This window comes from Streptomyces tauricus (assembly GCF_014650955.1).
Lineage (GTDB): Bacteria > Actinomycetota > Actinomycetes > Streptomycetales > Streptomycetaceae > Streptomyces > Streptomyces tauricus.
In genome coordinates this window covers 57,672-99,818 of the sequence record NZ_BMVY01000007.1, presented here as the reverse complement: position 1 = coordinate 99,818, position 42,147 = coordinate 57,672, and the positions used below count along the sequence as shown (strand labels likewise).

Sequence of the window (42,147 nt, the reverse complement as noted above, 5' to 3'; positions counted from 1 at the left end):
CCCCCCCCCCCCCCCCCCCCCCCCCCCGCAATCCGGACGCAAGGAGATCCATGGCCCAGCTCGCAGACCTCGGCGGACGTACCCTCGCCCTCGAACTCGAAGGCGACACCCCGCCCCAGGTCGTCGACGGCGGACTGCTGCTCCCCCCTGGCCGTGTGGCCGTCCTGCACGGCCTCGGCGACGCGCTGTTCTACCGCCACGGGCACAACTCCTGGAGCCCCTGCGGCTGGCGCCGCCTCTCCGACGCACCGCTGCGCATCGAGAGCGCCGAACGCCGGCTCACCGCCGACGACACCGTGTGGGACGACCCCGCCCGCCACCACTCCTCCGCCGTGGCCGCCCTGCAAGGAGCCGACGGACAGGTGCTGCTGCTCGGCGCGCTCGGCCCGGACATCCCGCGACTGACGGCGGACCGGGACACGCTCGCCGGCTGGTCGGAGCGCGACCGGGCACCGTGGTTCCTCGCCCACGGCGGCGAACAGGAGGTCTTCGCCGCCTACACCCGCCACCTCGCCGCCCGGCTGGGCCGCAGCGGCAAACGGGCCGGCAATGTGTGGTGCAGTTGGTACGCGTACTACGAGAACATCACCGAACAGCAGCTCACCAAGGACATCACCGCCCTGCGCGGACTGCCCTTCGACGTCGTCCAGGTCGACGACGGCTGGGAGAGGGCCGTCGGCGACTGGGAACCGAACGCCAAGTTCCCGTCCGGGATGAAGGCGCTGGCCGACCGGATCACGGACGCCGGACTGCGCCCGGGACTGTGGATCGCCCCGTTCATCGTCCATCCGGAGTCCGGCACCGCCCGCCGGCGCCCCGAGCTGCTGCTGCGCGACGAGCGGGGCGAACCCGTGGTCGCCGGACACAACTGGGGCACCGGCTACTGGACCCTCGACCTCACCCGGCCCGCGGCACAGGACCATCTGCGCGAGACGATCCGCCGGGTGAGCCGGGAGTGGGGATTCACCTATCTCAAGCTGGACTTCATCGGGGCCGCCACCGCCACCGGCGTACGGGCCGGGGACCTGGGGCGCGAGGAGGCGTACCGGCTCGGGCTGCGCGTCGTCCGGGAGGAGGCGGGCGAGGACGCGTACCTGCTCGGCAGCGGTGCGCCTCTGCTGCCCTCCCTCGGCCTGATCGACGGTATCCGCAGCGGGCCGGACGTCGCCCCGCTGTGGGAGCACTACGCCACCCAGGACCCGTCCGACGCGCTGGCCCGCAACGCGGTCGTCAACACCCTGCACCGGCTGTGGCAGTCACCGCTGCTGGAGGTCGACCCCGACGTCGTCTACTTCCGCAGCCGCCTCAACCTGCTCACCGACGAACAGCAGCGGTGGCTGCGCGACCTCGCCGACATCTGCGGTTTCCGGGCCGTCTCCGACCCGCCCGGCTGGCTGCACCCCGACGAACTGGAGGACATGACCGCCTACTTGGCCGCACGCCCGCAGGTGCGGAGGCTGAGCCGGTACCGCTTCACGCTCGACGGCCGCGAGGTCGACTTCGCCCCGGCGGTCGACCCCGGGACGGAGCAGCGCTATCCCATCGCCTGACGCCGGAAGGGGGTGGCCGGCGGTTCTCCGCGGCGTCGGCATGAATTAGTAAACTGCTCAGCATTATCCAGCGGCGGGGACCCGCCCCCTTCAGGGAGCACCACATGGCGACGACCGGAACAGACCTGTCCCGGATGCGCGAGATGAACATGCTGTCCATCGTGTGGGCGCTGCGCGGCAACCCTCCCTCGACGGTCACCGAACTCGCGGGCCGGGCGGGGCTGTCCCGGCCCGCCGTCGACGTCCTGGTGCAGTCCCTGGTCACCGACGGCTGGGCGGAGGTCGAGGAACCGGGCACCAACAGCGTGGTGGGGCGCCCGGCCCGCCGCTTCCGCTTCCGCGCCGACGCCGGTCATGTGCTGGGCATCGACATCGGGGTCCACAAGGTCCTCGTCATGCTCAGCGACCTGGAGGGCAACCTCGTCCAGACCCTGCGCCGCCCGGTCGACCCCGAGGCGGCCCCGAAGGCACGGCTCGCGGCCGTGGACCGCGCGATCGACAAGGTGCTGCGGGGCGCCGGCATGGCACCGGCCGACATCTGGGCGGTCACCGTCGGCGTGACCGGTCCGGTCGACGCCAGCGGGCGCACCACGCTGTCCACCCCGCTGCCCGGCTGGCACACCGCGGACCCGGTCGCCCACCTCGCCGCCCGTTTCTCCTGTCCGGTCCAGGTCGAGAACGACTGCAAACTCGCCGCCGTCGCCGAGCGCTGGAAGGGAGTCGCCTCGGACGCCGACGACATCGTCTTCCTCCTCGCGGGGCTGCGCACCGGCGCCGGGCTGATCCTGGACGGCGCCCTGCGCCGCGGTCACGGCGGCGCCGCCGGGGAGATCGGCGCCCTCAAGGCCGTACGGTGGCTCAGCGCGCCGGGCCACCTCGAAGCCTGCCCCGGTGTCCCCGCCACGGCGGCACCGGGTGAGGCGGCTGCCTGGGTGTTCCAGGCGGCCCGGGACGGCGACCGGCAGGCCAGGACCGCCGTCCGCCGTTACACCCGTGACCTCGCCGTCGGTGTCGCCGCCCTCGTCCTCGCCCTGGACCCCCAAGTCGTCGTCTACGGGGGCGGTTTCTCCCGGTCGGCCGACGTCGTCCTGGAGCCGTTGCGCCAGGAGCTCACCAAACACTGTCTGCGTCTGCCGGAACTGCGCGCCTCGACCCTCGGCGACGAGAGCGTGGCCCTGGGCGCCGTGCGCCTGGCCCTCGACGAGGTCGACAGCCGCCTGCTCAGCGACGGACTGGCGGCCCCGTCCGCCCCACGGCGCGACACCTCGCGCAGCGAAGAACCGAACCGACCGAACTGACTGGCTGGCTGACTGACTGACTGACTGACTGACTGACTGACTGAACTGATCGAACCGACTGAACTGACCGCACTGAAGGACCGAACTGGAGGGACGGGTACATGGACGACCGAGCCCAGCCGGCGGCCACCGAGCCACCGCGTGCCGAGCTGCGCGTCGGAGTGGTGGGGGTCGGCCAGCGCGCCCCGCTGGCCACCCTGGCGAACCGGCCGGGCGTCGCCCGGGTCGTGTCCTGCGCCGACCCGGACCCCCGCGGCCGGAAGGACGCCCGGCGCCTGTTCGGGGCGGACGTCCTGGTGCGCGAGCGGTACGAGGACATGCTCGACGACGGCCTGGACGCGGTCTTCGTCCTCACCCCCGACCATCTGCACACCGGCCCCGCGCTGTTCTTCCTCGACGCCGGGACCGCCGTGTTCGTGGAGAAGCCCCTCGCGATCTCCGTCGACGACTGCGACTCCCTGCTGGCCGCCGCCTTCCGCTCCCGCACCCGCCTGTACGTCGGCCACAACCTGCGCCATCTGCCGATGCTCCGCCGTATGCGGGAGCTGATCGACAAAGGGGAGATAGGCACTGTCCGTTCCATCTGGTGCCGCCACTTCGTCGGCCACGGCGGGGACTTCTACTTCAAGGACTGGCATGCCGAACGGGCCCACACCAACGGGCTGTTGCTGCAGAAGGGCGCCCACGACCTGGATGTGATCCACTGGCTGGCCGGCGGCTACACACGGGACGTCGTCGCCCACGGCACCCTCGCCGTCTACGGCGACAACCCGCGCCGCGCCGCACGGACACCCGTACCCGGCGGTGAGCGGATGCCCGACTGGTACGACCCGGACGTCTGGCCCCCGTCGGCCCTGCGCGATCTCAACCCGGTCGTCGACATCGAGGACCTCAGCATGATGCTCGGCCGCCTCGACAACGGCGTGCTCACCAGCTACCAGCAGTGCCACTTCACGCCCGACTACTGGCGCAACTACACCGTCATCGGCGACGAGGGCCGCCTGGAGAACTTCGGCGACGGCATCGACGGCGACCCCGCCACCATCAGGGTCTGGAACCGGCGCCGGTCCGGCTACCGCCAGGACGCCGACCTCAGCGTCCCGGTCCCCGCACAGCAGGACGGTCTGCACGGTGGCGCGGACCGGGCGCTGGTCGACGAGTTCCTGCGCTTCGCCGCGGTCGGCGGCCCCACCGAGACCTCCCCGGTGGCCGCCCGCGAGGCGGTGGCCTGTGCGGCGGCGGCGACGACCTCGCTGCGTACGAACGGCACGCCGGTCGCCGTGGCCGCGCCGGCCCCGGAGCTGGTCGACTATTTCGGCAACCACCAGCAGACCGCCCGGCCGTAACGGGCGCGGCGGACGGTGCTGTCTCCTGACCTCGGCGTACGCCTCTTGCGTTCTTTCGTTTCGGTGAGCCACTGGTGGGTCACTCGGCAACAGGGGCGGTGGCCTTGGGTGGGTGGCTCCGGTCGGAGGCCGTCACGGCGAGCGCGAGGACCAGGTCCAGTGCGCCGGGCCGACCGGCGGCCCCGTCGTGGTGCGGGGGCAGGTGGAGGCCGCCCGCGTGGGTGCCCAGCGTCCGGTGCAGTTCCATGAAGGCGTCGGCCTCGGCGAGGACACCTGCCGGGTCCCGGCGGTTGCGGTGCCAGGGGTCGCAGGCCCAGACGACCTCGGCCTCGGTGGAGGCGACCTTCTGCACCAGTTCCGGCAGGAGGTCGGTGATCCGGTCCGCCCCGAACCTGGTGAGGAAGGTGAGCCGTCCCGCGGAGCGTTCCGGGTCCAGGCGGTCGATCAGGGTGAGGACGGCGTCGTGGGTGGTGTCGGCCTCCACCACCACACCGAGCGGGTTGCCGATCCGGGCGGCGGCAGCGGCCGGTCCGCAACCGGCCCCGGCCGAGGAGTGGTGCAGCCAGACCAGGTGGCCGACGGGGTCCCACCGGCCGCCGCCGGGCCCGTCGGCCGGGGGCAGGGCGGAGTCGTCCGCGAGGACGGTACGGCTGACGGCGGGCCGCGGCAGCACCGCGGGCCTGCCTGCGCAGGCGTGCAGGAAACTCAGCGCGGACCCGATCCTGCCGGTCAGCGGCTCGTACCGGGCGCGCTCGCGCTCGGGGGAACTCGCGACGAACGCCCGGTTCAGTTCGTGCGCCCACGGCACATCCGGGCGGACGTCACCGCTGAACGCCCGGACCAGGTTGAGGGCCATGGCCGACGCCCGGTGGACGTCCGGTGGCCGGGCGGGCCCGGCGCGTCCGTCGGCGGCGGGAGGTGCGTGGATCTCGGCGACGGGCACGACCGGGACGCCGAGCGCGTAGGACAGGACGACCATGGCCTGTGCCAGCAGGGTCAGTTGGCGGGTGATGTGCTCGGCGCGGGGAACCGCCCCCGGCGGAGTGCCGCTGCCCGCGTGGAGCAGGAAGGCCTCACCCCGAGCGGCGGCGGCCAGCTTCCCACGCAGTTCCCCGGCCTCTCCCGGCCACATCAGGGGCGGACACGCCACGGCGTCGGTCCCGGTCCCGGTCTCAGTCCCGGTCATGTTCCGCAGTGACCACGGTGGCGTCGGCGACATCGGTGACATGGGCACGGGCTTCGGCATCGGCATCGGCATCGGCATCGGTGGCAACAGAACGGAGTCCCCCCTCCTTTCGCGGCCGGCGGTTCACAGCAGCGTGAGTCCGCCGCCGCCCAGCCACTCGTCCAGCGGCTCGCGCATGGTGTGCTCCGACGGAGGGTGGAAGGCCAGGGCGCGACTGGCGGCCAGCAGGTCCACCCCGTTGCCGTCGCGCACGAAGGACATGCCGCCCATCAGCTCCAGGACCCGGTCGGTGGCCTCCGCGATCGCCCGCTGGGCGGTGTACCGGACCAGCAGGATCCGGCCCAGAAGTGCTTCCTCCGGTGAGCCGTCGTCCAGTTCGCGGGCGATCGCCTCGACGGCGGCCGACACAGTCTCCAGCGGGCCGAGGGCGCTCACCCGGTCGCCGGCCTGTCCTCGTCCGTCCGCGAAGAGCCGCTCCACCTGGCCGGTGGCGATACCCACGTACGCGGCGGTGATGAGGATCAGGAAACGCGCCATGAGCGAGTTCAGCCGGCCGGTCGCCTGCTCCGGATCACCCAGCGGCACGATCATGTGGTCCGGGACGAACACGTCGTCCAGCACCACGGCGTCGGTCTGCGCGGCCCGCAGGGCGTGGTTCCCCCAGAAGGGCTCCCGGCGCAGTCCGGGCGCCTCGGCGGGGACCATCACGATCAGCAGGTCGCCCGCGTACGGCGAATCCGGCGGCCCGGGTGCCAGCAGGGTCAGCAGGCCCATCGATCCGACCAGGGAACAGGGCCGTTTGGAACCGGTGAGCCGCAGACCGCCGCCCTTCGCCGCGGCCACCCTGATACCGGGTGCGAAGAGCTGTTTGCCGGAACTGCCCTCGGCGCCGCAGGAGGAGACGAGCAGCCGCCGGCCGACGATCTCCGAGAGCACGCCGGCCGCCCCGTCGCCCAGCACGTGCGCCAGCCAGGCCACCTTGTAGTGGTGCATGGTGGACGCCACGGCCAGCGAGGGGGCCCGGCTGCCCACCGCACGCTGCAGACGCGCCCCTTCAAGACAGCTCAGGCCCCCACCGCCCAGGGCGACCGGGATGAGGACGTTGCCGCCGCCGGCTGCGCGGAACTCCTCGATGACATGGGTGTCGGGGTCCTCGACGGCCGCCGTGCCCAACTCGGCCAGCCGGGCGTCGAACCCGGGCAGCGCCTTGTCGAGGACGGCCCGCTCGGTGGTGAGTATGTTCAGCATGGGTGACTCTCCTCGTCACAGTGCGCTCGTCACAGTGCGTTCGTCACAGTGCGTACGAGAACCGGATACGGTCCTCCCCCGGGCCGTCCCAGTCCTTCCAGACCGGCAGGCCGTCCGTGTCCGCCGTGCTCTCCCCCTCCGGAGGCCCCGCCGACGGCAGGGGGATCGGCTCGAACCCCGTCGCGAGATGGAAGCGCTGGGACCGGGTGTTGCCGGGCGACACGACAGCGGTGACGGTCCGGCATCCCCGCTTCCCGGCCAGTTCGAAGAAGCGCCCGTAGAGCACCCCGCCGAGGCCGGACCGGCGGTGGTCGGGGGCGACCGCGATGAAGTGGGTGTGCGCCTCCCCCGGTTCGGAGGGCGAGACGATGCCGACCAGGAAGCCGGCGACCACACCCCGGTCGGTCACGGCCGCCAGGCTGGTCGAGTGGAAGTGGCGCAGGAACAGCCGGGGCAGCATGTGGGCCACCGGGCGGCCCCACCAGTCGTCCACCTGGGCGATCAGAGAGGGATAGTCCGACTCCCGGAGTTCACGGATACGCGGTGCGGTCATCTTCGGGCACTGCTCCTTTCCCGGATCACTACCCGGGGCGCTTCCCGGGTCGTTTCCCGGGTCGTTTCCCGGATCACTGTTCCTCGGCTCGGGGCGGTTCGGCCGGCCGGTCCTGCGCGGCCCTCAACTCCCCGTCCACGAAGAGCAGTTGCCGCGCCTTCTCGCGGGCGCCGCACTCGTGCACCAGGCCGACCACCAGAACGTGGTCGCCGAGTTCGATGAACCGCACGGCCCGGCAGGCGAAGTACCCGACGGTCCCGGCGATGCGTACCCCGCCGGTCACCGGCGCGTCCTCGGTACGCACCTCGGCGAAGCTCTCCGCGCCCAGCGGGCGGTTCCGGTTGGCGAACCACCGTGCCAGCTCGGTCTGTTCGGCGGCGAGGACGTTGACGACGAAGCCGCCGGTGCGCTCCACCGGCCCTCTGATCCTGGCGTCGTGCCGCACGCTGAAGGACACCAGCGGGGGTTCGAGCGACAGGGTCGTGAAGGAGTTGACGGTCATGCCGTGCACGTCGGGCCCCAGCCCGCTGGTCACCACGGTGACCCCGGTGGGAAGACATCGGGCCGTGGTGCGCAGGAGTGAGGCGGTCACCGGCTCGGTGGCCGTGGCGTGGATGGTCAACGGAACTCTCCCTCCGCCGGGAGCGCGTCGGCGCCGAGCAGCACCGCGGCCAGATGGGACATGCCGGCGCCGAGCAGGACGTACTCCTCCGGGGTGCCCGGGCCGGTGGCGGGCTCCGGTGCGCCGAGCCGGTCGGCGAGGTGGATCAGCGGGTCGCTGCCCTGGCAGTGGGCGATGCGGCCCACGCTGTCCAGCGCGATCCGCCGGCTGTCGAATCCGACGTCGGCGAGGTACATCTCCATCACGTTGCGCGCGAAGTTGCTGGGCAGGACGAGCGACCTGTCCGGCCGGACGCGGTGCCGGTCCGCCAGGCCGGTGAACAGCTCCCGGTAGGCGGTCAGGCGGGCGGTCAGCCGCTGGTGCGGCGGCGCGTCCCGGCGTTCCTCGGCCGCGCCGTGGTGGGCCATGGCCAGGATCGGCAGCCCGGGTGCGTCGGCGGAGACCAGGGCGGCGGCGGCACCGTCGCTGGCGATCGCCGCGCCGCCGGCCACGAGACGCTCCCCGCCGGTCGAGAGGTCGGCCAGGTCACCGCTGACGACCATGACGTGCCGTGCGGTGCCGTCCCTGACCAGGGAGGCCGCGTTGCCCAGCGCGAACATCGCCGTGGCACAGTCCATCAGCCCGAGCGTGGCGACCGTGGCGCCGGTCATGCCGGTCTCCTGGAGCAGCTCGGCGACATCGCGGTGGGCGCCGCGGTCGTGCGGGAGGGAGTCCGTGGCGAGCAACACCGTGTCCACGGCCTTCCCCGGGACGCCTGCTCCGGCCAGACATTTCTGTACGGCCGCGGCCATCAGCTCCACCAGCGGCGCCTGCGACCAGCGGTAGACGGAGAACCCGGCGGCCGCGGAGGTCAGTTCGGCCGCCACGTCCGGCGCGGCGCTCAGTTCCGGCAGCTCCGTCACAGGAGCCTCGTACTCGCCCAGTTCGTACGCGGCGGCGCACAGCCGCGGCGTACTCACTGTCCGGCCTCTCGCGACGCCCGCCCTGCCGCACCGGACGCCCGCTCCGCCGCACCGGACACCTGGCCCGCCGTACCGGACGCCTGGGCGGCCAGCGCGGTGAAACGGTCGGCCAGGCGCTCGACCGTGCTCCTGTCGTACAGCCCGGTGTCGTACTCGATCCAGCCGGAGGCACCCTCTGGCGCGGGGTGGACCGAGAGCGTCAGGCCGTAGCGGGCCACGCCCTTGTCCACGTCGTACGGGGACACGACGGCGCTCCGTGCGGGTACGACGGAACTCGGCATCGTGCGCGAGCCCTCGGTGGGGCTGTCGAAGACGAACGCCACGTCGAACAGCGGGTGCAGACCGGGGAGTCGGCGTTCGGCGGCGATCAGCTCCGCCGGGTACGACGCGTACCGCAGCCCCCGTGTCGACGCCGTGTGGGCGGCCCTGATCCTCGCTCCCCAGGTGCCGTCGCCGGGATCACGCAGGCGCAGCGGCAGTACGTTGAGCAGGTAGCCGACGGTCTGCTGCGCGTCCGGCCCGTCCCGGTTGGCGGTGAAGGTGCCGAGCAGGACGTCCGGTACGCCGCTGAACTCGGCGAGCGTGGCCCATGCGACGGCCGCCCAGCCGGCGTAGGCGGTGGCGGCCGAGCCCCTGGCCGCTTCGGCGACGCCCCGGGCCACGGTGCCGGAGAGGGTGAGGTCCACCCGTCCGCCGGTGCCGGGGGAAGTCAGCCCCCGGGGGCGGTCGGTGGCGAGCGGGGGCGGGGCGTCCGCCAGTTCCGCCGCCCAGAAGCGGGCCGCCTCCTGGCCCCGCGGTCCGGCCGTCGACTCGGCCTGCTCCAGGGCGAAACGGCCGAAGGGACGCGTCGCGGGAGCGGGAGCGGCCGGGTCACGGGCCAGTTCGTCGAGGAGCAGCTCGAAGGACCAGGCGTCGAAGACCAGGTTGTGGACGACGACGAGCAGCCAGGCCTCCTCCTCGGAGGCGCCCTCGGCGAGGACCACCCGCAGGAGCGGTCCTTCGGCCAGGTCGAACGGCTCGTACGCCAGCTCACGGGCCAGGGCGTGCGCCTGCTCCGGCCCTCCGGGGCAGCGGGTGCGGACCAGCCGCGGAGGCAGGTCCTCGTGCACCACCGGCCGCACCGCGCCGCCGTCCTCCCAGAAGCTGTCCTCCTGGGAGCCGTCCTGCCGGGAGCCGTCCTTCTCGATGGTGAAGGTGGTGCGCAGTGACTCGTGGGCGCGGACGAAACCCTGGACGCGTTCGGCCAGCAGGTCGAGGTCGACCGGGGCCCCGGTCAGGCGCACGGCCTGGCAGACCACGTCCACGGGCCGGCCCGCGGCGGTGCGGTGGGCGCGCCACAACCGCTCCTGGCCCGGGGTCAGCCGCGTTGGCGTGCGGAGGGCCCGGTCACGTAACCGGGCGCGGAGCAGGTCCCGTTGCTCGGGAGTGAGCGTGGCCAGCCGTGCGGCCGAACCCGTGGGAACACCGGCGGTCATGCGTAACGCCTCCGTAGTTCGTTGAGGTGGCTCAGGCTCTCGACGACGAGTTGTTCGTCCACGCCGAAGTCGATGAGGCAGGCGATCTCCGTGACGCCCATGCCTTTGAAGCGGTCGACCACCGCGGTGCAGGAGTCGGGGGTGCCCAGCAGCGCGCCCTTCTCGAAGTACTTGTCGAAGGCGAACTCGATGAGCTGGTCCTGGTCGGCCTCGGACATGTCCCGTACGCCGGCCCCCGGCGCGAGGTTCTTCTTCTGCGAGTCGATGACGGTCAGGAAGGAACGCAGATAGTCCGTGAAGGGCGGCCGGACGGTCTCCCGTACCTCTTCCAGGTCGGTGCCGATGAAGGTGTGCAGCATCAGCGTGACGGTGTGGTCGTCCGGGTCGTGCCCGTAGTCCTGGAGGGTCTTGTGGTAGAGCGCGAGTTTGTCCTCCAGTTCCTCGTTGGTCATGTCGATCAGAGCGGTCAGTACGTTGCAGCCGAGCCGGCCGGCCGTCTCGAAGGTGTCCGGGCTCTTGGTGCAGGTGAGCCAGATCGGCAGCTGGGGCTGGACGGGCTGGGGGTGCAGTTCCAGTTCGACGTAGTTCCCGAGGGCGTCCTGGGCCGAGACCGGGGCGCCTTCCCAGAGTTCGCGGATGGTGTCCACGGCGTCGAAGGTGCGCTGTCGCCTGTCCTGCCAGCCGTCCGGGTTGATGGCGAAGTCCACCGGGCTGAACCCGGTGGCCAGGGCGATGCCGGCCCGCCCGTGGGACAGGTTGTCGACCACCGCCCACTCCTCGGCCACCCGGATGGGGCTGTGCAGGGGCAGTACGACGCTGCCCGCGCGGATGCCGAGGCGCTGGGTGGCGCCGGCCAGCGCGGCTCCCAGTACCGAGGGGTTGGGGTAGAGGCCGCCGAAGCGGTGGAAGTGCCGTTCGGGGGTCCAGATGGCGGTGAAGCCGTTCTCGTCGGCGTACCGGGCGGCGTCGAAGACGAACCGGTACTTGTTCTTCTCGTCGCCGGAGAAGAAGATCAGGCTGAACTCCATGGCTGTCAGGCCTCCTTGACCCGGTCGTCGGTGGGGTCTTCGGTCCGGTCCTGGGTCCGGTCCTGGGTCCTGTCTTCGGTCCTGTCTTCGGTCCGGTCCTCGGTCCGGTCCTGGGTCCGGCCCTCGTGCGGTGCTTCCGACAGCACCTCGGACAGGAGCCGCTCCGCCTCCTCGGGGGCCAGCGCGGCCAGTTCGGCCGCCAGCGCCTCGGTCGTGTCGTCGTCCGCCCCGGTGGCCGGCCCGGTGTCCGCGCGGGCCTCCAGGCGTTGCCGGACGGCGTCGGCCAGCGCCGCGGGCGTCGGTTCGGACAGCACGTCGGCCAGCGGCACCTCCACATCGAAGTACCGGCGGACGTCGGACAGCAGCCGCACGATCAGGAGCGAGTCGCCGCCGTGCTCGAAGATGTCCGCCTCCGGCGACAGGTCCTCGCTGCCGAGCGCCTCCGCGATCAGCCGGGTCACCTGGGCGGTGAGATCTCCGGCGTCCGGGCCGGTGTCCGGCAGGTCCGGGCCGGATGCCGCGGACCCGTCGGCGGGCCGGCCGATCCGGGGGTCCCGCACCCACTGGTCGAGCCGGTGTCCGATGTCCCAGGTGGACACCGCCACATGGGAGACGTCGCGCAGGGTCAGCAAGCGGCGGACGGCTTCCAGGCCCTCCTCGGGCTGGATCGCCTTGTCGTCCATGCTCCGGCCGATCGCGGACAGGGCCCGCTTCTCGTCCTGGTGGTGCTGCCACACGTCCCAGGCGGCGCTGATCCAGACGGTGCGGTCGAGGTCCCGGTTGGCCCGTTCGGCGGCGGCGTCCATGAAGTGGTTGGCGGCGCCGTAGGCCAGCAGCCGCAGTCCGCCCAGGACGCCGGCCAGCGAGGAGAGCAGCAGGCAGAAGTCGATCTCGCGGTCGGCCAATACCTCCTCCAGGGCGATCTGGCCGTGCGCCTTGGGCACGAAGTGCCATCGGCACTGTTCCCTGCCGGACTCGGTGATCGGGCGATCCCAGCGCTCGCCGGGCAGGCCCGCGGCGTGGACCACGCCGTGCAGTGCCCCGTAACGTTCCTCGACACGCTCCACCGCCGTCCGCAGCGCTCGCGCATCGGCCACGTCGGCGTGCACCAGGAACGTGGTGGCGCCGGCGTCCTCCAGGGCGCGCAGGCGGCCGATCCGCAGAGCGGTCTCGTCGTCGGCCTCGTGATCGGCGAGCCACGCGTCCCATTCCGCGCGGTCGGGCAGCGGATCGCGGGTCAGCAGCGCGAGGCGGGCCCCGGTCTCCCGGTGCAGCCAGTGCGCGAGGGTCGAGCCGATCTCGCCGAGGCCGCCGGTGATCAGGTAGACGCCCTCCGGCCGCAGCCGCGAGGAGGCCTCGGCCGACCAGTCCGCGCGCACCGGCCGCAGGTCCGCCACCCAGCGCCTGCCGCCGCGCAGGGTCACCGCCAGCTCGGGCGGCCGGGTGCCGGCGATCTCCGCGGCCAGCGTGCGCAGCGACCGGTCGTCGGGTTCGGCGGGCAGGTCGAAGTGGCGGGCGCCGATGTTGCCGTGCTCCTGGCCGATGACCCGGGCGGCGAGTGCCAGGGGCGCCAGTTCGGCGACGGGCTCGGGGTCGGCGGGGCCGACGGCGTAGGCCCCGGCGCTGATGATGTCGAGTTGGACGGGGTAGGTGACGCCGTGCGCGCTGAGCGCCTTCACCAGGGCGATGAGGCTGTACAGCCCGTGGCGCTGGGCCTGTTCGAACCGTGCCACGCCCCGTTCGGGCGACAGCGCGGTGGTGGACCAGGCGTGCACCATGTGTCCGGGGAGCCGGTCCTCGGCGAGGAGTTCGGCGACGAGGCGGTGGTGGTCCTCCTCGGAGTCGGGCCGCACGGTGAAGGCGGCGCCGTCGCGGGAGTAGCCGCTGCCGGCGGTGACCGTCACCACCTCACCGGTGAAGGAACGCGCCGCGAGCCGGGCGGCGACACCGGCTGTACGCGTACCCGTGCCTGTGCCCGTACTCGTACGCGTACCCGGGCCCGCGTTGGTCTCGGTCTCGGCGTCCGTATCGGCGAAGAGCAGCACCGGCCCGGTGACCGGAGCGGGCTCGGCGTCGAGTGTGCCGACGGCCTGGTGCCACACCGGCGCGGTGAACCACTCGTCAAGCGGCAGCTTGGGCACGGCGGTGGGGCTGCCGCCGCCCGTCCCGGAGAGGGCGCCCGAGCCGGGCTCGACCCAGTAACGGGTGCCCTCGAAGGGGTAGGTGGGCAGCGGGACCTTACGACGCCCCCGGCCGGCGTAGTAGCCCTGCCAGTCCGGGGTCAGGCCGACCGCCCACAGGCGGCCCAGCGCCGCGGTCAGCGCGGTGAGGTCGGCGGCGGGGTCCTTGCCGCGGGCGGCGGAGGTGATCACCGGCATACCGGTCTCCCGGTCCGGGTGGCGCCGGGTGTAGGTGGCCAGGGTGTGCCCGGGGCCCACCTCGACGAAGACCTGGTCCCCTTCGGTGAGCGCCGTGGCCACGTCGTCCGCGAACCGTACCGGCGCGCGGAGGTGGGCACCCCAGTAGGCGGGGTCGGTGGCTTCCTCGTCGCGGATCCAGGTGCCGGTCAGATTGGACAGGAAGGGAATCCGCGGGCGGCGCAGCTCGACCTCGCGCAGCAGCAGGGTGAGGGGTTCCACCGCCGGTTCCATCATCGCCGAGTGGAAGGCGTGGGAGGTGGCGACCTTGCGGTGGGTGATGCCGTCGGCGGTGAGTTTGGCGGTGAACGCCCGCATGGCGTCGTGACTTCCGGCCACCGTGCACACGGTGGGCTCGTTGACCGCCGCGAGATCCACCCCGTCGCCGAGGTACGGGGTCAGCTTGTCGGGGCCCGCCATGACGGCCGCCATCACACCTTCGGGCAGGGCGTCGATCAGCCGGCCCCGCTCGGCGACCACCCGCAGCGCGTCGGGGAGGTGGAACACCCCGGCCAGCGTGGCGGCTACGTACTCGCCGATGCTGTGCCCGATGAGTGCGGCGGGACTGATCCCCCAGGCCAGGTACTGGCGGGCCAGCGCGTACTCGACCGAGAACAGGGCGGGCTGGGTGAGGCGGGTGCGCCTCAGGTCGTACCGCTCGTCCCGGTGGTCGCGCGACACCGGGTGCAGCGCGTCGCGCAGGTCGAAGCCGAGGGAGGGTTCGAGCAGGTGCGCGCACTCGTCGAGGGTCGCGCGGTAGACGGGCAGTTGCTCGTACCAGCCCCGGCCCATGGCGGGGTACTGCGCGCCCTGGCCGGGGAGCAGAAAGGTGACAGGGCGCGGGGCGGGGTGTCCGGAGTCCTGGTAGACGTAACGGGGTTCACCGGTACGCAGCGCGCGGACGGCGGTCCGCCGGTCAGGCGCGGTGACCACGGCCCGGTGGTCGAAGGTGTGCCGCGTGGTGGCCTGGGTGTACGCGGCGTCGTCCAGGTGGATGTCGCCGAGCGAGTTCTCCGGGACGGCGGGGCCAGGTGCGGTGGCCTCCAGGTGGTTCGCGAGTGCCAGGCGTGCCTTCTCCAGCGCGGCCGGGGACTTGGCGGAGACCGGCAGCAGCACCACGGCGGGAGCCGGGGCGGCATCCGGCGTCTCGGCGGCGGCGGGTGGCGCCTCCTCCAGGACCACATGGGCGGTGGTGCCGCCCATACCGGTGGAGGTGACGGCGCAGCGCAGGGCGGAACCGTCGGTCTGCCACGGCTCGGCGGTGGTGGCCACCCGGAAGCGGGAGCCGTCGGCCGCGCACTCCGGGTTCCACGCGGTGAAGTGCGGCATCGGCACGATCGTGCGGTGCCGCAGCATCAGCACGCACTTGATCAGGCCGGCCACCCCGGCCGCGGTGCTCAGGTGGCCGATGTTGGCCTTCACCGATCCCAGGGTGAGTGGTCCGCCGGTGCCGTACGCCTGGCGGGCCGCCGCGAGTTCGATCGGGTCACCCATCCTCGTACCGGTGCCGTGTGCCTCCAGGTAACTGACGGTGGCGGCGTCGACCCCGGCGACGCCGAGGGCCTCGGCGAGTACCGCGGCCTGTCCGGAGACGCCCGGGGCGGTGTATCCCGCGCGGTCGTTGCCGTCGTTGCCCACGGCCGAGCCGAGCAGTACGGCCCACACGGTGTCGCCGTCGGCCAGCGCGTCCTCCAACCGCTTCAGTACGACGACACCGGCGCCGTTGCCGAACACCGTGCCGTCCGCATCGGCGTCGAAGGGCCGTACCCGGCCGGAGGCGGAGGTGATGCCGTCGGGCTCGTACAGGTAACCGGCCTCCTGCGGGAAGCGCAGGGCGACACCGCCGGCCAGCGCCAGGTCGCACTCCTGCGCCAGCAGGCTCTGGGCGGCCAGATGGACGGCGACCAGGGAGGTCGAGCAGGCCGTCTGCACGGCGAGACTGGGGCCGGTCAGTTTGAGGTGGTAGGAGGCACGGGTGGTGAGGTAGTTGGGGTCGTTGCCCATGAGGGTCGCCATGTCCTGCTGCATCCGCTCCAGCGAACCGTTGAAGCCGCGTTCACCGGTCAGCACGTTGTTCAGCAGATACGTGCTGTGCAGCGACCCGGCGAAGACGCCGACGCGGCCCGGGTAGACCTCGGAGTCGTGCCCGCTGTGTTCCATCGCCGCCCAGGCGGTCTGCAGGAACAGCCGCAGCTGCGGGTCCATCCGTTCGGCCTCGCGGGAGCTGAGGAAGAAGAACGAGGCGTCGAAGAGGTCGGCGTCCTCGACGACCGCGCCCCGGCGCACATGGCGGCTGTCGGCGAGGGTCCCCGCGGAGACGCCCGCCGCCTTCAGCCGCTCGTCGTCGAGGTCGGTGATGTGCTCGGTGCCCGCGAGCAGGTTCTGCCAGTAGTCGTGCGGGTTCCGGGCGCCCGGCAGCCGGCAGTCCATGCCGACGACGGCGATGCGTCCGGCCGGGAAGGGGGCTTCCTGAATCTCAGTCATGCGTGCCTCCTGGGGCGGTGCGGCGCTGATCGCCGACGGGCGGAGTGGGATGGATGGTGAATCGGGCGGTGGTGGGTTGGGTCGTGGTGGGTTGGACGGTGGGTTCGGAGCGGGCGGCGGTACGGGCCGCCTGCCGGCGCGGTACGCGGGCGGTACGGCGGCGCAGGCCGCGGGCGGACCCCTGGGCGGCGTCGCCGGACGGCGGCCCGGTGCGTTCCGCCGTCAGCCGGGTGACCAGGCCGGACAGGGCGCGGATGGTCGGGGCGCGGTAGAGGTCGGTCATGCGCAGGGCGGGCGCGAGGGAGCGGGTGAGGCGTTCATGGACGGCGGCCATCCGCAGGGAGGTGCCGCCCAGATCGAAGAAGTTCTCCTCGGGGCCGGGTGCCCGCACACCGAGGACGTCCCGCCAGGCCTCGGTGACGGCTTCCTCCACCGGCCCGTGGGCCGTCGCCCCCCGCGCGACCGCCCCCGGCGCCCCTGGTCCGGAACGCGCGGATCCGGTCGCCGTGAGCGGATCGGGCAGGGCCGCGCGGTCGATCTTGTGGTTGGCCGTCAACGGCAGTTCACGCAGCGGTACATAGGCGGTGGGCACGGCGTGATCCGGAAGCACACGGCGCAACTCGGCTCGTAGCGCTGCGGGTTGAAGCCCCGAACCGCTCTCCGACACCACGTAGGCGGCGAGTTGACGCTCCCCCATGCCGTCGGTGTACGGCGCCACCACCGCCTCGCGCACCTGCCCGAGCTGCTTGAGGGCGGCCTCCACCTCGCCGGGCTCCACCCGGATCCCGGAGATCTTGACCTGCGTCCCCCGGCGCCCACTGAGCAGCAGCGTCCCGTCGTCCAGCCGCCTGGCCAGATCGCCCGTACGGTACGTCCTCCCGTCAGGGGCGGCGCCCGGGGCAAGGTAGTCGCTGACGACGACGAGCTCGCCCTCGCCCGGCCCGTGGACCGTGCGGCCGTCGTCGTCGACGAGCCGGACCTCCGTCTCGGGCACCGCCCGGCCCAGCGGGAACACCCCGGTGGGCGGCCGGTGGGCGGGGTCGGCGACCCGCAGCAGGGCGCAGGAGCACTCCGTGGAGCCGTAGGCCCCGGCCACCCGGCAGTGCGGCTCGAAGTGGCGGCGGCAGGCGTCGAGGTCGGCGAGGTGGAGCGTGTCGCCGCCGAGGGCCAGCATGCGCATGGCGGGCAGCCGGGCTCCACGGGTCTCCATGGCACGCGTCAGGGCCCGGAAGACCGGCAGTGTGGAGTGGTACACGGTGACCTGCTCGTCGGCCAGCCACTCCAACAGGCCGGTGACACCGAGCGCCTTGAGGTCCACCGGGTAGAGCGCGGCCCCGTTCAGGAGCGCGGCGAAGGTGTCCTGGACCGCCGAGTCCCAGCTGTACGCGGACTGCAGGGAGAGCCGGTCGAGGGGGCCGACCCGCAGCCCGTCGGTCCAGACGCGGGTGTGGTGCAGCACGTTGCGATGCGTCTGCGTGACGGGCTTGGGGCGGCCGGTGGAGCCCGAGGTGAAGAGAACGTACGCCTCCGACTCCGGGCGCACGGGACTCCCTCGCAGCGGGAGGCTGTGCGGCGGGAGAGGGCTGTCCGGCAGGAGAGGCCCCTCCTGCCGGAGGTAGTCGTCCCGTACGGGCTCGTGTCGGGCCAGGTCCGCGTACGAGAGCACCGGGCCGAGGCCGGGGCCAGAGCCGGAGCCGGAGCCGAGGCCGGGGCCAGAGCCGGAGCCGGAGCCGGGGTCGGGCTGTTCGTCGGTGATCAGCTGGGCCGACCCCATGTGCCCGGGGCCCGCGACGAGCGTACGGATGCCCGCGTCGGCGGCCATGCCGGCCAGTCGCGGCAGCGGATAGGCGGCGTCCAGCGGCACGTAGGACAGCCCGGCGCGCAGCGCGCCGAGAAGGGCCGCGATCATCTCGGCGCCGTGCGAGAAGAGCAGTCCGACCCGGTCTCCGGGGCGCAGACCGGCGTCGAGCAGCGCGCCGCTCACCCGGGCGGACAACTCCGCGGTCCGCCGGTAGGTCCAGCGGACGTCCGGGGTGACGACGGCCTCCCGGTGGGGGAAGGTCTCGGCGGTCCGCAGGAAGCGGTGGATCAAGGTACCCGCACGGTCGGCGTCCGGGAACGGGCGGTGGCCGGTGTCCACGGTGGATACCGGAACGGTGTCGGTCATGTGCGGCTCTCCTCGGCCGGTTCGTAGGCGAAGACCACCGCCGGGTGGGCGGGACGTCCTCGCAGTTCGGCGTACGCGTCGGCGGCCTGCTCCAGCGGTAGCCGGGGAAGGCCCATCCGGTCCGGGCGGATGGCCCCGTCGGCGATCAGGTCCAGGGCCCGCTGCAGGTTCTCGGTGACGGTCGCCTGTCCCCGCGGCGGGGTGACGTCGGTGTAGCCGCGGGCGTAGGCGAAGTCGCGGTATCCCGCTCCGCAGCGGGCCGCGTACCGCAGGTCCAGGTTGCCCAGGTCGACGCTGAACTCGACCCGCGCGGCGAAACGTCCCACGCCGACCACCCGTGGCCGGACGGGAGCGCGGGAGGCCCAGCGGGCCGCCTGGGCCAGGGTGTCGCTCGCCTCTCCGGTACCGCAGAGGAAGACGCAGCGGGAACTCCCGGCCGGGGCCGGCGGGCCGGGCGGGAAGGGCGTCTCCCACACCGGCACGCCCAGCGCCCCGGCCGTACGCAGACGGCCGGCGTGCAGGTCGGTGACGGTGACCCGGTGCCCGGCCGCGGCGGCGGTCTGGGCGATCAGCAGTCCGACCATGCCCGCGCCGACGACCGCGACCTCGTCCCCGGGCCGCAGTTCGGCGCGGTCGACGGCGTGCACGGCGGTGGCGGCCAGGTTGGCCACGACCGCGTCGGCCAGGTGCACGGTGTCGGGCACGCGTCGGCACAGCCGGTAGGGCACGACGACCACATCGCCGTGGGTGGCCTCGCCCCAGCCCATCGCGGTCACCCGGTCGCCCACGGCGAAGCCGGTCGCGCCGGGGCCGACGGCTTCCACCGTGCCCGCCGAGCAGTAGCCCAGCGGGAAGGTCTCACCGGTGCCCATCAGCCGGTCCAGGTAGTGCAGTTCGGTGCCGGGACTGATCAGGCTGTACGCCGCGCGGATGCGCAACTCACCGGTGCCGACCGGTCCGACGCCCACCTCGACCGGCTCGGGCAGCGCGCCCCGGCCGGCCAGCAGCCGTCGCGACAGGACCGGACGGGTGTCGACGGCGGGGGTCATCGGTCACTCCCTCGTTCGGCGGCGGTCAGCCGCTCCGACGGCCGGTCTGCCGGCCGCTTCGTCGGCCGGTCCGGCTGCCGGTCCGTCCTGTGCTCCGCCGACCGATCCGACGCCCGGTCCCTCGTCCGATCCGACGCACGGTCCGCCGACCGATCCGACGTACCATCCGTCGCCCCGTCCTGGCCGGGTACGGCGAGCCATCGCTCGTCCGGGACGATGTCCAGTTCCTCGCGGTGACCGGGGATCGGGCCGTGCGGTACGGGCCTGCCGGACCTCTCGTACGAGGCGCGGCGGTTGCGTTTGCGCTCCAGGCCGAGGTTGAGCCCGGACAGGTCCGTGGGGCTGCCGGTGAAGAAGCCGTGGTCCCGGGCCGCGGCGACCGCGGCGGCACCGGCCTCGGTACGGACGAACACCCGGCCGTGCTTCAGCTCGCGCGCCCCCTCCACGCTGGCGGCGAAGATGTTGGGATCGCCGTCGCTGACACTGACGTCGGCCAGACCCGACAGCCAGTCCCCGCACGCCAGACAGCGGTACGTCTTGTTCTTCGCGAAGTCCCGTACGGCCTGCCAGAACGCCACCCGGTGGTCGCCGCCGTCCCGGGTGCCGATCGCGATCTCACCGGGGTAGTCGCCTTCGCGGTAGCGGAGCCGGACCACGGAGTCGACCGGGACCAGCGCGCGTTCCTCGATGACGGCCCGGGTGCCCTCGGGGCGGGTGCTGGACGAGCAGGCGGGTTCGACCGCGAGCACGACGTGGTCGCGGGCCCAGCGACCGGCGGCGGTATCCATGGCCTGGAGCTTGCGCAGCGCCTGGATGTGGCAGGCGACACCGACCACGGCCACGTCGGCGTCGGGTTCGGTGAGCATCACGTCCCGGAGCGCGCCCAGGTAGGGGGCGAGCTGGTACGTGGACTGCGCGGTCTCCGCCAGCATCCCCGGCTCCCGGATCAGGGCGGGGGCGGCCCGCCAGGGCTGCTCCGGGTCCCGGCCCATCGTCAGTACGACGTCCGTGCCGAGCACCGCGAGGGCGGTCTGCAGGAGTGCGGTGAGGCTGCCGCCGCTCGCGGACGCCTCGAAGACGAGGGGGTCGAGCGCGTGGCCGGCGAGCACCTCGGAGAAGATGCCGGTCCACCGTTCCCCCGGGGTACGGCTCCGGCCGAACAGCCTTGTCTCGGCGGCCGGGGTGCCCGGGTCCGCGCCGGGACAGACGTCCAGGCAGTCGCGGCAGTCACCGCAGTCGGACTCGGTCCAGGACGGTTCGGTGAGGACCGGTTCAAGGCCCGAGAAGCCCACCACCCCGGCCGGGCAGGCGAGTTGGCAGGCGCCGCACACGGTGCACAGGTCGTTCTGCAGGACGGCTTCGGAGAGTTGCTGGAACGTCATCGCAGGGCCCCTCCCCGATCGGCGTCTCGCCGGTCCACATTTCGCCGGTCCGCGTCTCGCCGGTCCGCGTCGGAGACCGCGGTGGTGAGGCCGTCGAGGAGGAACCCCAACTCCTCCTCCGTCAGCAGGGCAGGGGGGACGACCTTGACCGTGGCGCCTTCGGCTCCCCCGCCGAACAGCAGCAGCCGGGCCTGTGACGCGGCCTCGATGACGGCCTTGGCGCGGGCCGGGTCGGGTCGGCCGTGCCGCGTGCAGTCGAAGGCCGCCAGGGCCCCGGCGGTGCGCACGGAGGTCATCCACGGGTGGTCGGCGGCCAGTTTGCCGAGCCGGTCGTCGAGCCGTTGCCCCAGGGTCCGGGCCCTGGCCGGCACGTCCTGGGCGACCAGGGTGTCGAGGACCGCCGAGGCGGCGGCGCAGCACAGCGGACTGCCAGAGTACGTCGACGTCTGCACCCCTGGGGGCAGCGCGTCCATGACCCGCTGTTCGCCCAGTACGGCACTGACGGGGAAGCCGTTGCCCAGCGTCTTGCCGACCAGGGTCAGATCGGGGGTCTCGGCCATGAGTTCGGCCGTGAACATCCGCCCGGCACGGCCGAGTCCGGTGTAGATCTCGTCCAGCACCAGCAGGGCGCCCCGGTCGTGCGCGGCCCGGGCGATCCGGTCCAGCAGTGCCGGGGCGACGGTCAGTATCCCCTCGGTGACCTGGATCGGCTCCAGGACGACGGCGGCCACTCCCCCGTGGAGTTCGGCCTCGTCCAGTGCCGCGGTCAGGTCCGCCAGGAAGGCCGCCGTTCCGCCCGATGCCTCAACACCTGGGCGCGGACCGTCCTCGTACGCTCGCCGGGGATCGGGCAGCGCGGCGGTGAACACCGGACCGGGCGACCCGGCGCTGAACTGCTTGAACTCGGCCCGCCAGGTCAGTGCCAGGGCCCCGGCGGTCTTGCCGTGGTAGGCGTGGCGGAAGCTGACGACGGACCGGTGTCCGGTCGCCGCGCGGGCCACTTTCAGAGCGGCCTCGACGGCTTCCGCGCCGGTCACGGTGGGCAGCACCGCGGGCTCCCGGTACGGGGACAGCTCGCCCAGTCGCCGGACCATCCGTGTACGCGGGTCGGAATTCAGCTTGCAGCCGGTGTGGACGAGCCGGGTCAACTGGGCGGCGGCGGCCTCGACGACCGCCGGATGCTGGTGGCCCAGGGTGGCCGCCCCGCTGCCGGAGGTGCCGTCGAACCAGGCGGTGCCGTCGGCGGTACGCAGCCAGGGGCCCCGGCCGGAGCTGAACGCGGGGCCCGCCGTGGTGCCGGTCGACCGCGCTTCGTACGCCGTCCGTAATCGATTGCTGTTCATCACAGGGTGACCTCATGGATCGCGGCGCCGACCGCCCGCAGGACGTCGGTGAAGCCAGGGAAGGACGTGGTGTGGCAGGCGCCGCCGGTGATCGTGGTGCGCCCGGGCAGAGCGGTGGCCAGGGTGGCCGCGGCCATGGCGATGCGGTGATCCTCGAAACCGGGCACGGTCCGGGCGGACAGCACGGCGCTGCCGCCCTCCCGGGGCCCGCCCTCGCGCGGCCCGCTCACCCGCGGGCCGCCTGCCCACAGGCCATCCCCCGTCGGGCCATTCACCGTCGGTCCGTCCGCCCCCCGGCCGTGCACCGTCAGGCCGTCCGGTTCCACGGTGACGCGCGCGCCGAAGGCGGTGGCCATCCGCGCGGTCGTGATGAGCCGGTCCGTTTCCTTGAACCGCAGTTCTCCGGCGCAGCGGATCCTCGAAGTGCCGGGCAGCCGGGTCGCGACCGCGGCGAGCAGCGGCACCTCGTCGATCAGGGCGTGCAGGGTCCCGGGATCGTCGGCCGTCACCGCCCTGACGCCGTCAAGCCCGGCCCTCGTGACGACCGTACCGACAGGTTCGCCGCCCGCGGTGGTGCGCAGGTCCTGGTAGTCGATGGCTGCCCCGGCGCGGCGCAGGACGTCGAAGAAGCCGGTCCTGGTGGGGTTCAGGCAGACGCCGGGGATCCGCAGTTCTCCGCCGTCGCCCCGCAGCAGATGTGCGGCGACCGGGTAGGCCGCCAGCGACGGGTCGCCGGGAACCTCGATGTCCGAGGGCACGGAGCAGGGGCCGCCGTCGTAACCGACCACGCCGGGACCCTCGGTCAGCCGCGCTCCGAACGCGGCGAGCATCCGCTCGGTGTGGTCCCGTGAGCGGACGGGGTGGCACAGTTCGGCCGGTACGCCGGCCGCGACCGCGCCGAGCAGGACCGCCGAACGGGCCTGGGCGCTGCCGACGGCCAGCTCCACCCGCCGGGAGCGGTGCACCCTGCCGCCCACGAGCACCGGCAGTCGACCGGGGTGGCCCAGGTAGCGGATTTCCGCGCCCAGTTCGTTGAGAGGGGTGACGATCCAGTCCATGGGGCGGTGCCGCAGCACCTCGTCCCCGTCCACGACGGCACCGCGGCCGATGCCCGCGAGCACCCCGATCAGCAGCCGGGCGGCCGCGCTGGAACCCGCGGTCTCCAGATAGGGGATGCCGTCCGGCCCCTGCGTGATTCCGTCCGGCCAGTGCGGGATCCCGTGGTGGGGGCGCACCTCCTGGGGGACGGGGGCGGCGCGGCGCACGGTGAGGACGTCTCCCTCGACGAGGGTGTCCAGACCCAGCGCCCGCAGGGCCGGGAGGAGCGCGCGGACCGCGCCGCCCAGATTGGCGTTGCGGATCGTGAGCCGCCGCGGCGCGCCGGGGAGCAGGGCGGCCAGCAGCGCGCGGTGGCTGACCGACTTGTCGCCGGGCACCTGAACGGCGGTTGCCGCGGCGCTTGTTCTGCCGCCCTCCACGACGAGGTCGGGCGAGATGGTCGCGGGCCTGTCATGACCCTTCACTTCCAGCACGGACACACTCCCATGGCGACCGGACAAGATCGGCCGCCGGAATCGAGACGGACTGGGCGGCACCGCTCGGTGCGCGGCCGCCCGGCGGCACGAGGCCGCTGCAGGTGTAAGGGGGATTCGTGCACGAGGTGCGCGCGTACGAGGTGTGCGTGTACGCGGTGTTCGGGTGCACGGTGTTCGGGTGCACGGTGTTCGGGTGCACGGTGTTCGCGCATGACGTTCGTGCGCGATGTTCGTGCGAACGCGCCTAGGGGGGCCGAGGCAGGGGGCCGCCGCTCATGCTGCGGAAGGCCGGCCGGTCTCGCTCGGTCAGTGTGTCCAGACGGGCAGTTCGGTGATCTCCAGCACCGCGGCGGTCCACACGAAGCCGACGCCCATGCCGACCATCAGTACAAGGTCACCCTCGTGCAAAACACCGGTACGCACCTGGTGTTCGAGTGCAAGGAACTGGTCGCTGTTGGCGAGGTGGCCGATGCGCCTGCCCCACTGCCAGGCGGTGCGTTCCACGGGAAGCCCCAGCGGCTGCAGGAACACCCGGGTGAGCATCTCGTGTCCCAGGTTCGACACCAGCACCTGGGCGATGCCGTCCAGTTTGGTGCCCGCCTCGGACAGCGCGCACTCCACCGCGGCGACGACCTGGGCCTCGAAACGGCGCTGCACCTCGGCCGGTGGAGTGGTGCGCAGGAAGGCCTTCTTGGCCGGGGCGGCGTCCAGGGGTTTGCGCCGCAGTGTCGCCGACGCCAGCGACCCCTCGCCCCGGTGCATCTGTTCCAGCTCGGAGTCGGCCCGTGTCGCGACGCCGAGGACACGGGCGGTGCCCCGTCCGCGGGACATCACGACGGCTGCCGCGCCGTCGCCGAAGACCATGCCCTTGTTCGTCCGCCAGCGGTCGAAGTCGCCGTCGAACCGGTCCGCGCACGTGAGCAGCACCGCCGTGTCCGCGTGCTGCCCCAGGTGGTTCCTGGCCAGGCCGAGCGCGAACAGGCCGCCGTTGCAGCCCTGCTGGATCTCCAGTGCCGGGGCTCCGGCACCGACGGCGTACCGTTCGACGTACGACGCCGCGGCCCAGCCCTCCGGGCCCTGGCGGTACGCGGTGGCGTGCAGCAGGAGGCTGACGTCCTGCGGGCGGTGCCCGGAGCGCGACAGTGCCTGCCGGCCCGCTCTGACAGCCATCTCGGCCGGTGAGAGCAGGGTCTCCACGGCCACCGCGTCCAAGCGGTCCTTGGCGTTCCAGGCCCGTTCGTAGCGGCCGTCCGCGACCGCTTCCGTCACCGTGGTCCGGTCGGCGGGCACGTAGCCGCCGATGCCGGAGAGGTAGACGTCGTCCACTGTTCGCGACCCCCGTTGGTCGTCATGGATCCCGGCCGTCACTGATCCCGGCCGTCATCGGTCTTGGTAGTCACAGGTCTCGGTCGTCATAGGTCAACGGCCGTGATCGTCGGCGCACTCGACCGTCGGCCGACTCGGCCGTCACCGGTCGAACAGGTCGGGCTCCTCGTGGAGGACCTGGTCCCGCAGCGGCTGGAAGTTGATCCAGCCCATGTCGTCGTTGCCGAGCTGGTCCCGTGCCGCGCAGGCGGTCCTGTGGTCGATGTGGACCACCCGGCCTGCGGCCTTGGCCAGCAACTGCGCCTGGCAGGAGCGCTCCATCGTGATGAACCACCAGGCGGCGGCCTCGACGGAGCGCCCGACGGTGAGCAGCCCGTGGTTGCGCAGGATGACCGCCTTGTGGTCACCGAGTGCGGCGGCGATGCGCTTGCCCTCCTCCAGGTCGGTCACCACGCCGTTGTAGTCGTCGTAGAGACCGTGCGCCTCGTAGAACGCGCAGGCGTCCTGGGTCAGCGGCTCCAGCATCGCGCCCATGGACGCCAACGCCTTGCCGTGGAGGGAGTGGCTGTGCGCCGCGGACACCACCTCGGGGCGGGCGCTGTGGATCCGTGAGTGGATGGCGAACGCCGACTCGTTGACGTGGTGGCGTCCCTCGACCACGGCGCCCTGCCCGTCGACGAGGACCAGGTCGCCCATCCGGATGTGCTTGAAGGAAACCCCGTAGGGGTTGGCCCAGAAAAAGTCCGTGTGTTCCGGATCGCGGGCGGTGATGTGCCCTGCGGTTCCTTCTTCGAAGCCGAACCTGCCGAAGAGGCGGAATGCCACCAGGAGACTCTCCTGTCGGTGTTTCCGTTCTTTCTTTACATCTTTTGCATCCTCGTACGACCGCGGCCAACGAAAGGACAATTGATCTTTCGGTATTGGCTTGAGATCATGAAGACCCATGCGTCGACTCCACCCCCGTGGATTTTGACTGAGCCGATTCTCGCGTATGCCAGGCATCGCCTAGATCGCCTTGGAGGCTACCCCAGAGTCGCCGAGCCGTGTCAATCCCGTTATTGCAAAGAGCGGTTTTGCGAGCGCCTCAATATCATTGCGGACAATGGCCGGATCGAGTTGCCGGAATGATTTCCTCAGGTCGGACAAACCCACCACGAGATACCGCCCGTGGTGTGGAGTCACAGACTCCTCGATGAAATTTCAACATCATGTTTGTCATTTTTTGTCCAGAAAATTCCGATATATCTTCATAGATGATCAGGTAGTGACCCTCAAAGCGGTGGCTGATTCTGCCGCCTGGTCCTTACAGTCGGCATATGCACGCTGCGGTTACTGACTCTGTTCACTCCTTGTGCGACGACTACGTCACCCGCCACGCAGACCTGGACCCGGTCGCCGCCACCGTTCGAGGCATCCCCGGCCAGGAGAGCCGGCTCACCGACTACTCACCCGAGGGCCACCGGGCCCGTCACGAACTGAACACCTCGACACTGCGCGCCGTGGCCGCCGCCCGGCCGCGGGACGCCGCCGAGGCCACCGCCCGCACGGTCTTCGCCGAACGCGTGGGCATGGAGGTGGAGATCCACGACGCCGGACTCGACAGCGCCGCGCTCAACGTCATCGAGAGTCCGGTACAGCTCCTGCGCTCGGTCTTCGACCTGATGCCCACCCGCACCCCGGCCGACTGGGCGGTGATCGCGTCCCGGCTGGCCCGGGTCCCGGAAGCCGTGACGGGCATTCAGGAGGGCCTGCGGTACGCCGCCGCCCGCGGCACGGTGGCGGCGCTGCGCCAGGTCACGGGGTGTGCCGCGCAGTGCGAGAGCTGGGCGGCGGGGTACTTCACCGCGCTGACCGCCGACGCCGACGTGCCGGCCGCGCTCCGCGCGGACCTGGACGCCGGCGTGCGGGCGGCCTCCGCGGCCTACTCCGGACTGGCCCGCTTCCTGCGCACCGAACTGGCCCCGTCGGCACCGGTCAAGGACGCCGTCGGCGCCGACACCTACGCGTTGTGGCTCCGCTATTTCACCGGCGCCGTGCTGGACCCCGTCGAGGTCCACGCCTGGGGCTGGCAGGAGTTCCTCGCCATCAAGGCCGAACTGCGGCGGGTGGCCGACCGGATCGCGCCAGGTGCCGGCCCGCGCGGGGCGGCCGCCGTACTCAATACCGATCCGGCCTGGCTGGCGGAGGGAACGGAAGGGTTCCGGCGCTGGGCACAGGATCTCTCCGACGCCACCTCGGCCGAACTGCGCGGGTCGCATTTCGACATCCCCGCACCCCTGGCGACGCTGGAGTGCCGGATCGCGCCGGCGGGCGGCGGCACGTACTACACCGGCCCCTCGGACGACCTCTCCCGGCCGGGCCGGGTGTGGTGGTCGCTGCCCGCGGGCCGGTCCCACCACCCCACCTGGCGCAAGGTCACCACCGTGTACCACGAGGGCGTTCCCGGCCATCATCTGCAGGTCGGCACCGCCGTGCTGCGGGCCGGCCGGCTCAACCGCTTCCAGCGGCTGCTGTGCCATGTGTCGGCCCACAGCGAGGGCTGGGCCCTGTACGCGGAGCGGCTGATGCGGGAACTGGGCCACCTGAAGGACGACGCCGCCCTCATGGGCATGCTGGACGCGCAGCTGTTCCGCGCGGCACGGGTGGTCATCGACACCGGTATGCACCTCGAACTGCCCGTCCCGGCCGGTGTCGGCTTCCGCGAGGGCGAACGCTGGACGCCGGAGCTGGGCCGGGCCTTCCTGCTGACCCGCACGCTCATCGATCCGGGCGGTGTGGACGAGGAGATCGACCGTTATCTGGGCTGGCCGGGACAGGCCCCCTCGTACAAGCTCGGCGAGCGGGTGTGGCGCGCCGCCCGCGACGAGGCCCGCCGCCGCCATGGGCCGGCGTTCGACGCCAAGGTGTTCCACAGCCGCGCGCTGGGTCTGGGCGCCATGGGCCTGGACACGCTGCGCGAAAGTCTGGCGGCCCTGTGAATCACCATTCCGTTTGAGGCTCTTCGCCCATGCATGACAGAGGCGAAGTATCCGTACATCGTGCAGGCCATGCCGTCGATCCACGAATAGGGGGAGCTGTGCGTTTCTCACGGAACTGTATGACCGCCCCATTCCGGGGATCACCGTGGAAGTCCGCTCGGGCGGAGACCGCCAGAAATAATTCACCACGAAGGCAATCCGGGCCCGGCCCGGCCCCGTATACAAGAAGACACTAGGTCTCTGCGGGCTTCTCCGGTTGCCCGCGACCTCTACAGGTCGCCTCAGAACTCTTCAGGGCTCTTCAGGTCTCTTGAGGTTTTCTTGAGGTTCTTCTCCCGCACATCTCCCCAGATCCCCTTCGGCGTACGACCGCCGCTTCACCGGCATGGGGTCGCCCCGAAAGAATCCAGGAATTGGCGGTACGCGCACCATGCTCGATTCCCTCGCGCGGGACATCCTCGCGCACGACCGGCATACACCGGACGCTCCGGCACTGCTGTGGAACGGCACCACGCTCACCTACGGCGATCTTGCCGCTCTCGCGGACACGGCCGCCGTCCGGCTCGCCGCGCCGGACCTCCGCGGGGACGCCCCGGTCGCGGTCCGCGCGGTGAAGTCCCCCGCGTCCATCGCCCTGGTGCTGGCCTGTCTGCTCGCCCGGCGGACCGTTCTGCTGCTCTCCCCCGACCTGGGTCACCTGGCCGCGGCCCGGCTGGCGGAACGGGCGGGCTGCGGCGGCCTGTTGGTGCCGGGCGCGGACGGCGAGGCCGACCTCGAACCGGTCCCGGTCCCGGTTCCGGTGCCCGCCCGGCCGGCGCCACCCGGCGCCGCCCTGCTGCTCACCACCTCGGGCTCGACGCAACTGCCGAAGACCGTCCGTCTGAGCCACACCGCGCTGGACCGGTTCACCCGCTGGGCCGGGAGTGCCTTCCCGCTCGGCCCGGGCCACCGGGTGCTCAGCTACGCCCCGCTGAACTTCGACCTCAGCCTGTTCGACGTCTGGGCGACCCTGCGGCACGGCGGCTGCGTGATCCCGGTGGACCCCGGCCGGGCCGCCGACCCGCGTCACCTGGTGAGGCTGTTCAGGGAGAGCGGGCCCGAGGTCGTCCAGGCGGTGCCGATGCTGTTCCGGCTGCTGGCCGAGGCCGGGACGGACGCGGAGCCCTTCACCTCGGTCCGCCATGTGCTGCTCACCGGCGAGCACACCCCACGTTCCCTGCGCGGCCGGCTGGCGCAGCTTTTTCCCCGGGCCGAGTTCCACAACGTGTACGGCTGCACGGAGACCAACGACAGCCTGCTGTACTCGTGCGGCGCGCGGGAGGCCGCCGACCTGGAGGCGCTGCCGCTGGGCGGTCCGCTGCCGGGCGTCCGGGTCCGGCTGGTCAGCGACGGCCGTGACCTGGACGGTCCTGGCACCGGCGAACTGCTCGTGCACACCCCGTTCCAGGCGGACGGGTACCTGGGCGCGGGGGACCCCGACGACAGGTTCGTACGTCCCGCGCCGGGCATCTCGGAGCCGGTCTGGTTCCGGACCGGCGATCTGGTCCGGCGCGACACCGAGGGCCGGTTGACCCTGGTCGGGCGTGACGACTTCCAGGTCAAGGTGGGCGGCGTCCGGGTCAGCCCGGAGGCCGTGGAACAGGTGGCGCAGAGCCACCCCGAGGTCATGGAGGCCGCGGTGGTCGCACTCGCGGCACCCGGCACCGACACCGGCCCCGGCCCCGGCCCCGGCAATGACACCAGCACCGATCCCGGCCTCGGCACCAACACCCGCCTGCACGCCCTGGTGCGGGTCGCCCCCGACTGCACGGTGACCGGCCTGCACCTGCTCACGCACTGCTCCGCCTGGCTGCCCCGGGCGGCCGTCCCCACCGTTCACCTCACCCGCGAACCGCTGCCCACCGGCATCACCGGCAAGGTCGACCGCGCCCGGGTGCGGTCCGTCCTCACGGCCAGGCTCGCGGCCAGGCACCACACCCACGCCCGTACCGACCGACCCACCCAACCGGAGCCCTCAGCATGAGCCTGCGGCACGAGATCACGCGGCACATCGTCGCCACCTACCTGCCCGACACCTCCGCCGCCGACCTGGAGCCGTCGCTGGACCTGTTCGACACGGGGGTGCTGAACAGTCTCCAGCTGCTGGAGCTCATCGGCTGGCTGCGGGAGCGCTACCGCCTCCCGATCGAGGACCTGGACCTGTCGCTCCAGTCCTTCCGGTCGGTGGCGGCCATCCAGGACTTCATCGAGACGAACACGCCCACCGGCGCCACCTACACGACCGGCACCACCGGCGGAAAGACGCACTAGGGGAACGACATGCTGATACGTACGAAGGAAGAGGCTCTGGTCGTCGAGTGGGGCAACGGCCTGAGCCACCGCCTGCTGCTGCAGGCCGACCGGATGGGCTTCTCCTTCTGTCACACCGTGGTACGTGCGGGCACGAAGTCACGCCTTGAGTACCGCAGGCATCTGGAGGCCTGCTACTGCATCACCGGCCGGGGATGGATCTCCCTGCCCGACGGCAGCGCCACCCACGAGCTGCGCCCGGGCGTCCTGTACGCCCTGGACCAGCATGACGCGCACTTCCTGATCGCCGCGCCGGACGCCGACCTGGAGCTGATCAGCGTCTTCAACCCGCCCCTGCAGGGCGGCGAGCGGCACAACCTCGACCAGGACGAGTTCTCGCACTACTGACGGGTCACCGACGGAGTCACCATGAGGCACTGGACAGACGAGCAGAGGGCGCTGCGGACCACCGCGGAGGCCATCGGCGCGGACGTGGGCGCCGGACACACGGCGCGGGACGCCCGCGGCGAGTTCGCGTGGGACGGCTGGAGACACCTGCGCGACATCGGGCTCTTCGGGACCCCGTTCGACAGCGCCTGGGGCGGCTCGGGCCTCGACCTGCCGACCATGATGTACGTCTTCGAGGGCCTGGGGTACCGCTGTCCCGACGCCGGGCTCGTCTTCTCCGCGTGCACGCACATCGTGAGCACCGGCGTCCCCCTGCAGCGGTTCGGTTCGAAGGAGCTGAAGGCCCGGTATCTGCCGAGGGTGTGCGCGGGCGACGTGATCGGAGCGCACGCGATCACCGAGCCGGACGGCGGCTCGGACGTGCTCGCGATGCGCACCACCGCCAGGCGGGAGGGCGAGGAGTTCGTACTCGACGGCGGCAAGGCCTTCGTGACCAACGGTCCGATCGCCGACCTCGTGGTGGTGTACGCGCGTACCGGTGCTCCCGGACGCCTCGACGGCATCACGGCGTTCCTGGTCCCGACGGACACGCCGGGGGTGGCGCGGGGCCGCCCCCTGGCGAAGATGGGTCTGCGGACGTCACCGCTGTCCGAGCTCTTCCTGACGGACGTGCGGATACCCCGCTCGCAGGTGCTGGGCACGGTCGGATCCGGGTTCCTGGTCCTCGACGAGGTCATGAAGTGGGAGATCCTGTGCGGCTTCGCCGGGATCCTCGGCGAGATGCAGCACCGGCTGGAGCGCTGCGTCGAACACGCCCGCGGCCGTACCCAGTTCGGCCGGCACATCGGCGCCAACCAGGCGGTCTCGCACCGCATCGTCGACATGCAGATAGGCCTGGAGACGTCCAGGAAGTGGCTCTACGACACGGCGGACAAGTTCACCGCGCGGGAGAGCGTCGCCACCGATCTCGCCATCGCCAAGCTGGTGGTGAGCGAGGCCAACGTCTCCTCCGCCCTGGCCGCCGTACAGATCTTCGGGGGACACGGCTACACCGCGGAGTACGGCCTCGAAGGGGATCTGCGCAACGCGATCGCCGGAACGATCTACTCGGGCACCTCCGAGATCCAGCGCGAGCGGCTGGCGGCCTTCCTCGGACTGTCCCGGGCGGCCGACGCCCGGGACGTGAAGGAGCAGACGACATGACGACCGAGACCGGCACGGGGCTGCGGCCCACGCGGTTCCTGGACCACCGGTCGCCGGTGGTACGGGAGTTCGTCGGCGAGGCCCTGCGCACGACGGACCCCGGCAACCCGGTGGACGCCGCGGTGGCCCTCTACTACGCCGTGCGCGACGGCATCCGCTACGACGTGTACGACTGCGACCTGTCCGCCGACGGCCTCAGGGCCAGCAGCGTCATCGAACGCGGCGCCGGGTTCTGCGTCCACAAGTCCATCGTGTACGCCGCCGCGGTGCGCGTTGTGGGGATCGAGAGCCGGCTCGTCTACGCGGACGTGCGCAACCATCTCGCCTCGCCGCGGCTGCGCACGCTGATGGGCGGTGACGTCTTCCGCTTCCACAGCCTGACCTCCGTACGGCTGAACGGCGCCTGGGTCAGGGCGACTCCGGTGTTCAACGCACTGCTGTGCACGCTCTACGGCATCAAGCCGCTCGACTTCGACGGGCGGACGGACAGCTACTACCACCCCTACGACGAGCAGGGCAGGCGCCACATGGAGTTCCTGGCCATGCGGGGCGAGTTCGACGACTTCCCGTACGCGGAGGTCGTCGGCGGCATCCGGGAGGCGCACCCCCTGCTGTTCGCGGGCTCGCACACCACGACCGCGGGCTCGCTCGTGTCCGAGGCCGCCGAGGTGACCGGGACGACCCCGGTGGAGGGACCCTGACATGCGAAAGACGAAGTTCCTGCTGGGTGAGGAAGACACACCGACCCACTGGTACAACCTCGCGGCCGACCTCCCGGGAGGCCCGCTCCACGCCGCTCTCAACCCCGCTACCCGGGAGCCGCTGACCCGCGCGGAGATGGCGGCCACCATGCCCGAGCCGCTGATCGACCAGGAGACCAGCACCGCCCGGGAGATCGAGATACCGCAGGAGGTGCGCCGCGCCTACACCTTGTGGCGCCCCTCCCCCCTGTTCCGGGCGCACCGGCTGGAGCGCGCCTTGGACACCCCGGCCCGTATCTACTACAAGTACGAGGGCGGCGCCCCGACCGGCAGCCACAAGCCCAACACCGGTATCCCGCAGGCGTACTACAACAAGCTGGCGGGCCGGACCGGGCTGGTCACCGAGACCGGCGCGGGCCAGTGGGGCAGCGCGGCGGCCCTGGGCGCGGCGTTCTTCGGGATGACCGCCAAGGTCTTCATGGTCAAGGTGAGTTACCGGCAGAAGCCCTACCGCCGGGCACTGATGGAGACCTACGGCACCGAGTGCGTGGCGAGCCCCAGCACGCGCACGGCGGTCGGCCGGAAGATCCTCGCCGACGACCCGGACAACCCCGGCAGCCTCGGTATCGCCACCTCCGAGGCGCTGGAGACGGCGGCCGAGGACCGGTCACTGGGGTACGTGCTCGGCAGCGCCGCCAACCATGTGCTGCTGCACCAGACCGTGATCGGCCAGGAGGCCGTGCGGCAGATGGAACTGGCCGAGGACCACCCCGATGTCGTCATCGGCTGTGCGGGCGGCGGCAGCAACCTGGCCGGGCTGGCCTTCCCGTTCCTCGGTGCCCGGCTGCGGGGCGGCAGGCCCGTACGGATCATCGCCGTGGAACCGGCCGCCTGCCCCACCCTGACCAGGGGCACGATCGCCTACGACTACGCCGACTCGGCCGGGCTGGGTCCGCTGTTCAGGATGCACACCCTCGGCCACGGCTTCGTCCCGCCGCCGGTGCACGCCGGAGGGCTGCGGGCCCACGGCATCGGCCCCGCGGTCAGCCGGGCCGTCGAGGACGGGTTGATCGAGGCGACGGCCGTGGGGCAGGTCGGCTGCCTGGAAGCGGGTGTCCGGTTCGCCCGTACCGAGGGCATCCTGCCTGCCCCGGAGTCCACCCATGCCCTTCGGGTCGCCATCGACGAGGCGCTGCGCTGCCGTGAGGAGGGGCGGTCCCGGGCCATCCTGTTCGGCCTGTCCGGGCACGGGCACTTCGACCTGGCGGCCTATCAGAAGTACGCCGCGGGTGAGCTGACCGACGGCGAGGCCGACAGCCACGGGCTGGCGACGGCCGCCGCCGGCATCCCGGGGGTGGGCGCGGCATGAGCGCACAGTCGTCCCCCGCGTACGCCGCCGCCCGCGCCACGGGCCCGGCCACCCGGGTCGCCGTGGTGGACGCCGACGGCATGGGCGCCTTTCTGCCCGCCGCGCTGGCCCGCGAGGGCGTACGGAGCGTGCGGGTACGGTCGGACGCCCCGAACCCGCACCTGTCACCCCGGCCGGACCGGTCGGGGTGTTCCGGCCCGTCCTCGGAGGTCACGCACCGCGGTGACCTGACCGCCACCGCCGACGCGCTGCGCCGCTGCGGGGTGGACTTCGTCGTCGCCGGGGCCGAGTCGGGCGTACTGCTGGCCGACGCGCTGTCCGCCGAACTCCGCACGCCGGGGCACGGCATGCGGCGGCCGTCGGCCCGGCGGAACAAGCACGAGATGGCCTGCGCGGTGCGGGAGTACGGACTGGCCACGGCGGCCTGCCTCGCCACCGACAGCGCCGACGAGGTGGCCGCGTGGGCACAAGGGCACGGCCGGTGGCCGGTCGTGCTCAAGCCACTGGCCAGCGCCGGTACGGACAACGTCCTGTTCTGCCGTTCGGAGGCGGAGCTGCGGGCCGGGGTGGCCGCCATCACGGCCGGCCGCGACCGGTACGGCCGCCGCAACCACGCCGTGCTCGTCCAGGAACACCTCGCGGGCGAGGAGTACTTCGTCAACACCGTCAGCAGCGGCGGAGTACACCACGTGGTCGAGGTGTGGCGCTATCACAAACGGCCGGTCGACGACCGTCCGATGTACGACCACGAGGAGCCAGTGCCCCCGGACGACCCGGTGGTCGGTGTGCTGACGGCGTACACGCTGCGGGTGCTCGACGCGCTGGAGATCCGTAACGGAGCCGCTCACACCGAGGTGATCAGGACCGGGCGGGGGCCCGTCCTGGTGGAGTGCGCGGCCCGCCACGGCGGTTCGCACACGCCGTCCGTGGTGTCCCGCTTCCTCGGCACCGACCAACTGGCGTGTCTGGCGCGCGCCGTCGCCCATCCCGAGGAGGCCGCGCGGGGGCGGTTGCCGCGCTATCACCCGCGCGCCCATCTGCGGTACGTCACCCTCCGCGCCCCCCGGGACGGCGGCCCGCTGTCCACCGAACGGTTCGCGCCGGTACGCGCTCTGAGCACGTTCGTCGACATGGCGCTGACCATGCCGGAGGGCACCGTGCTGCCGCGCACGAGGGACCTCGCCTCGTCCCCCGGCTACGTCTACCTGGGCTCCGCAGACCCGGCCCGGGTGGCGGCGGACCACCAGCGGCTGCGCGCGCTGGAACACGGCGACCTGTACGGCGACCCCCGGCGGTAACGACCACCACCCCACTCGGCGAAAGGTACGCATCCTGATGACCAGGACGAACGAGACGCACACGACCGTCCCCGATCTCTCCGCTCTGTCCGAGTACCCCGCGGCCTGGACGCACACCCCCAAAGCGATCTTCCCCGGGCCGCCGTTGGTCGTCCCGGGGGCCTGTCTGAAGTGGTACGACATCCGCCGCGCCGACGACCAGGCGGCCCCGCACGTCACGGACGAGGCCCGCGCGTTCCTGACCGAGCGGGCGGCGGCCAAGGAGCTGGAGTTCCGGGGGGAGTTGGGGTTCGTACTGCTGCATCTCGACGGGGGCAAGTACTACATGCTCGTCTGTGTGTGGCGGGACCGCGACGAGATGTGGCAGGGCCTGTTCTACAAGGACGACGAAGGCTTCCAGCCGTACCCGCCCAAGCCGGGACTGCTGCGCCCCACCCAGAACGTGGTCGAGCTGGACGCCACCTCGCACGAGCGGCGGGGCTGGTCGCGCTATCTGCGCTCGGCCCGTGACACCGCAGCGAAACAGGCGTACCTGGACGACGCGTGCACCGGGGAGCTGGTGTAGCCGATGCCGTGGACGACACCGCCGCCCCGGAGGCTGGTCATCCTCGGGGTGGCCGCGAGCGACTGCCATGTCGTGGCCAACCAGCTCATCGCCCGCTTCCTGCGGGACGAGGGCTTCGAGGTGGAGAACCTCGGGGCCTGCACGCCCGTCGAGGAGTTCGCCCGGGCCTGCGTACGGCGTCCGGAGGCGGAGGCGGTCCTGGTGGGCAGCCTGAACGGGCACATCCACGAGGATCTGCGGGGTCTGCGGGAGGCGAAGAGGGCCGGGCGCGTCCACTGCCCGGTGGTGGTCGGCGGGAACCTCTCCGTGGGATGCGGCAGGAGCCTCGCGTCGGACCGGCGGCTGTACGCCCTGGGGGTGGACCGGATCGTCCACGACCCGGCCACCCTCCCCACGGTGCTGGCCGAACTGCGCACCGCAGAGAGCCAGTTCGCCGACGGCCGCTTCACCGAGGACGGCACCGCCGTCGGCGCGGGGGCCGCGTGGTCCGGACCCGCCCGCGTCTCATGACCGGCCCACCATCGGCCGGCCCACCATCGGCCGATCCACCATCGGCCGGGTGCTCCGGTGCCGCCCTCCCGACCCTGCGGGAGTCCGTCGCCTACGTCGCGGCCCTGGGCAAACCCGGTGTGGCGCAGGTCCTCGCGGCGGCCCGCGCCCGCGGCCGGGTGGCGGTCCAGCCCCGGTGCGGGGTGGCCGAACACGACAGCATGCGGGCTCTGTTGCGCTCCCTGGAAGCGGAGGCCGCACCGGACGTGCTCACCCTGACCATCGACTCGCACACCCGGCTGCGGCGCTTCGCTGAGGCGGAACGGCTGCTGGACGCCCGCCCGCAGGAGCTGAACGGCTACCCGCTGGTGGCCCACGGCTGGCGGCGGGCCCGGGACCTCAACGAGGCGGTCGCCGCGCCACTGGAGGTACGGCACGGCTCACCGGAGCCGCAGCGGCTGTTCGACGTGGCCGTGGCTGGCGGGATCACCTCGTTCGAGGGCGGCGGCATCTCCTACAACCTGCCCTACTCCAAGCAGGTGCCCCTGCCGGTGTCGCTTGCGGCCTGGGACCGCGTGGACCGTCGCTGCGGCGAACTGGCCGAGCTGGGACTGGTGGTGGACCGCGAACTGTTCGGCACGCTCACCGCCGTCCTGGTCCCGCCGTCGATCAGCCTCGCGGTCAGCGTGCTCGAAGCGGTACTGGCCGCGCGGGCCGGAGTGCGCTGCCTGTCGGTCGCGTACCCGCAGGGCGGCCACCTGGCACAGGACGTGGCCGCGCTCACCGCCATCCCCGTACTCGCCGAGCGCTATCTGCCGCCGGAGGTCGCGGTCCACCCCGTGCTGCACGAGTTCATGGGGGTCTTCCCCCGCGCCCGCCGCAACGCCGAGGACCTGATCCTCTACGGCGCGCTGGTGGCCCGGCTGGGCGGGGCCTCGAAGATCATCACCAAGACCCATCAGGAGGCGGCCGGCATCCCGGACGTCCAGGCGAACATCGAAGGGGTCCGGCTGGCCGACCGGGCCAACTCCCCGCTCCTGGACTTCCTCTCGGTGGACCAGGACCGGGTCCGCGAGGAGCGCCGCTGGATTCTGGCGGAGGTCGCCGAGATCGTCGGTCCGGTGCTGGAGGGGCGCGGAGCCACGGCCGAAGCGCTCCACGAGGCGATCGTCGAGGCCTTCGCCGACGGCACGCTCGACATCCCGTTCAGCGCCAGCCGTTTCGCGAGGTCGCAGATCGTGCCCCGCCGCGATCCCGAGGGGGCGATCCGGTACCTGCGCGCGGGTGCCCTGCCGCTGTCGGCGGAGTCACTGCGCCGCCAGCGCGACCTGCTGGCGGGCCCCCGCGGCTCCCTCCCGTCGGCGGCGTCGCTCCCGGCGATCCTGCTCGCCGACATCAACTACTTCCCCGGCCTGTTCCGCGAGGAGCCCGAAGTCCGTGAGGAGCCCGAGGTCCACGAGGAGCACGAGGTCCGCGAAGAGCACCGAGTCCGTGAGGAGTACGAATGAGGAACGGCAAGCGCGTCCTGCTCATCGGGGGCACACCGAAACACCTGCGGAAGGCGGCGGATCTCGGACTCGGGGTGGTGTACGTCCAGTTCGAGGACGAGTTCGTACCCGAGCAGCGGTCCCTGGCCGAGGCCGTCCTCCTCACCGACTACACCGACTGGCAGTCCCTGCGGCCACTGGTGGAGTCGGCGTACGAGACCTGGGGCTTCTCGGCCGCCGTGTCGCTCACCGAACCCGGGCTCGATCCGGCCGCCCGCGTGAACGACCTGCTGGGTCTCGGCGGAACGCCCTACGAGGTCAGCCACCGCTTCACCGACAAGTGGCTGATGCGCCGCCGGCTCGCCGAGGGACCGCCGGTCGGCGCCCGCCGGGTCGCCGCCGCGCTGCTGACCGACGGCGACGACCTGGACCGGTTCGGAGCCGCGCACGGCTACCCCTTCATCGTGAAACCCACCAGCGGCACCGCGAGCTTCGGTGTCGTCAAGGTGGACGGCGCGGACGCGCTCGCGGCGGTCCGGCAGCGGATCCGGCGTCTGCACACGGCCACGGAACACCCGTTGACCGGTCCCTACGACATCGAGCAGTTCATGATGGAGGAGTACGTTCCGGGGCCTCTGTACAGCGTGGAGACCTTCAGTTTCGACGGCCGGCACGTGGTGCTCACCGTCACCGAGGCCATCACGCGCCCGCGGACCCACGTACATGTCGGCCACGCCCTGCCGGCCCGGCTGTCCGCCGAGGACGAGGAACGCATGGCGGACACCGCCCGGCGCTTCCTCGGTTCGATGGGATTCCGCGACGGCCCCGCGCACACGGAGATCATCCTGAGCCCGCGGGGCCCGGTGATCTGCGAGTCGCAGAACCGGGTGGGCGGCGCCCTGCTCACCGACATGATCGACGCCGTATACGGGTGCGACGCGCAGTCCCTGGCCCTCTCCTGGGCCCTGGGTCTGGCGGACCCGCTGCCCGGGCGCCCGGTGGCCCGGGGCGCCGCCGCGAGCTGGCTGGTGGTGGCCGAGCAGGGCAGGGTCGAGCGCGTCGAGGGTGTCGAGCGGGTACGCGCCGACCCGGACACCCTCGCGGTGAACCTCGGCGTGGCTCCTGGCGACCTGGTCCGCCCGCTGGAGGGCCAGTGGGACGGCCTGGGCCACATCTCGGCTCTGGGCCCCGACACCGACGCCGCGATCGACGCGTGCCGGCGCAACCTGCGAGAGATCAGGATCCACACGCGTGCGGCCTGAGGACAGGAGCCGGCGGCGGGCGGCGGCACTCCCCGGAGCGGCCACACTCCCCGGAGCGGTCACACTCCCCGGAGCGGCCGCACTCCCCGGTGCGGCCGCTCTCCCGGGTACGGTCGCGCCCTTAAGCGGGAGCTTCCCGGTGGTCGGCGATGTCGGCTAGCTTCCGCCGTATGTCCACGCGGAAGAGGTCCGGGCCGGGGTCGGGCAGCGGACGACCGCGCTCCGGGGCGGGCGGCGGACGCCCGCCCCTGGTGACCTGGCCGCTGATCCTGCGGCTGGTCACCATCGTCGGAGCCTCGGCCGGCTTCTTCCTGCTGTTGTCGGTCGTCCCCCTGTACGCGGAGGAGTCCGGGGGCGGGGACGGCGCGGCGGGACTGTCCACGAGCGCCCTGATGCTGGCCACCGTCTGCGGCGAACTGGCCGCGCCCCGCCTCACGGCCCGCTACGGCTACCGTCTCGTCCTCGCGACCGGGCTGATCCTGCTGGGCGCTCCCTCACTCCTGCTGACCGTGTCGCACGGCATGGGCTCGATCGTGGCCGTCTGCCTCGCGCGCGGTGCGGGTTTCGCGCTGACCGTGGTCGGCGGCGGCGCTCTGACCGCGGTGCTGATACCCCCCGAACGACGCGGCGAGGGCCTGGCCCTGGTGGGCGTCGTGTCGGGGGCGCAGTCCGTGGTGGCCCTTCCCCTGGGGGTGTGGCTGGCCCAGCACGCCGGCTTCACCACGGTGTTCGTCATCGCGGCCGTATTCCCGCTGGCCACCGTCGCCGCGGTGGCCGGTCTGCCCAGGCGTGAACCGGCCACGCAGAAACCCCTGGGCATGGTCGACGGTTTCCGCACACCCGCGCTGGCCCTGCCGGCGGCGGTCTTCGCGACCACGGCACTGGGCGCGGGCATCATCGCCACCTTCCTGCCGCTGGCCGTGTCGCCGGACCGGGCGGGTCTGGTCTCGGCGGCGCTGTTCCTGCAAGCCGCCACGGCGATCGGGGCCCGCTGGGTGGCGGGCCGGTACGGCGACCGCCACGGGCCGGCCGGCCTGGTCGTCCCCGGTCTGCTGCTGTGCGCGGGCGGCATGCTGGCCACCGCGCCGACGGGCAGCGCCGCGGCCGTTCTCATCGGCATGGCCCTCTTCGGCACCGGCTTCGGCATCGCCCAGAACGCCACCCAGACCCTGATGTACGCACGGGTTCCCACCTCGGGCTACGGCGTGGCCAGTGCCCTGTGGAACTTCGCCTACGACGCGGGAATGGGGCTCGGCGCCGTCTTCTTCGGCCTCCTCAGCGCCGGAACGGGCTACTCCGTGGCCTTCGCCGCGACCGGCGCACTCATGACGGCAGCGCTCGTCCCGGCCTGGCTCGACCACCGGATGTCCCGTCCGCCCCCGGACTCCCCCACCTGACAGACCGACGGGTCGGTGATCAACGGGAAGCTTGCCCGCGGCTGCCCTTGATTCCGCAAACCGCGTTTGAAAGCGGCGACACGGAACACTCGGTTGTTCTGACACAGTCTTTATACGACCAGGTAGGAGACACAATCATGGGCATCATCGCCTGGATACTCATCGGTCTGCTCGCGGGCCTCATCGCCAAGGCGCTCATGCCCGGCAAGGACCCGGGCGGCATCATCATCACGATGCTCATCGGTATCGCGGGAGGCCTCCTCGGCGGCTGGCTCGGCAAGGTGATCTTCGGCGTCGACTCCATCGACGGCTTCTTCGACATCTCCACCTGGATCGCCGCCATCGTCGGCTCGATCATCCTGCTCGTCGTGTACCGGGCACTCACCGGAAACCGCCGCCACGCCTGACCGGCACCCGGCCCGCACCTGTGAAACGGCTCCGCCTCCCACCCTGGGAGGCGGAGCCGTTTCGCGGGTGCGGATATCGCGGCCGAGCTCTCACGGCGTCACCGGATTCCCTCGGCGGCCGTCTTCCAGATGGCTGTGAGCCGCTTCAGCTGGAGCTTGTCAGCGGTGGGCAGCGACTGCGCGTAGGCGCGTCGCAGGGCCAGGACGGTGGAGGGTACGTGGACTTCGGCGCCGCAGCCGCCGTCCGCCACCGCGACGGCGATCTCCCGTTCACGTAGGGCGGTGGTGACGCCCTGCGCGCGGTAGGCGGCCTTGAGCTGATCATAGGCCGCGTCGGGGGACGCATAGGCGTATCCCTCGCCGCGCATGCATGTCCGCCAGTCGTTCATGGCGTCGCGGTACTTCGGGGACTTCTCCACGCGGGGAGTGAGCTCGCTGTTGAGATTCTGCGGGAAGTAGGCAATGGCTACCCAGTCGTCCAGGTTTCCGTAGAGAGACGTACGGCTCCGTGCCTCGCAGCCACGCGCCGAGAAGGTGATGTTCCGACCACCGTCGAAGCTCATCTCACGGAAGTCGGTGGCGTTTCCTCGCAGGGCTTCGGTGTACGCGTCGGCGTTCTTCTTCGAAAGCCCTGCCACATAGGCGTCGTTGGTCGCGGTGCCGGCTGCTTCCTTTTCGTCGCCGTACTGAGAGGCGAGACCATAACCCCGTTCGTGGCGCTCCTTCATGTTCAGGGAGCGTTCCTCGTCGGACTCGGCCGTCGGGGCGGACGCTTCGGCGCGATAGCGGAATCCCTTCGCTGTCATGCATGCCGATATGAGCTCTGATTCCGCGTTCGCGAGATCGACGTTGGTCCGGGTGAAGGTACCGGAACGGGTGAGGAGGTCGAGTTCGAGGCTGGTGAGTTCAGCACTGGTGACGTCACCGTCGGTGGCGGATGTCCCGCAGGCGCTCAGGGTGAGAACGCCCGCCACCGCGCAGGCGAGCGGAGCGAGTCGCATGGTGCCCGGACCCTCTCGGTCGTTGGGTGGAAGGCGGGTGAGAGGTGCGGTGCCCGCGGGGCGATCACCCGCGGACACCTTGGAACCACCTTGGAGCGGCAGAAGCTTTTCGAGCGACGGGGCTACGGCACAGGGCCGCCGCATGCCGAGCTCGTACCGCCGGAAGCGGTGCTCCAACTGTTCGAGGAGACCGCGTTGTTGAACGTGGAGTTGAAGTCCCCACCGGTACCGCGATACACGATGCCCGCGCTGCCCGAGTAGGACTTCCCGGTCCAGACGATGGCTTCGCAGCTGTTTCCGTTGTTGTAGTCCGAGGACGCGC

General features: G+C 72.1%; 34 protein-coding genes (1 of these 34 cut by a window edge). 17 read left to right on the top strand and 17 right to left on the bottom strand.

Going from position 1 to position 42,147, the window contains the following annotated elements; all coding sequences use genetic code 11:
- The first annotated feature begins 50 nt into the window (after positions 1–50).
- The 3 genes from IE278_RS14030 (at position 51) to IE278_RS14020 (ending at position 4,194) form a co-directional block, all read left to right on the top strand.
- Positions 51–1,550, top strand: a complete 1,500-nt coding sequence (locus IE278_RS14030) for a glycoside hydrolase family 36 protein (protein WP_189772213.1) — start codon at positions 51–53, stop codon at positions 1,548–1,550.
- 104 nt (positions 1,551–1,654) lie between these two features.
- Entirely contained in the window at positions 1,655–2,848 is a 1,194-nt protein-coding gene (locus tag IE278_RS14025) for an ROK family transcriptional regulator (RefSeq protein ID WP_189772211.1), read from the top strand.
- 101 nt (positions 2,849–2,949) lie between these two features.
- Entirely contained in the window at positions 2,950–4,194 is a 1,245-nt protein-coding gene (locus IE278_RS14020) for a Gfo/Idh/MocA family protein (protein WP_189772209.1), read from the top strand.
- A 79-nt stretch (positions 4,195–4,273) separates the two neighbouring features.
- Here IE278_RS14020 and IE278_RS14015 read toward each other — a convergent pair whose 3' ends face one another.
- The 15 genes from IE278_RS14015 to IE278_RS13945 form a co-directional block, all read right to left on the bottom strand.
- The gene (locus tag IE278_RS14015) at positions 4,274–5,380 is read right to left on the bottom strand and encodes a 3-deoxy-7-phosphoheptulonate synthase (protein WP_189772207.1); all 1,107 of its coding nucleotides are present in this window, start codon (positions 5,378–5,380) and stop codon (positions 4,274–4,276) included.
- 123 nt (positions 5,381–5,503) lie between these two features.
- Positions 5,504–6,628, bottom strand: coding sequence for an acyl-CoA dehydrogenase family protein (locus IE278_RS14010; protein ID WP_189772205.1), 1,125 nt, complete (start codon positions 6,626–6,628; stop codon positions 5,504–5,506).
- 43 nt (positions 6,629–6,671) lie between these two features.
- Entirely contained in the window at positions 6,672–7,181 is a 510-nt protein-coding gene (locus tag IE278_RS42935) for a GNAT family N-acetyltransferase (RefSeq protein WP_189772203.1), read from the bottom strand.
- Between the two features lie 73 nt (positions 7,182–7,254).
- Complete coding sequence (locus IE278_RS14000) at positions 7,255–7,803, bottom strand: flavin reductase family protein (protein ID WP_189772201.1); 549 nt, start codon at positions 7,801–7,803, stop codon at positions 7,255–7,257.
- Positions 7,800–8,762: a beta-ketoacyl-[acyl-carrier-protein] synthase family protein gene (locus IE278_RS13995; protein ID WP_189772199.1), complete on the bottom strand. Its 963-nt coding sequence runs from the start codon at positions 8,760–8,762 to the stop codon at positions 7,800–7,802. The genes IE278_RS14000 and IE278_RS13995 overlap by 4 nt, the downstream gene beginning before the upstream one ends.
- A complete protein-coding gene (locus IE278_RS13990; RefSeq protein ID WP_189772197.1) occupies positions 8,759–10,240 on the bottom strand; it encodes a condensation domain-containing protein in 1,482 nt (493 codons plus the stop codon). The genes IE278_RS13995 and IE278_RS13990 overlap by 4 nt, the downstream gene beginning before the upstream one ends.
- Positions 10,237–11,268, bottom strand: coding sequence for a MupA/Atu3671 family FMN-dependent luciferase-like monooxygenase (locus tag IE278_RS13985; protein WP_189772195.1), 1,032 nt, complete (start codon positions 11,266–11,268; stop codon positions 10,237–10,239). Before IE278_RS13985 ends, IE278_RS13990 begins: the two co-directional genes overlap by 4 nt.
- Positions 11,269–11,273: 5 nt before the next feature.
- Positions 11,274–16,169: a type I polyketide synthase gene (locus IE278_RS13980; protein WP_189772193.1), complete on the bottom strand. Its 4,896-nt coding sequence runs from the start codon at positions 16,167–16,169 to the stop codon at positions 11,274–11,276.
- A complete protein-coding gene (locus IE278_RS13975; protein ID WP_189772191.1) occupies positions 16,162–18,336 on the bottom strand; it encodes a non-ribosomal peptide synthetase in 2,175 nt (724 codons plus the stop codon). The genes IE278_RS13980 and IE278_RS13975 overlap by 8 nt, the downstream gene beginning before the upstream one ends.
- Positions 18,333–19,385: a zinc-dependent alcohol dehydrogenase gene (locus IE278_RS13970; RefSeq protein ID WP_189772189.1), complete on the bottom strand. Its 1,053-nt coding sequence runs from the start codon at positions 19,383–19,385 to the stop codon at positions 18,333–18,335. The genes IE278_RS13975 and IE278_RS13970 overlap by 4 nt, the downstream gene beginning before the upstream one ends.
- Positions 19,382–20,767 (bottom strand): Coenzyme F420 hydrogenase/dehydrogenase, beta subunit C-terminal domain, encoded by a 1,386-nt coding sequence (locus IE278_RS13965; RefSeq protein WP_189772187.1) that lies wholly within the window; start codon positions 20,765–20,767, stop codon positions 19,382–19,384. Before IE278_RS13965 ends, IE278_RS13970 begins: the two co-directional genes overlap by 4 nt.
- Positions 20,764–22,110 (bottom strand): aspartate aminotransferase family protein, encoded by a 1,347-nt coding sequence (locus tag IE278_RS13960; protein WP_189772185.1) that lies wholly within the window; start codon positions 22,108–22,110, stop codon positions 20,764–20,766. The genes IE278_RS13965 and IE278_RS13960 overlap by 4 nt, the downstream gene beginning before the upstream one ends.
- Positions 22,110–23,642, bottom strand: coding sequence for a 3-phosphoshikimate 1-carboxyvinyltransferase (locus IE278_RS13955; protein ID WP_246570306.1), 1,533 nt, complete (start codon positions 23,640–23,642; stop codon positions 22,110–22,112). The genes IE278_RS13960 and IE278_RS13955 overlap by 1 nt, the downstream gene beginning before the upstream one ends.
- 309 nt (positions 23,643–23,951) lie before the next feature.
- Positions 23,952–24,971 carry a ketoacyl-ACP synthase III family protein gene (locus IE278_RS13950; protein ID WP_189772181.1) on the bottom strand — a complete coding sequence of 340 codons (1,020 nt, stop codon included), beginning with the start codon at positions 24,969–24,971 and terminating at the stop codon, positions 23,952–23,954.
- A gap of 141 nt (positions 24,972–25,112) precedes the next feature.
- Complete coding sequence (locus IE278_RS13945) at positions 25,113–25,916, bottom strand: class II aldolase/adducin family protein (RefSeq protein WP_189772179.1); 804 nt, start codon at positions 25,914–25,916, stop codon at positions 25,113–25,115.
- A 371-nt stretch (positions 25,917–26,287) separates the two neighbouring features.
- Here IE278_RS13945 and IE278_RS13940 point away from each other — a divergent pair, with 371 nt between their 5' ends.
- The 14 genes from IE278_RS13940 (at position 26,288) to IE278_RS13875 (ending at position 40,824) form a co-directional block, all read left to right on the top strand.
- The gene (locus tag IE278_RS13940; protein WP_189772177.1) at positions 26,288–27,949 is read left to right on the top strand and encodes a DUF885 domain-containing protein; all 1,662 of its coding nucleotides are present in this window, start codon (positions 26,288–26,290) and stop codon (positions 27,947–27,949) included.
- Positions 27,950–28,379: 430 nt separating this feature from the next.
- Complete coding sequence (locus IE278_RS13935; protein WP_189772175.1) at positions 28,380–29,972, top strand: AMP-binding protein; 1,593 nt, start codon at positions 28,380–28,382, stop codon at positions 29,970–29,972.
- Positions 29,969–30,259: an acyl carrier protein gene (locus IE278_RS13930; protein ID WP_189772173.1), complete on the top strand. Its 291-nt coding sequence runs from the start codon at positions 29,969–29,971 to the stop codon at positions 30,257–30,259. The genes IE278_RS13935 and IE278_RS13930 overlap by 4 nt, the downstream gene beginning before the upstream one ends.
- Positions 30,260–30,268: 9 nt before the next feature.
- Positions 30,269–30,646 (top strand): ectoine synthase, encoded by a 378-nt coding sequence (locus IE278_RS13925; protein ID WP_189772171.1) that lies wholly within the window; start codon positions 30,269–30,271, stop codon positions 30,644–30,646.
- 21 nt (positions 30,647–30,667) lie between these two features.
- Complete coding sequence (locus IE278_RS13920; RefSeq protein WP_189772169.1) at positions 30,668–31,849, top strand: acyl-CoA dehydrogenase family protein; 1,182 nt, start codon at positions 30,668–30,670, stop codon at positions 31,847–31,849.
- On the top strand, positions 31,846–32,550 hold the full coding sequence (locus tag IE278_RS13915) for a transglutaminase-like domain-containing protein (protein WP_189772167.1): 705 nt from the start codon (positions 31,846–31,848) through the stop codon (positions 32,548–32,550). The genes IE278_RS13920 and IE278_RS13915 overlap by 4 nt, the downstream gene beginning before the upstream one ends.
- A gap of 1 nt (position 32,551) precedes the next feature.
- Positions 32,552–33,919, top strand: a complete 1,368-nt coding sequence (locus tag IE278_RS13910; RefSeq protein WP_189772165.1) for a TrpB-like pyridoxal phosphate-dependent enzyme — start codon at positions 32,552–32,554, stop codon at positions 33,917–33,919.
- Complete coding sequence (locus IE278_RS13905; RefSeq protein WP_189772163.1) at positions 33,916–35,217, top strand: ATP-grasp domain-containing protein; 1,302 nt, start codon at positions 33,916–33,918, stop codon at positions 35,215–35,217. The genes IE278_RS13910 and IE278_RS13905 overlap by 4 nt, the downstream gene beginning before the upstream one ends.
- 37 nt (positions 35,218–35,254) lie before the next feature.
- Positions 35,255–35,782 carry a hypothetical protein gene (locus IE278_RS13900; RefSeq protein WP_189772161.1) on the top strand — a complete coding sequence of 176 codons (528 nt, stop codon included), beginning with the start codon at positions 35,255–35,257 and terminating at the stop codon, positions 35,780–35,782.
- A 3-nt stretch (positions 35,783–35,785) separates the two neighbouring features.
- Entirely contained in the window at positions 35,786–36,292 is a 507-nt protein-coding gene (locus IE278_RS13895; protein WP_189772159.1) for a cobalamin-dependent protein, read from the top strand.
- Positions 36,289–37,779 carry a methylaspartate mutase gene (locus IE278_RS13890; RefSeq protein ID WP_189772157.1) on the top strand — a complete coding sequence of 497 codons (1,491 nt, stop codon included), beginning with the start codon at positions 36,289–36,291 and terminating at the stop codon, positions 37,777–37,779. Before IE278_RS13895 ends, IE278_RS13890 begins: the two co-directional genes overlap by 4 nt.
- Positions 37,776–39,020: an ATP-grasp domain-containing protein gene (locus IE278_RS42930; protein ID WP_189772155.1), complete on the top strand. Its 1,245-nt coding sequence runs from the start codon at positions 37,776–37,778 to the stop codon at positions 39,018–39,020. The genes IE278_RS13890 and IE278_RS42930 overlap by 4 nt, the downstream gene beginning before the upstream one ends.
- Positions 39,021–39,190: 170 nt before the next feature.
- Positions 39,191–40,417 (top strand): MFS transporter, encoded by a 1,227-nt coding sequence (locus IE278_RS13880; protein ID WP_189772153.1) that lies wholly within the window; start codon positions 39,191–39,193, stop codon positions 40,415–40,417.
- 137 nt (positions 40,418–40,554) lie between these two features.
- Positions 40,555–40,824, top strand: a complete 270-nt coding sequence (locus IE278_RS13875; protein ID WP_189772151.1) for a GlsB/YeaQ/YmgE family stress response membrane protein — start codon at positions 40,555–40,557, stop codon at positions 40,822–40,824.
- Positions 40,825–40,922: 98 nt separating this feature from the next.
- On the opposite strand, the gene IE278_RS13870 is transcribed toward IE278_RS13875, so the two are convergent.
- Both IE278_RS13870 and IE278_RS13865 read right to left on the bottom strand, forming a co-directional pair.
- On the bottom strand, positions 40,923–41,825 hold the full coding sequence (locus IE278_RS13870; RefSeq protein ID WP_189772149.1) for a hypothetical protein: 903 nt from the start codon (positions 41,823–41,825) through the stop codon (positions 40,923–40,925).
- Between the two features lie 122 nt (positions 41,826–41,947).
- Positions 41,948–42,147, bottom strand: partial view of a peptidase inhibitor family I36 protein gene (locus IE278_RS13865; protein WP_189772148.1) — the 3' end only. It continues 304 nt past the right edge of the window; the window shows 200 of its 504 coding nt (coding positions 305–504); the start codon falls outside the window, past its right edge; its stop codon occupies positions 41,948–41,950.

Bases quoted from the DNA above. Each gene is read 5' to 3' on its own strand.
- IE278_RS14030 (WP_189772213.1), top strand. From the start codon at position 51: ATGGCCCAGCTCGCAGACCTCGGCGGACGTACCCTCGCCCTCGAACTC.
- IE278_RS14025 (WP_189772211.1), top strand. From the start codon at position 1,655: ATGGCGACGACCGGAACAGACCTGTCCCGGATGCGCGAGATGAACATG.
- IE278_RS14020 (WP_189772209.1), top strand. From the start codon at position 2,950: ATGGACGACCGAGCCCAGCCGGCGGCCACCGAGCCACCGCGTGCCGAG.
- IE278_RS14015 (WP_189772207.1), bottom strand. From the start codon at position 5,380: ATGACCGGGACTGAGACCGGGACCGGGACCGACGCCGTGGCGTGTCCG.
- IE278_RS14010 (WP_189772205.1), bottom strand. From the start codon at position 6,628: ATGCTGAACATACTCACCACCGAGCGGGCCGTCCTCGACAAGGCGCTG.
- IE278_RS42935 (WP_189772203.1), bottom strand. From the start codon at position 7,181: ATGACCGCACCGCGTATCCGTGAACTCCGGGAGTCGGACTATCCCTCT.
- IE278_RS13990 (WP_189772197.1), bottom strand. From the start codon at position 10,240: ATGACCGCCGGTGTTCCCACGGGTTCGGCCGCACGGCTGGCCACGCTC.
- IE278_RS13985 (WP_189772195.1), bottom strand. From the start codon at position 11,268: ATGGAGTTCAGCCTGATCTTCTTCTCCGGCGACGAGAAGAACAAGTAC.
- IE278_RS13980 (WP_189772193.1), bottom strand. From the start codon at position 16,169: ATGACTGAGATTCAGGAAGCCCCCTTCCCGGCCGGACGCATCGCCGTC.
- IE278_RS13975 (WP_189772191.1), bottom strand. From the start codon at position 18,336: ATGACCGACACCGTTCCGGTATCCACCGTGGACACCGGCCACCGCCCG.
- IE278_RS13970 (WP_189772189.1), bottom strand. From the start codon at position 19,385: ATGACCCCCGCCGTCGACACCCGTCCGGTCCTGTCGCGACGGCTGCTG.
- IE278_RS13965 (WP_189772187.1), bottom strand. From the start codon at position 20,767: ATGACGTTCCAGCAACTCTCCGAAGCCGTCCTGCAGAACGACCTGTGC.
- IE278_RS13960 (WP_189772185.1), bottom strand. From the start codon at position 22,110: ATGAACAGCAATCGATTACGGACGGCGTACGAAGCGCGGTCGACCGGC.
- IE278_RS13945 (WP_189772179.1), bottom strand. From the start codon at position 25,916: ATGGGTCTTCATGATCTCAAGCCAATACCGAAAGATCAATTGTCCTTT.
- IE278_RS13940 (WP_189772177.1), top strand. From the start codon at position 26,288: ATGCACGCTGCGGTTACTGACTCTGTTCACTCCTTGTGCGACGACTAC.
- IE278_RS13935 (WP_189772175.1), top strand. From the start codon at position 28,380: ATGCTCGATTCCCTCGCGCGGGACATCCTCGCGCACGACCGGCATACA.
- IE278_RS13930 (WP_189772173.1), top strand. From the start codon at position 29,969: ATGAGCCTGCGGCACGAGATCACGCGGCACATCGTCGCCACCTACCTG.
- IE278_RS13925 (WP_189772171.1), top strand. From the start codon at position 30,269: ATGCTGATACGTACGAAGGAAGAGGCTCTGGTCGTCGAGTGGGGCAAC.
- IE278_RS13920 (WP_189772169.1), top strand. From the start codon at position 30,668: ATGAGGCACTGGACAGACGAGCAGAGGGCGCTGCGGACCACCGCGGAG.
- IE278_RS13915 (WP_189772167.1), top strand. From the start codon at position 31,846: ATGACGACCGAGACCGGCACGGGGCTGCGGCCCACGCGGTTCCTGGAC.
- IE278_RS13910 (WP_189772165.1), top strand. From the start codon at position 32,552: ATGCGAAAGACGAAGTTCCTGCTGGGTGAGGAAGACACACCGACCCAC.
- IE278_RS13905 (WP_189772163.1), top strand. From the start codon at position 33,916: ATGAGCGCACAGTCGTCCCCCGCGTACGCCGCCGCCCGCGCCACGGGC.
- IE278_RS13900 (WP_189772161.1), top strand. From the start codon at position 35,255: ATGACCAGGACGAACGAGACGCACACGACCGTCCCCGATCTCTCCGCT.
- IE278_RS13895 (WP_189772159.1), top strand. From the start codon at position 35,786: ATGCCGTGGACGACACCGCCGCCCCGGAGGCTGGTCATCCTCGGGGTG.
- IE278_RS13890 (WP_189772157.1), top strand. From the start codon at position 36,289: ATGACCGGCCCACCATCGGCCGGCCCACCATCGGCCGATCCACCATCG.
- IE278_RS42930 (WP_189772155.1), top strand. From the start codon at position 37,776: ATGAGGAACGGCAAGCGCGTCCTGCTCATCGGGGGCACACCGAAACAC.
- IE278_RS13880 (WP_189772153.1), top strand. From the start codon at position 39,191: ATGTCCACGCGGAAGAGGTCCGGGCCGGGGTCGGGCAGCGGACGACCG.
- IE278_RS13875 (WP_189772151.1), top strand. From the start codon at position 40,555: ATGGGCATCATCGCCTGGATACTCATCGGTCTGCTCGCGGGCCTCATC.
- IE278_RS13870 (WP_189772149.1), bottom strand. From the start codon at position 41,825: ATGCGACTCGCTCCGCTCGCCTGCGCGGTGGCGGGCGTTCTCACCCTG.